The organism is Acinetobacter sp. LCT-H3 (assembly GCF_001866125.1).
Taxonomy (GTDB): Bacteria; Pseudomonadota; Gammaproteobacteria; order Pseudomonadales; family Moraxellaceae; genus Acinetobacter; species Acinetobacter schindleri.
The window spans coordinates 1-54,004 of record NZ_MODX01000021.1; the positions used below are offsets into that span (position 1 = coordinate 1).

49 protein-coding genes and 1 pseudogene are annotated in these 54,004 nt (G+C 41.8%); 29 read left to right on the forward strand and 21 right to left on the reverse strand.

The features are described 5' to 3' along the window. Positions 1 to 180: 180 nt before the first annotated feature. A complete protein-coding gene (locus BK820_RS11130; RefSeq protein WP_071320950.1) occupies positions 181 to 753 on the reverse strand; it encodes a peptidylprolyl isomerase in 573 nt (190 codons plus the stop codon). 104 nt (positions 754 to 857) lie between these two features. On the opposite strand from BK820_RS11130, the gene BK820_RS11135 reads away from it, so the two are divergent. Further along, complete coding sequence (locus tag BK820_RS11135) at positions 858 to 1,529, forward strand: acetoacetate decarboxylase family protein (RefSeq protein ID WP_071320951.1); 672 nt, start codon at positions 858 to 860, stop codon at positions 1,527 to 1,529. Positions 1,530 to 1,600: 71 nt separating this feature from the next. Here BK820_RS11135 and BK820_RS11140 read toward each other — a convergent pair whose 3' ends face one another. Beyond that, on the reverse strand, positions 1,601 to 2,671 hold the full coding sequence (locus tag BK820_RS11140; RefSeq protein ID WP_071320952.1) for an alpha/beta hydrolase: 1,071 nt from the start codon (positions 2,669 to 2,671) through the stop codon (positions 1,601 to 1,603). A 206-nt stretch (positions 2,672 to 2,877) separates the two neighbouring features. Between BK820_RS11140 and BK820_RS11145 the strand changes: the two genes are divergently transcribed. The 6 genes from BK820_RS11145 to BK820_RS11170 all read left to right on the forward strand — a co-directional run bounded on the left by BK820_RS11145 (position 2,878) and on the right by BK820_RS11170 (position 9,567). Then, positions 2,878 to 3,372: a hypothetical protein gene (locus BK820_RS11145; protein ID WP_071320953.1), complete on the forward strand. Its 495-nt coding sequence runs from the start codon at positions 2,878 to 2,880 to the stop codon at positions 3,370 to 3,372. A 1,109-nt stretch (positions 3,373 to 4,481) separates the two neighbouring features. After that, the gene (gene grpE, locus BK820_RS11150; RefSeq protein ID WP_004780371.1) at positions 4,482 to 5,024 is read left to right on the forward strand and encodes a nucleotide exchange factor GrpE; all 543 of its coding nucleotides are present in this window, start codon (positions 4,482 to 4,484) and stop codon (positions 5,022 to 5,024) included. A gap of 155 nt (positions 5,025 to 5,179) precedes the next feature. Continuing rightward, entirely contained in the window at positions 5,180 to 7,120 is a 1,941-nt protein-coding gene (gene dnaK / locus BK820_RS11155) for a molecular chaperone DnaK (protein WP_004814038.1), read from the forward strand. Between the two features lie 150 nt (positions 7,121 to 7,270). Further along, positions 7,271 to 8,101, forward strand: a complete 831-nt coding sequence (gene blaOXA / locus BK820_RS11160; protein WP_071320954.1) for an OXA-134 family carbapenem-hydrolyzing class D beta-lactamase — start codon at positions 7,271 to 7,273, stop codon at positions 8,099 to 8,101. A 69-nt stretch (positions 8,102 to 8,170) separates the two neighbouring features. After that, positions 8,171 to 9,085, forward strand: a complete 915-nt coding sequence (locus BK820_RS11165) for a matrixin family metalloprotease (protein WP_071320955.1) — start codon at positions 8,171 to 8,173, stop codon at positions 9,083 to 9,085. Positions 9,086 to 9,189: 104 nt separating this feature from the next. Continuing rightward, entirely contained in the window at positions 9,190 to 9,567 is a 378-nt protein-coding gene (locus tag BK820_RS11170) for a hypothetical protein (protein ID WP_171063867.1), read from the forward strand. Positions 9,568 to 9,642: 75 nt separating this feature from the next. Here the strand turns inward: BK820_RS11170 and erpA are convergent, their stop codons facing one another. The 4 genes and pseudogenes from erpA to BK820_RS11190 all read right to left on the reverse strand — a co-directional run bounded on the left by erpA (position 9,643) and on the right by BK820_RS11190 (position 13,564). After that, positions 9,643 to 9,978: an iron-sulfur cluster insertion protein ErpA gene (erpA, locus tag BK820_RS11175; RefSeq protein WP_004814030.1), complete on the reverse strand. Its 336-nt coding sequence runs from the start codon at positions 9,976 to 9,978 to the stop codon at positions 9,643 to 9,645. 116 nt (positions 9,979 to 10,094) lie between these two features. Then, complete coding sequence (locus BK820_RS11180) at positions 10,095 to 11,108, reverse strand: putative solute-binding protein (RefSeq protein WP_071320956.1); 1,014 nt, start codon at positions 11,106 to 11,108, stop codon at positions 10,095 to 10,097. A gap of 187 nt (positions 11,109 to 11,295) precedes the next feature. Continuing rightward, entirely contained in the window at positions 11,296 to 12,306 is a 1,011-nt protein-coding gene (locus BK820_RS11185) for a putative solute-binding protein (protein ID WP_004814025.1), read from the reverse strand. 254 nt (positions 12,307 to 12,560) lie between these two features. Further along, a pseudogene (locus tag BK820_RS11190) lies at positions 12,561 to 13,564 on the reverse strand (putative solute-binding protein). 230 nt (positions 13,565 to 13,794) lie between these two features. On the opposite strand from BK820_RS11190, the gene BK820_RS11195 reads away from it, so the two are divergent. Together BK820_RS11195 and BK820_RS11200 are read left to right on the forward strand one after the other, a co-directional pair. Next, positions 13,795 to 15,738 (forward strand): ATP-binding cassette domain-containing protein, encoded by a 1,944-nt coding sequence (locus tag BK820_RS11195; protein WP_004814022.1) that lies wholly within the window; start codon positions 13,795 to 13,797, stop codon positions 15,736 to 15,738. Positions 15,739 to 16,069: 331 nt separating this feature from the next. Continuing rightward, on the forward strand, positions 16,070 to 17,233 hold the full coding sequence (locus BK820_RS11200) for a zinc-dependent alcohol dehydrogenase (protein WP_002045824.1): 1,164 nt from the start codon (positions 16,070 to 16,072) through the stop codon (positions 17,231 to 17,233). Between the two features lie 736 nt (positions 17,234 to 17,969). On the opposite strand, the gene BK820_RS11205 is transcribed toward BK820_RS11200, so the two are convergent. From BK820_RS11205 to dnaA, 5 genes are all read right to left on the reverse strand, one after another. Beyond that, complete coding sequence (locus BK820_RS11205) at positions 17,970 to 18,317, reverse strand: hypothetical protein (protein WP_071320957.1); 348 nt, start codon at positions 18,315 to 18,317, stop codon at positions 17,970 to 17,972. A 189-nt stretch (positions 18,318 to 18,506) separates the two neighbouring features. Next, complete coding sequence (gene gyrB / locus BK820_RS11210) at positions 18,507 to 20,975, reverse strand: DNA topoisomerase (ATP-hydrolyzing) subunit B (RefSeq protein WP_071320958.1); 2,469 nt, start codon at positions 20,973 to 20,975, stop codon at positions 18,507 to 18,509. A 55-nt stretch (positions 20,976 to 21,030) separates the two neighbouring features. Beyond that, on the reverse strand, positions 21,031 to 22,113 hold the full coding sequence (recF, locus tag BK820_RS11215; protein ID WP_071320959.1) for a DNA replication/repair protein RecF: 1,083 nt from the start codon (positions 22,111 to 22,113) through the stop codon (positions 21,031 to 21,033). Positions 22,114 to 22,140: 27 nt separating this feature from the next. Next, positions 22,141 to 23,289, reverse strand: a complete 1,149-nt coding sequence (gene dnaN / locus BK820_RS11220; protein WP_071320960.1) for a DNA polymerase III subunit beta — start codon at positions 23,287 to 23,289, stop codon at positions 22,141 to 22,143. A gap of 109 nt (positions 23,290 to 23,398) precedes the next feature. After that, entirely contained in the window at positions 23,399 to 24,781 is a 1,383-nt protein-coding gene (gene dnaA / locus BK820_RS11225; RefSeq protein ID WP_071320961.1) for a chromosomal replication initiator protein DnaA, read from the reverse strand. Between the two features lie 660 nt (positions 24,782 to 25,441). On the opposite strand from dnaA, the gene rpmH reads away from it, so the two are divergent. The 17 genes from rpmH to BK820_RS11315 all read left to right on the forward strand — a co-directional run bounded on the left by rpmH (position 25,442) and on the right by BK820_RS11315 (position 39,098). Continuing rightward, complete coding sequence (gene rpmH / locus BK820_RS11230) at positions 25,442 to 25,576, forward strand: 50S ribosomal protein L34 (protein ID WP_000831329.1); 135 nt, start codon at positions 25,442 to 25,444, stop codon at positions 25,574 to 25,576. A gap of 29 nt (positions 25,577 to 25,605) precedes the next feature. Further along, positions 25,606 to 25,998 carry a ribonuclease P protein component gene (gene rnpA / locus BK820_RS11235; protein ID WP_004814013.1) on the forward strand — a complete coding sequence of 131 codons (393 nt, stop codon included), beginning with the start codon at positions 25,606 to 25,608 and terminating at the stop codon, positions 25,996 to 25,998. Positions 25,999 to 26,007: 9 nt separating this feature from the next. Further along, a complete protein-coding gene (gene yidD, locus BK820_RS11240) occupies positions 26,008 to 26,328 on the forward strand; it encodes a membrane protein insertion efficiency factor YidD (RefSeq protein ID WP_004814012.1) in 321 nt (106 codons plus the stop codon). Between the two features lie 5 nt (positions 26,329 to 26,333). Beyond that, positions 26,334 to 28,097: a membrane protein insertase YidC gene (gene yidC / locus BK820_RS11245; RefSeq protein WP_071320962.1), complete on the forward strand. Its 1,764-nt coding sequence runs from the start codon at positions 26,334 to 26,336 to the stop codon at positions 28,095 to 28,097. A 93-nt stretch (positions 28,098 to 28,190) separates the two neighbouring features. Further along, positions 28,191 to 29,549 carry a tRNA uridine-5-carboxymethylaminomethyl(34) synthesis GTPase MnmE gene (gene mnmE / locus BK820_RS11250; RefSeq protein WP_071320983.1) on the forward strand — a complete coding sequence of 453 codons (1,359 nt, stop codon included), beginning with the start codon at positions 28,191 to 28,193 and terminating at the stop codon, positions 29,547 to 29,549. Between the two features lie 205 nt (positions 29,550 to 29,754). Next, positions 29,755 to 30,996, forward strand: a complete 1,242-nt coding sequence (locus tag BK820_RS11255) for a tyrosine-type recombinase/integrase (protein ID WP_143045197.1) — start codon at positions 29,755 to 29,757, stop codon at positions 30,994 to 30,996. 673 nt (positions 30,997 to 31,669) lie between these two features. Next, complete coding sequence (locus BK820_RS11260) at positions 31,670 to 31,906, forward strand: helix-turn-helix transcriptional regulator (protein ID WP_071320963.1); 237 nt, start codon at positions 31,670 to 31,672, stop codon at positions 31,904 to 31,906. A 2-nt stretch (positions 31,907 to 31,908) separates the two neighbouring features. After that, positions 31,909 to 32,505 carry a hypothetical protein gene (locus BK820_RS11265; protein ID WP_071320964.1) on the forward strand — a complete coding sequence of 199 codons (597 nt, stop codon included), beginning with the start codon at positions 31,909 to 31,911 and terminating at the stop codon, positions 32,503 to 32,505. A gap of 4 nt (positions 32,506 to 32,509) precedes the next feature. Further along, positions 32,510 to 32,725, forward strand: coding sequence for a helix-turn-helix domain-containing protein (locus BK820_RS11270; protein WP_004815246.1), 216 nt, complete (start codon positions 32,510 to 32,512; stop codon positions 32,723 to 32,725). After that, positions 32,722 to 33,090, forward strand: coding sequence for a hypothetical protein (locus BK820_RS11275; RefSeq protein ID WP_071320965.1), 369 nt, complete (start codon positions 32,722 to 32,724; stop codon positions 33,088 to 33,090). Before BK820_RS11270 ends, BK820_RS11275 begins: the two co-directional genes overlap by 4 nt. A 10-nt stretch (positions 33,091 to 33,100) precedes the next feature. Continuing rightward, entirely contained in the window at positions 33,101 to 33,808 is a 708-nt protein-coding gene (locus BK820_RS11280; RefSeq protein WP_071320966.1) for a KilA-N domain-containing protein, read from the forward strand. An 18-nt stretch (positions 33,809 to 33,826) separates the two neighbouring features. After that, positions 33,827 to 34,054, forward strand: a complete 228-nt coding sequence (locus BK820_RS11285; RefSeq protein WP_171260615.1) for a hypothetical protein — start codon at positions 33,827 to 33,829, stop codon at positions 34,052 to 34,054. Positions 34,055 to 34,391: 337 nt separating this feature from the next. Then, positions 34,392 to 34,673, forward strand: a complete 282-nt coding sequence (locus BK820_RS11295) for a hypothetical protein (RefSeq protein WP_071320968.1) — start codon at positions 34,392 to 34,394, stop codon at positions 34,671 to 34,673. A 2-nt stretch (positions 34,674 to 34,675) separates the two neighbouring features. Beyond that, complete coding sequence (locus BK820_RS11300) at positions 34,676 to 34,978, forward strand: hypothetical protein (protein ID WP_071320969.1); 303 nt, start codon at positions 34,676 to 34,678, stop codon at positions 34,976 to 34,978. Then, positions 34,971 to 37,436 (forward strand): DUF927 domain-containing protein, encoded by a 2,466-nt coding sequence (locus BK820_RS11305; RefSeq protein ID WP_071320970.1) that lies wholly within the window; start codon positions 34,971 to 34,973, stop codon positions 37,434 to 37,436. Before BK820_RS11300 ends, BK820_RS11305 begins: the two co-directional genes overlap by 8 nt. 332 nt (positions 37,437 to 37,768) lie before the next feature. Continuing rightward, positions 37,769 to 38,095, forward strand: a complete 327-nt coding sequence (gene ssb, locus BK820_RS11310; RefSeq protein ID WP_071320971.1) for a single-stranded DNA-binding protein — start codon at positions 37,769 to 37,771, stop codon at positions 38,093 to 38,095. Positions 38,096 to 38,240: 145 nt separating this feature from the next. Next, positions 38,241 to 39,098 carry a KilA-N domain-containing protein gene (locus tag BK820_RS11315; RefSeq protein ID WP_081409060.1) on the forward strand — a complete coding sequence of 286 codons (858 nt, stop codon included), beginning with the start codon at positions 38,241 to 38,243 and terminating at the stop codon, positions 39,096 to 39,098. A 675-nt stretch (positions 39,099 to 39,773) separates the two neighbouring features. Here BK820_RS11315 and BK820_RS11320 read toward each other — a convergent pair. The 8 genes from BK820_RS11320 to BK820_RS11355 form a co-directional block, all read right to left on the reverse strand. After that, positions 39,774 to 40,781: a hypothetical protein gene (locus BK820_RS11320; RefSeq protein ID WP_071320987.1), complete on the reverse strand. Its 1,008-nt coding sequence runs from the start codon at positions 40,779 to 40,781 to the stop codon at positions 39,774 to 39,776. Between the two features lie 111 nt (positions 40,782 to 40,892). Beyond that, the gene (locus BK820_RS11325) at positions 40,893 to 41,414 is read right to left on the reverse strand and encodes a hypothetical protein (protein ID WP_071320972.1); all 522 of its coding nucleotides are present in this window, start codon (positions 41,412 to 41,414) and stop codon (positions 40,893 to 40,895) included. A 332-nt stretch (positions 41,415 to 41,746) separates the two neighbouring features. Next, positions 41,747 to 42,253, reverse strand: a complete 507-nt coding sequence (locus BK820_RS11330; RefSeq protein ID WP_071320973.1) for a phage-derived protein YdaY family protein — start codon at positions 42,251 to 42,253, stop codon at positions 41,747 to 41,749. Between the two features lie 150 nt (positions 42,254 to 42,403). After that, a complete protein-coding gene (locus BK820_RS11335; protein WP_071320974.1) occupies positions 42,404 to 46,594 on the reverse strand; it encodes a tape measure protein in 4,191 nt (1,396 codons plus the stop codon). Then, a complete protein-coding gene (locus tag BK820_RS11340) occupies positions 46,595 to 46,960 on the reverse strand; it encodes a phage-derived protein YdaY family protein (RefSeq protein WP_071320975.1) in 366 nt (121 codons plus the stop codon). After that, positions 46,957 to 47,205 (reverse strand): helix-turn-helix transcriptional regulator, encoded by a 249-nt coding sequence (locus tag BK820_RS11345; RefSeq protein WP_071320976.1) that lies wholly within the window; start codon positions 47,203 to 47,205, stop codon positions 46,957 to 46,959. The genes BK820_RS11340 and BK820_RS11345 overlap by 4 nt, the downstream gene beginning before the upstream one ends. 61 nt (positions 47,206 to 47,266) lie before the next feature. Beyond that, positions 47,267 to 48,016: a hypothetical protein gene (locus BK820_RS11350; RefSeq protein ID WP_071320977.1), complete on the reverse strand. Its 750-nt coding sequence runs from the start codon at positions 48,014 to 48,016 to the stop codon at positions 47,267 to 47,269. A gap of 501 nt (positions 48,017 to 48,517) precedes the next feature. Next, positions 48,518 to 48,769, reverse strand: coding sequence for a hypothetical protein (locus BK820_RS11355; RefSeq protein WP_228715839.1), 252 nt, complete (start codon positions 48,767 to 48,769; stop codon positions 48,518 to 48,520). Between the two features lie 551 nt (positions 48,770 to 49,320). Here BK820_RS11355 and BK820_RS11360 point away from each other — a divergent pair. Then, on the forward strand, positions 49,321 to 49,617 hold the full coding sequence (locus BK820_RS11360; RefSeq protein ID WP_071320978.1) for a hypothetical protein: 297 nt from the start codon (positions 49,321 to 49,323) through the stop codon (positions 49,615 to 49,617). Positions 49,618 to 50,473: 856 nt separating this feature from the next. On the opposite strand, the gene BK820_RS11365 is transcribed toward BK820_RS11360, so the two are convergent. After that, entirely contained in the window at positions 50,474 to 51,676 is a 1,203-nt protein-coding gene (locus BK820_RS11365) for an MFS transporter (protein ID WP_458645923.1), read from the reverse strand. A 117-nt stretch (positions 51,677 to 51,793) separates the two neighbouring features. Beyond that, complete coding sequence (locus tag BK820_RS11370) at positions 51,794 to 52,060, reverse strand: metal/formaldehyde-sensitive transcriptional repressor (protein ID WP_071320980.1); 267 nt, start codon at positions 52,058 to 52,060, stop codon at positions 51,794 to 51,796. A 56-nt stretch (positions 52,061 to 52,116) separates the two neighbouring features. On the opposite strand from BK820_RS11370, the gene dmeF reads away from it, so the two are divergent. Together dmeF and BK820_RS11380 are read left to right on the forward strand one after the other, a co-directional pair. Beyond that, entirely contained in the window at positions 52,117 to 53,064 is a 948-nt protein-coding gene (gene dmeF / locus BK820_RS11375; protein ID WP_071320981.1) for a CDF family Co(II)/Ni(II) efflux transporter DmeF, read from the forward strand. 123 nt (positions 53,065 to 53,187) lie between these two features. Continuing rightward, complete coding sequence (locus tag BK820_RS11380; protein ID WP_071320982.1) at positions 53,188 to 53,874, forward strand: DsbC family protein; 687 nt, start codon at positions 53,188 to 53,190, stop codon at positions 53,872 to 53,874. Positions 53,875 to 54,004 lie beyond the last annotated feature (130 nt).

Consider the following 54,004-nt stretch of genomic DNA (forward strand, 5'->3'; position numbering starts at 1 on the left):
TCTCGTCGGTATGGGTGCATTATAGGGCAATTTCCTACACGTGCAAGTGCTTTTCACTGACACAAATTACGAGTGTACTATTTTTATGCACCAATATGGATCATTTTTATTCTATTATTCACATAACCACATGATTATAAAATAAAAATAACCTTAAAATATTTCTACATCATTTTTTACTTATTTTTGCGGGCTTGCTGTTTTAATGCTCACACTATTAATAATAACTGGTTTTAGTGGCACATTTTGATGCATTCCATAGTTGGCAGTCGGAACACCAGCAATTTTATCAACCACATCCATGCCTTTAGTTACTTTACCAAATACTGCATAACCCGCATTCATAGGAGAACGGTTCAAAAAGTTATTATCGACCAGGTTCACAAAGAACTGGGAACGGGCTGAATCTGGCTGATTCATACGGGCCATAGCTAAAGTGCCACGTGTATTGCTTAAACCATTATAAGATTCATTCTTAATAGTTGACTTATTATTTGGCTTTTCCACCATATTCGCATCAAAGCCGCCACCCTGTACCATAAAACTTGGAATAACCCGGTGAAAAATGGTGCCTTTATAGAAGTTGTCTTTTACATAGTCTTCAAAGTTTTTGGCAGAGATCGGTGCTTTATCATTATAAAGCTCAATTTCGATATTCCCCATAGAAGTTTTCATTTCAACTATGGAATTGGCTGCCAATGCTGGTAAAGATAAAGCTGTTAAAGCTATTGCATATAATGATTTTTTTAACATTTTTTAACTCATCTACTCAGAAGTAAGGGTTGAGAATCAAGCTATATTAATCTTTGATACCCATTAATGCATTACCCTAACTGACCAATTACAAGAGAATAAGAATGAACATGCATCGTTTGCAGGAGAAAAATATTCATCAGTTTCCTCCCTGGCATTTACAGGGAGAGGGTTTTATTTTGAATTATTGGATTACACCGTACTTTATCCGTGAATCTCGGAATTTTGGAATTGCCCCTTCTCCGCTGGGTCGTGTTGTACAAGTTATGCTGGTACGTTATCACCATTCTCCTGTAGGTCCTTATGATGAGCTACTGATTATGGACCATCCTTTAATAAGTCGAAGACGTCTGTCTACCATTCCAAAGATTTATGTTTCTACGCATGAATCTATTGTTCACGGTCAACACTTATGGGGGATACCGAAGGAATACGCAGAATTTGAATGGCAGGAACAAGGACAGGAAGTCATTTGCCGAATCACTCATCAAGAGCAAAACATGACTGTTCGTCTGAAGAAATCTAAATCATCACGTTCCTTCTATTTAAATAGTCATCATCTTCCAACATCCATGTTAAAAATTCGACAAACCTGGAAATCCTCACATTATCAGTTTAGCCCGCAATTCCGAGGCTATCTATCCAAACTCGCTCAGGTAGAGTGGCAAAATACTCAATCGATTTTCCCGGATTTTTCCCGAGCCAAATATATACAAAGCTTTTATGTACCTAAATTCAATCTGGTCTTTCCCGAAGCCAAGGTACATAAAAAGTAAAAACTGGTGTTTCACGTGAAACACTTTAATTGAGATTTGATTTATTACTCTATATAGATAGAGAGCTATTTTTAACTATGCTTATCCCAGAACTTACGGAAGTGTTTGCTCATTTCAATTACATTCTTTTTGGCGCGTCTTGAAATACTGGTCAGATTAATAAAGCCATGCGTCTGATCGGTATAATCATGATAATGTACTTTCACTCCATGCTGACGCAGCTTATGTGCATAAATAGCCCCTTCATCATGCAGCACATCATGACCAGCAGTAATCAGATAAGCCGGCGGTAAATTTTTCAGGTTGCCATAGGTCGGTGAAATGAGGGGATCATCCAATGCAATTTCATGTCGTTCCACATAATGATAAGTCACCAGTTCGATATCACCATCAGTGAGTACCAGACCATCTTTGTAAGCAAAATAGGAAGGATGACGGCTTTTAAAGTCCATGGCTGGATAAAGTAATAACTGAGCCTGAGGTACATAAACCTTGTCTGCACTGCGCTGAGCTACGACTGCTGCCAGATTGCCACCCGCACTGTCTCCTGCGACTGCAATGCGTTTTTTTAGAATTCTGAGCTGCTGGCTGTGTTGATGCGCCCATGCCAATGCATCTTCGCAAACTTGAACAATTTGTGAAGGATGATGTTCTGGCGCCAAAGGATAAGCGACACTTAATACTTGGGCATGCGCGTGTTTGGCCAGCAAACGACAATATTCATCATGCGTGTCCAGACTACCAATCAGGAAGCCTCCTCCATGATAAAATATAATTAAAGGCAATTTTTTAGCTGGAGCTGGGTGATAGTGACGTGCTTGTACGATACCACTATGCAAGGGTAACTGAATATCTTCAACCTGGCGAATAGCAGTCGGTTTGGATTTTAGCAATCGCATGCTTTGTTCAAAGAAAATACGTGACTGCTCAATATCTTCTCTAACTATTCCAGTTTTGCCCTGTTTTAACTGTACGGCCATCAGACATTTTACAAAGGGATCCAGTTCAGGATAGTGGTAAGGATAATCCAGACTTCTGACTATTCTTTCCTGAGCAATTTTAGGTAATCGGTCCAGCAGACGCGCTGCCACCCCTTGACCCTTCTCCATCATGGCCTGTAATTGCTGACTCGATATCACCATAGCTTCCCATCCTTATTCGCTTAATTCTTCATATTTTCTACATGATCAGGGTGTATTTTGACCATATTCTTATATAAGTGCCCACATCGACATACAAATTTAGGCAGATCAATAAGCTAATCTCATTTTATCCCACTGTCATTGACAATTTAAGCTGCTGTTGAGGCATAAATTGTAGGATTGACCTTAACAAGGAGTGCTCACCTATGGCTGGAAAACTGATATTCGTATCAATTGCGACGAGCTTATTGGCTGTAGGTTGTGTCGCATTCCCTGAAGATGACTATTATGACGGACGTTATAATAGAGCTTATGACTATCGCTATGACCGCGATTACCGTTATGACAACCGTTATGATCGGCAGCGTTGGGAATATGAACAGCAACGACGTTTACAGCAGGAACGTCGCCGAACTGAACTGGAACGTCAGCGACTAGAGCAACAGCGACGCCAGTTAAATGATCAACGTAGAAAACAGATTGAGTTGGATCACAGACGTCAGCAGGAACGCCAGCGTATTGAACAGCAACGCAAAAAAATCAGTAGCAGCCAAGCGGCTAGAAACCGAGCCGAGGCAGAGCGTAAAAAGCGTGGACAGCACGCAGATACACGTCGCCGAGCAGCTAAACAGCAGCAACGACGTAAAGCTGAACAGAACCGAAATGAACGGGTCAAACGCTGGCAGGAATCACGTCGCTAGAATAGTAAGATTAATCTAAAAAGTTGAAAGCGACTTAAACGGCCACTGATCCAGACAAGTTTCATCTATAAAAAAGCCCGATCTCGGGCTTTTTTTCATGTCTTTATGAACAGAAATAGATGTTAGATAGCTATTATAGAATAAAACCCCTGAAGCGTATTTCTTCAGGGGTTTTATAGGGTTGTGTTTAAACGAACATCCTCTCGTTTATATGCTTCTCAGCAAATTTTTAAGAACTTCCTGTTCTCGATAAATCAATATTAGGCTGATTCGAGCATCTAACAAAGTAGATATTGTCCTGAATCCTTGTAGGCTTTAACTTACAGCTTTTCTATAAGTGACTGATCACTAGAATGTGAGAAGAAAATTAATAAATTTTACGCAAAAAAAAAGCTTATCTAGAGAGGATAAGCTTGAAAAACACATTTCAAAATAAGAAGAAACTACAGCGATAGAATCTGAAACGAATAATACGAAATTGATCATTTTTTGTGAAATACTTTATTGCTTAGTTATTAATCGCTTTTATGTCTAAAAACAGTCAATATAAACATTCAGGCAAAAAAATAGCTGAGTCTTGGGGTATTCAGCTATAAAAGGGTAAAACGAATCAGGAACAGTAACCTAGTTCGGCTCTCTCCTTCTGAACCAGGTCACTGTTGATAAAGCTATGATGGTGCTTTTGATTTAATTTTTAAAACAGATAAATATTATTATTTATATCTAAAAATACGATTCAAAATTTTTCTGATTAAAAACATTATTTTAATGAATGATTTATTTTCTAAAAACTAATTTAAGTACTTATACATTCATCTCTCATCTAATTACTAAGATCAAAACTAACTAAAAATTCTGAGGTTTTTATCTTCAAAACAGAGAAATTGTCTGCTTTTTCTCATTTCAATCCAGTTTGGAACAACAGAAACACGGCCTTTTGCAATAAATCTTAAAATTAATCACTCATTTCGCTTGAATTTTGAAGCCCAGCCCCGACTTCTTTATGTAATTAAGAACTTCCCAAATCATGGCAGTTCAGCATTCACGCAGTTAGCACTGATACCGAAGGACTGTACATGTTTAAGAACCCATTTAAACGGAGTAAATCAATGGCGACTGAGCAAAACGATCAAGCTCAAGAACTTGAGCAAGAGCAAACGGAACAACAAACAGCTCAAGCTGAACCTGAACAAGCTGAAGTTACCGTTGAGTCTTTACAGGAACAAATCGCACAGCTTGAAGGCGATTTAAAACTGGAAAAAGCACGTACTGCAAATGCCGTATATGAGGCACAAAAAAGTGTAGAACGCATTCAGCGCGAATCAGAAAAGCATAAAGATACTGTTTTGGAAAAGTTCTCTAAAGAGCTGTTAGAAACTGTAGATAACCTGGAACGTGCAATTCTCGCTGCGGGTGAAGAACAAGGCCCGTTACGGGAAGGCGTAGAACTAACTTTAAAAGGTTTACTGACAACATTAGAAAAATTTGGTGTGGTCGTAGTTGATACCGAGAATGGTTTTAATGCCGAGTTACATCAGGCAGTTGGTATTGCACCAGATGCCAAAGCCAATGAGATCGGTACAGTCTTGCAAAAAGGCTATGCCCTGAACGGCCGTTTATTACGTCCTGCAATGGTTATGGTTGGCGCTTAAGCTAAATAAATTCGGGAGTTTGTGAAATTTTTTCTAAAAACTTACTTGAAAAAAATTGAACGGCTCTCATATCCGATAACAAGTAAATCCCTTTTAATTTCCCTTTGATAAGGGAAACAATTTGGGAATAAAAGAATTTTTGAGGAAACATCCAAATGGCTAAAATCATTGGTATTGACTTAGGTACTACAAACTCATGTGTTGCAGTACTTGAAGGCGACAAAGTTAAAGTTATCGAAAACGCTGAAGGCGCACGTACAACTCCATCTATTATTGCATACAAAGATGGTGAAATTCTGGTTGGTCAATCAGCTAAACGCCAAGCGGTAACGAACCCTAAAAACACATTATTCGCGATTAAACGTCTGATCGGTCGTCGTTATGAAGACCAGGCAGTACAAAAAGATATCGGTCTGGTGCCTTATAAAATCCTGAAAGCTGACAATGGCGATGCTTGGGTTGAAGTAAACGACAAGAAACTTGCACCACAACAGATCTCTGCAGAAGTTCTGAAAAAAATGAAGAAAACTGCAGAAGACTATCTGGGTGAAACAGTGACTGAAGCGGTGATTACTGTTCCTGCTTACTTCAATGATGCGCAACGTCAAGCTACCAAAGATGCAGGCCGAATTGCAGGCTTAGAAGTTAAACGTATCATCAACGAACCAACTGCTGCTGCACTTGCGTTCGGTATGGACAAGAAAGAAGGCGACCGTAAAGTTGCTGTATACGACTTGGGTGGTGGTACTTTCGACGTATCAATCATTGAAATCGCTGACCTTGATGGCGACCAGCAAATTGAAGTGTTATCTACCAACGGTGATACATTCCTGGGTGGTGAAGACTTTGATAACGCTTTGATCGACTATCTGGTTGAAGAGTTCAAGAAAGAACAAAACGTGAATCTGAAAAATGATCCACTTGCGTTACAACGTCTGAAAGAAGCTGCTGAAAAAGCAAAAATCGAGCTTTCTTCTTCTAACGCAACTGAAATCAACCTTCCATACATCACTGCAGATGCGACTGGTCCTAAACACTTAGTGATCAACGTTACTCGTGCAAAACTTGAAGGTTTGGTTGCTGACCTGGTTGCGCGCACGATTGAGCCTTGCCGTATTGCACTTAAAGATGCTGGTCTTTCGACTTCTGACATCTCTGACGTGATCCTGGTGGGTGGTCAGTCTCGTATGCCAATGGTTCAACAGAAAGTTCAAGAATTCTTTGGTCGTGAGCCACGTAAAGACGTGAACCCTGACGAAGCGGTAGCAATGGGTGCTGCGATTCAAGGTGCGGTATTGTCTGGTGACAAAACTGACGTACTTCTGCTGGATGTAACGCCTTTAACACTTGGTATTGAAACCATGGGCGGTGTGTTGACTCCAATCATCGAGAAAAACACCACGATTCCTGCGAAAAAATCGCAAGTGTTCTCAACTGCTGCTGATAACCAGCCTGCTGTAGACATTTCGGTTTACCAAGGTGAACGTAAAATGGCGCAGCAAAACAAACTGCTGGGTAACTTCCAGTTAGGCGACATTCCACCAGCTCCACGTGGTGTGCCACAAATTGAAGTATCGTTCGACATCAACGCTGATGGTATCTTGAAAGTATCTGCGAAAGACAAGAGCACTGGTAAAGAACAATCGATCCAGATCAAAGCAAACTCAGGTTTGTCTGATGCTGAAATCGAAGCAATGATCAAAGATGCTGAAGCGAATGCTGAAGAAGACCGTAAGTTTGAAGAGCTGGCTAAAGCACGTAACGAAGCGGATGCCTTGGTCTCTTCTGCTCAAAAAGCAGTGAAAGATCTTGGTGAACAAGTGACTGCTGACGAAAAAACTGCAATCGAAACTGCAGTGTCTGAGTTAGAAGCGTCAACTAAAGAAAATGATGTAGAAGCAATCAAAGCGAAAACTGAAGCGCTGCAAAACATTATCATGCCGATTACTCAACGTGCTTATGAAGCAGCTCAAGGCCAAGGCGGTGCGCAAGGTTTTGATCCAAACGCTTTCCAGGGCGGTGAAGGTCAACAACAAAAAGCGGATGACGGCGTTGTAGATGCTGAGTTCACTGAAGTGAAAGATGATAAAAAATAATTTGTCAGCTTAAGCTTAAAAAAGACCGCGCGAAAGCGCGGTTTTTTTTATGCCTAGACTTGAAGGAATAAATGGAAAATTACCAAAATTGGATCGTATTTTCAGGCAAAGCTGTTTAAGTTAAATCAAATATTAAAATATCCTGAACCCATGAAAACTCTTATTTTGTTGCCTTTACTGAGTTGCTTGAGCCTGACAGCCTGTAGCTTGCCTGTTTCAAATTCGTCCTCTCAAATCACTTCAACTCAATCTATTCCAGCTATTGCCAAATTATTTGATCAGGCGCAAAGCTCTGGTGTTTTAGTGATTCAGCGTGGTCAACAGATACAGGTCTATGGCAATGATTTAAATCGTGCAAATACCGAATATGTTCCTGCTTCAACCTTTAAAATGCTCAAAGCCCTAATTGGCCTGCAACATGGTAAAGCCACGACCAATGAAATCTTTAAATGGAATGGCAAGAAGCGCAGTTTTGCAGCCTGGGAAAAAGACATGACTCTCGGCCAAGCCATGCAAGCTTCTGCTGTACCGGTCTATCAGGAACTGGCACGTCGCATTGGTCTGGAACTAATGCAACAGGAAGTGCAACGCATCCAATTTGGTAATCAGCAGATTGGTCAGCATATCGACAACTTTTGGTTAGTCGGACCTTTGAAAATCACCCCGGAACAAGAAGTCGAATTTATCTCTGCGCTTGCTCGAGAGCAGCTTGCCTTTGATCCTCGGGTTCAGCAACAAGTCAAAGCCATGTTACTGTTACAGGAACGACAAGCTTATCGCCTGTATGCCAAATCTGGTTGGGGTATGGATGTGGAGCCGCAAGTCGGCTGGCTCACCGGCTGGGTCGAAACACCTCAGGACGAAATCGTGGCATTTTCACTGAATATGCAGATGCAAAGTAATATGGATCCGGCGATCCGTCTTAAAATTTTGCAGCAGGCCTTAGCCGAATTAGGGCTTTATCCGAAAGCTGAAGGGTAACGTAAATAGGCATGGGAAAAATACCAAATTTAAGCTATATTTTTAAAAATAAACATTTAAATAAAAAATATGCGTCTTTTGCTCTGTCTAGTCGTAGTGGTATTACTAGTTGCAGGTTTTCTGCATCTACAGACCCAGTCTCATCCGCAGCTAAAATTCAATTCTCTGACTGACCGACTCACCTATCCTTTTGATACGCGCTTACGCTTTAAAGTGGACCAGGTCGATCCGGGCTTTGGACTGACTCGTGAAGAAGTGATTCAACTGGCACAAGAGGCTATTGAAATCTGGCATCGTGGCACTGGCCGTGATGACCTAATGGTCTATGATGAAAATGCACAGCTCAGCATCAAGCTGATTTATGATCACCGTCAGCAGGAATATGATGCACTGAAAAAAACCACACAGAAATTACTTCGCGATGAAGCCCAATATCAACGTCAGGCAGAAAACCTGACCGCTTCCCGAAATCATCTGGATCAGCAACAGCGTCAGCTGTTAGAGCAGCGCAATCTGCTGCAACTCCAGTTCGAGCAACTCATGCTACGGCGCAATCAGCCGGGACTTTCTGCTTATCAACGTCAGCAGTTGCAACAGGAATTTAACGAGCTTCAATTCAGGTCAGAACGTTTCCAGCGTGAAGCGGAATATCTGCAGCAACAACAATTATCTTTTAATACTCAGGTTTCCGCCTATCAAAGCAGTGTTCAGTCTCACCACAACAACATCAATCAGGCACAGCAGCGCTTTCCGCCACGCCAGTTCCATAAAGGGATTTTTAAAGGCGATGAAATCCATGTCTATCAGTTTGATGCACAAGATGACTTACGTCTAACTTTGGCACATGAACTGGGTCATGCCTTAGGTTTATTGCATCATGGCGATCCTGAAGCACTGATGTATCCGGTACTGGGTGAACAAAAGCTGGAAAATTTTGAACTGCGACCGGCAGACAAAACTTTGCTATATACACGCAAATCTTAAGCAATTTAATTCCTTATAAGTTTTATGTCTTTATTATCTTTTTGAACGACTATAGTCGATGATTTCATGTTATTGTGAGCATCTATCATTCACTAAAGCCCTCTGTGGAGATCGGCATGAGTTATTACCATATCCTGATTGAAGCCAATGATCATATCAGTACAATTGATGAAACTCGTGATATCGAAATCTTTGATATTGTAGAACTTCAGCCTTATTTGCATGCGATTCTGCTCCCTTATTTCAATGAGCAGCTGATTGAACTTGAGGATGAAAATATTGCTTACCAGGACATTCTGCATTTAGAGGTGAGGCAAACTCTGCTGCCGATCAACGACCTGATTGAGGAAGAACAAAAACTGTTACCAAGTGATACCGACATTACTATCACAGCTTATGAGATTTTTAATAATCGTGAGCTGAGTCAGGATGTGACAACCGTGATCTTTGACCTGCTTGAGGCGGTGAAACTTGAGGCTTAACTATAAAAATAGCGTATAAAAAAGTCCTCATGATGAGGACTTTTTGATTTCTATGGCCTAAATCTCAAATCATGTTTAGATCGAGAAAGATGAACCACAGCCACATGTAGTCGTAGCATTCGGGTTTTGTACCACAAAGCGTGAACCTTCCAGCCCTTCAATATAGTCAACGACTGAACCTACCAGGTACTGATAGCTGAGTGAATCGACTAGCATCTTCACATCGCCGTTAATAAATTCTGCGTCATCTTCATTCTGGCTTTCAGCAAAGTTGAAGCCATAAGAGAAACCTGAACAGCCGCCACCAGTCACATAGACACGTAGCATAAGATCTTGGTTACCTTCACTGTCACGCAATTGGCGTACTTTATTGGCAGCATTGTCAGTCAGCACAAGTGCTTGAGCATTCATGATGGATTCCTCTGTTCGGTTCGGGCATCTTTAAAAAGAAAAGACCATATTTCAAGTATAGCATACTCAATATATGGTCAGTCTTTGTAAATTAAAGCTTAATCAGAGTAAATTTATCAGGATTGTTTATAATTTTCATCCTGTAGTGCACACTCAAAGTTTTTCGGGTCCTGCTTACAGCGGAACTGCCATAATAGCTTCATCATACGTTTGTCATAAATACCGCGCTTCGTCAGATCAATCCGCGCTTCACGCATCATTTTCTGATAACCGGGTTTGTCTGCTGCTGGAATATCCATCCAGTATTTAGAGGGAATATCAGCTTTCATTTTACCTAAAATTCCGAAAGCGCGTGGCAATTCCCCTTTCACCCATTCACGTGACTTTTGCCCAAAACCTGCCGGGAATTTATCTGGGCGGATGATGATATTACCTGTCACCTGTAAAATCGGATAATTCACAATCGCACCTTTGCTGCCTAGACCTTTATGCAGTTCTAAGGGTTTGAATACTGCAGCAGGTGCGCCAATGATATCAACCTGACCATTGTTAAACTTGGCACCGAAGTTGGTGACATCAGCGCTGACCGCCTGTGCACCTACCTGTTGCACCATGATTTTTTGCGCTTCGTCATAATCCAGTACAGCAATTTTTTTGCCTGCCGCTTTAGCTACAGTATTAATACTGCGGTCATTGACCAGCAGGAAAGCATCACCCACTGGAATGACTCCGGCGACTTCATATTTGCCTTGTAACATGTGTTTGGCAAAAGTCTTGCTTGCCAGTCCTTGCATTACTTTAACCGCCAGATTCAGATCTGGGATCGCACCAATGGCATCCAGTGAACCGGTAAAATTATTGAACTGGCGTCCGCGCATCCCCGTGACGCTAATACCATCACATTTCCCGGCTTTAAAGTCTTCTGCAACCACAGCTTCATTGGTATTTACCCGCAGCTCGATATTTGCACCCCAGTTTTTTGCAGCCAGCTGATAATCTTTCATCACAGCGTACACATCGCCATTCTTACCGACCAGATCAAATACACAGACGATTTGCTTCGCCTGTACTGTACCGGACGCTGCGACCATGCCTGTACCAAGTGCGAGCGCCTTCAACCAAGTTTTCATATTTTATTCCTTAAAAAATTGTTTTTGTTTTCTCAGGACTGCTGCATATCATTGTTTTTATGAGAAAGATGACAGCATGACTGATATTCATTCTAATCATTTTCAAGTCGCAGACAATGACAAAGTTGCCTGCCTTAACATAAAGAAAGCCTGGAATTTTCCAGGCTTTTTTCCTTTTAAAATCAGTTTATTCACCCGGCAGAGAACATTCGAAGTTTGCCTTATCGACAGAACAGCGGGCACGTTTCAGTACACTCATCATAGAAGCATCATAAATTCCCCGCTTGGTCATATCCATACGGCCGTCACGAAGCATTTTTTGATATTTGGTCTTGTCTTCTGCACTTAGGTTCATTTTATATTTGGCTGGAATACCGGCTTCTAAACGGTTGATCATCGCCATGCTCTTTGGCAAGTTCTTAACAAACCAATCACGTGATTTCTGTCCAAAACCTGCCGGGAAGCTTTCAGGACGGATCACAAAGTCTGAAGTGACATGCAGCACTGGGAAGTTAAACATCGCGCCACTATTGCCCAAGCCTTTATAGATTTCTAGCGGCTTATAAGCATAAGCAGGTGCACCTACCATATCTACCTGACCATTATTAAACTTGGCCACAAAGTTGGATACATCAGACACGACTGCCTGGGCACCTACACGCTGCACCATGATTTTTTGTGCATCGTCATAGCCCAGTACAGCAAACTTTTTACCGGCGGCTTTTTCAATCGAGTTGATGTTTTTGTCACGCACAAAGATAAAAGCCGAGCCCAGTGGTGCAATACCGGCAATTTCATATTTTTTGCCGCCTAAATTACTGACCATCTTGGCAGCATTACGTTTATCCAAAGCAAAGGTAATGGCACGCTGTGCAATCGCATTGCTTGGCACGCCGCCTAGCGCATCAATAGAGCCAGCAAATTTATTGTATTGACGTGCACGCATCGCCGTCATAAATACGCCGTCACATTTACCCGCTTTAAAGTCATTATCTGCAACTGCTTCATCCTGACGGGCAATCAGATTAATTTCTGCCCCCCATGATTTTGCTGCCAGTGCCCATTCCTGAGCCATCTGAAAAGACTCACCAGATTTGCCCAGTAAGTCGAAAACACAGATATCGACTTTTTTCGCTTGTGCTGTACCTGCGAAACTAACGGCAGAAAACGCCGCCAATGCTAGAAGTGTTTTTTTCATTCTAATAATCCTTGCAAAATCTTGTTCTTCGATGGAGTTTCCATACTTGTGACAAATATTAGCAAGTTTCTTTAAAAAAAATAGAGTATTTACTCCATTATATTTAGGGAGTTTGTCCCCTATTATCAAAATGTGTCCCGTATTCACATTTTAGATATAAAGAAATCCATAGATATCAATTTTTTAGCGACTTATTTAAAATCCTAAAAACTTACATTTTTTTAATTCAATTTACAAACAAATACATTAGATCACTATTCTCCGCCTAATGAGCATTCAAAATTGGTACGTTCTACCGTACAACGCGCACCTTTCAATACTCGCATCATATTCGCGTCATAGATGCCCTGATTAGTCAAATCAATCCGGCCATCTCGGAGAATTTTCTGGTAACTGGTATAGTCCTCACGACTTAAATTTAGCGTATATTTACCTGGAATTTCTGCTTCCATACGTTTAACAGTAGCAATGGTTTTCGGTAACTGTTTAATGAACCAGGCACGTGATTGTGCTGCAAACTTGTCCGGAAATTTATTTGGCCGAATAATTAAATCTGCCGTCACATTTACTACAGGAAACTTGATCATTGCACCTTTACTCCCCAAGCCCTTAGACAGTTCTAGCGGCTTAAAAGCATAAGCAGGTGCAGCCACAATATCGACTTCGCCCTGATTAAAACGGCGAATAAAATTAGAAATTTCCGACATAACTGGCACAGCTTCAATCCTGTTTACCATGACTTTTTGTGCATAGTCATAATGCAAAACTGCAAATTTCTTATCTTTCACCTGTTCAATGTTGTTTATGGCACGATCCCGTACAAAATATATGCCGTACCAATTTGCACAATTCCGGCAACTTCATACTTGTCTTTGCCAATGGTAGACACCAGACGTTTGGCATTACGCTGATCCAGTACATAGCTAATGGCTTTCATGGCGATATCATTGCTAGGCACACCACCAATAGCATCAATTGAACCGGCAAATTTGTTATAGGCCCGGGCACGCATGGAGGTCATAAACAGTCCATCACATTTGCCTGCTTTAAAGTCCTGATCGACTTTGGCTTCATCCTGATAAGCAAGCAGTTGTACTTCAGTCCCCCATTGCTTGCTCACTAACTGCCATTCTTCTAGTAACTTATAAGATTCACCAGATTTGCCCAATAAATCAAAGACGCAGATATCTACCTCGGCAAAACTCATATTTGAGGCAAGTACAGTCAAGGCTGCTAAAATCAAAGATCCTTTTTTCATTTTGCTCTACTCTATTTATTCTTGGTTATTTTTTACTGAAATTTATATTTCAATATCATCTTGTTTTGTCATTAAAAACACCTGTTCTATTTAAACACAGATTCAAAAATATGAATCTATGTTATGGATGAAGTGCAGGAGCCTGTGAATTCTCCAGCAAGATTTTTTTATTTTGATGGGCTTTCCTTTAGAATAGCGCCATTCTTATTGTCGAATGTCAGTACAGTTCCATGATTCAGTTAGATCAGTTAACCATACGCCGCGGTGGACGCATCCTTTTCCAGAAAGCCTCCATGCAATTGCATCCTGGATGGAAAATTGGCCTGACCGGTGTCAATGGAGCCGGCAAGTCGACCCTATTTTCAGCACTCTTGGGTGGGATTGAGTCTGACAGTGGTTCCCTGACCCGTCCTGCAGTCTGGACTGTGGCGCATATGGCCCAGGAAATCAAAGCCTTGAATATGAAGGCGATTGATTTTGTCCTGTCCGGCGATGAGGAATACTGGGATATCCAACAAAAGCTGAATCATCCTGAACAACTGGATGATGCTGAACTGGCACGCCTCTATGGCCGCTTTGACGAAATTTCCGGTTATGTGGCACCCTCTAAGGCTTCACAGCTGATGGCAGGTTTAGGCTTTATGGATTATCAATCCGAGCTGGATGTTGCCAGTTTTTCGGGGGGATGGCGTATGCGTCTGAATCTGGCGCGTACCCTGATGAGCCGTTCTGATCTGTTATTACTGGATGAACCGACCAATCATTTAGATTTAGATGCGATTCTTTGGCTAGAAGATTGGCTCAAAGCCTATGAAGGCACCTTGGTGCTGATTTCACATGACCGGGATTTCCTGGATGCCATTACCGATCATATTTTACATATCGAAAATCAGGAACTGACACTTTATACCGGTAATTACTCGACTTTTGAGCGTACCCGTAGCGAACGTCTGGCACAGCAGCAACAAGCCTATGAAAAGCAACTTGAAGTGCGTGCCCATCTGCAAAAATTTATTGACCGTTTTAAGGCTAAAGCCACCAAGGCAAAACAGGCCCAGAGCCGAATCAAGCAGCTGGAGCGTATGCAGGAACTCTCCGTTGCGCATGTAGATACGCCGTTTACTTTCAGCTTCCGTGAACCCACCAAAATGAGTTCACCATTACTACAGCTGGAAAATGCCGATATCGGTTATGGCGACAAGCTGATTGTACGTAATGTCAGCCTGCAAATTACTCCGAATAGCCGTATTGGTCTGCTGGGGATGAATGGTGCTGGTAAATCGACTCTGATTAAATCTCTCGTCGGTGATTTAGCTTTAATTAAAGGTCTTCGTAAAGACTCGGAATTGTTGAATATTGGCTACTTTGCCCAGCACCAGATGGATGCACTGGATGGCAGTGCCAGCCCGATGCTGCAGCTGGCACGTATTGCTGATCCTAAAATCAGTGAGGCCAGCTTGCGTTCTTTCCTCGGCAGCTTCGGCTTTAGCGGCGAACGCATGGATACACCAAGTGAAAGTTTCTCGGGCGGTGAACGCGCACGTTTAGCACTTGCATTAATCGTATGGCAACGTCCAAACGTGCTGATTCTGGATGAACCAACCAACCATCTGGACCTGGATATGCGTCATGCTTTAACGATGGCACTACAAGATTTCGAGGGTGCTGTCGTGCTGGTTTCGCATGAACGTCAGCTGATCGCCAGTGTCTGTGATGAGCTGCTGTTAGTTCATAACGGCAAATGTACTGAATTTGATGGCGATCTGGTGGCTTATGCCGAGTGGTTACGTCAGGCACGTGCAGAATTATTAAAAAATGCGCCTAAAACTGCTGAAGTGGTGAAAACACAGCAAGCTGAAGCGAAACCTATACCAAGTAAAATGGATAAAGAAGCCCAACGCAAGGAAGCTGCTCGCCAACGTGAGCAGACTCGGCCGATTCGCAAAAATATTGAAAAATGTGAAAGCCAGATCGGAAAGTTGCAGCCAAAACTCGCTGCAATTGAAGAAAAGCTGGCAGATACTGGTCTGTATGATGCAGCGCGTAAGGATGAATTGCTTAAGCTCATGAATGAGCAGACTGAACTGAAAGCACAACTGGAAACTGCTGAAGAACAGATGCTGGAACTGATGATGGAATTAGAAGAACTGGAACAGTCTTTCCAGGAAAGTTAATTTTAATATTGATTTAAAGCTTCAAGGATCAGTAACTACAGTTACTGATCCTTTTTTTATGGGTTTATATTTTCTCTGCTATTAGTAAATCTTTTCTCTTACCTATTTTCCTACACTTCTCAGCTTTGTTAATCATTTACTCGATTTTTGACATATTTTGTAGTGAATTACGCAAGTACTATATAAGTTTATTTTTTTCAACACTCGGCTTCCTTATTTCATACATTAATTTACAGCTTTAGCTCAGGTTATAAGGCTCTAATAAAAAGGCTTTTTAATAATCAGCAGCCTTATTTGAGACTATTTATGTTGAACTAGAGAGGAAATCCGCATGCGTGCTCTTACCTATCATGGTGCTCGGGATGTACGAGTTGAATCTGTTCCAGATCCAGTGATTCAGGAACCAGATGACGTTATTTTAAGGGTGACAGCCACCGCTATCTGTGGCTCAGACCTACATCTATACCGGGGTAAAATCCCGGCCACTGAAGACGGTGATATTTTCGGCCATGAATTTATGGGAGTTGTAGAAGAAGTCGGCCCTGCAGTGACAGAAGTCAAAAAAGGTGACCGGGTGATTATTCCCTTTGTCATTGCATGCGGTCACTGTTTTTTCTGTGAACATGAACTCATGGCTGCCTGTGAAAATACCAATACGGGTCGTGGTGCGATCCTGAATAAAAAACAGATTCCACCAGGAGCGGCCTTGTTTGGCTTTAGCCATCTGTATGGTGGTGTTCCGGGTGGTCAGGCTGAATATGTGCGAATTCCCAAAGGCAATGTCGGACCGTTTAAGGTTCCCGGCTCCTTGCCTGATGAAAAAGTATTATTCCTGACCGATATTCTGCCAACAGCCTGGCAGGCAGTAACCAATGCTCAAGTCACCCGTGGTTCTACAGTGGCAATTTATGGTGCTGGTCCAGTCGGTCTGTTATCTGCAGCTTGTGCACGGATGCTCGGTGCCGAACAGATCTTCATGGTAGACCATCACCCTTATCGCTTGCGATTTGCTCATCAAACCTATGGGGTCATTCCGGTCAACTTTGATGAAGTCGATGCAGCTGAATTTATTATTCAAAATACAGCAGGTTATCGTGGTGTTGACGCGGTTATTGATGCCGTTGGTTTCGAAGCCAAAGGCAGTGTTCTGGAAACAGTAATGACCAACCTGAAATTGGAAGGTTCGAGTGGTTCAGCGCTCAGACAATGTATTGCAGCAGTCCGCCGCGGTGGTGTGGTGAGTGTACCGGGGGTTTATGCCGGTCCAATTCATGGCTTCCTGTTTGGTGATGCCTTTGATAAAGGTTTGACTTTTAAAATGGGGCAAACCCATGTGCATAAATACTTGCCGCAGTTGCTTGAACATATTGAAAATGGAGATCTGTCTCCGGATGTGATTATTACCCATCGCATGAAACTGGAAGATGCTGCGGAAGGTTACCGTATTTTTGACAAGAAGGAAGAAGACTGTCGTAAAGTCATTCTGACACCGTAAATGTACTAAAAGAATAAAAAGCGCCTTCTAGGCGCTTTTTATTCTTTAATCAAGACAGATCAAATCACCTGTTTTTATTTTTCAATTTTCTTCATCAAAAACTCTGTTTAACAGAAGTTATTTAATTTTTACTTCTCTTTTTAACTTGTAGAAAATAGCTCAGACAAGTCCGAACATAAATGCTGATCTAGAAAAGTAACCCAAAGAATAAACCAGTAATAACCATATTTAACTCAATGATTTTAAAAATAAAATTAAATTTCACTTGATTATTAAAATAATTATGTAGTTTAACTACATTTAAATCTTCAAGAAAGAATATGTTCCACGCCAACTATTAAATAAAACTACATTAACCATATAAGCGGTTATTTTATATAATATTTATTTTAATTTTCTATAAAAACAGCAGGCAAACTAATCTATTTTGGACAGTTTTGGCTTAAACGCAGAAATCCTGCATAAGCTGCTAATTTAAATTTAAAACATTATTTTAAATTTAAAAATATTTACCCACAAGTCACCAGAGAATAAATTTGAATTTAAAATAAGAGCTGATTTAAAAGTGAATCTATTGTGGATAAATACTATCTTACTCACATAAATAAATATGGATAACTTTGGAGTTATCCACACTATTGATCAAGCTTTGAGCTTATTTAGGAACGGTACTATTCATACATATTTTGATTTATTAATTACTTTATTTTTATAACTTTGTTAAACAGTTAAAAATCTAGGATTTTAGAAATCGAAGTTCAATGATTTTCCATTCATTTGCATAGCGCCACAATTCCTGAATACGATGTTTATCTTTAGCTAAACCAGTCACCACACAACATTCCGTCTGATTCGCATTATATTCGTAATCTTCATATTCTACTTCAGGCTTATGCGGTTTCCAGACCCCATTCTTGACCGCATGCGCAATTCTGTCATAACGGACATAACTGGTTTCTACACGGTTTTTCTGCTCAAACACCACCTTAAAGTCTTCATGCTCATACTGACGCAGAACCTCATAATGACCGGTATAGAATGCATTGGCCCAAATTTTACGAACTTCTTCAAGCTGGCTATCCATGGATAAACCTCTTTATTGCTATAGGCTGGCCCAGATCAGACAAATACTGCGAATAAAAAAATCACCAGATAGGGTGCCAGAATCACTGATCAGCTGCTGAATATACTAACCAGTTAAAATGACATTAGCATAAATTGATCACAAAAAAAGCACCCCGAAAGGTGCTTTTTTAAGTGTATTGTGTATCAGTTATGCATCGATATCTGCGTTTAGAGCATTCTCTTCAATGAAGGCACGGCGTGGTTCTACGTCGTCACCCATCAAGCAAGAGAACATACGATCTGCTTCAATCGCATCCTGTACCGTTACCTGTAGCATGTTACGGTTTTCTGGATCCATGGTGGTTTCCCACAGCTGATCCGCATTCATCTCACCCAGACCTTTATAACGCTGGATCATCATGCCGCGACGTGAGTCTTGCAGGATGTGCTGCCATACTTCATGGAAGCTATTCACCAGAATCTTGCGCTCACCTTTTTGTAGGTAAGCACCCTCTTCGAGTAACGTGAACCAGCTCTTCGAATTCTTCAATAAACGTGCATATTCACTTGAACCCAACAGACCTGAATCCAGCAGATAAACATGTGGCAGGTTATGGATATAAATCGTGATACGTGGCAGATAAGTCACAGACTTGTTGCCTTCTGCATCTTCCTTCTCGAAGGTTTCAATACCCAGCTCAGGACGCAGGCTTGGTTGCTTGTCTTCGATGTGTTGACGCAACTGCATTGCCCAGTTTTCCACATAATCCAGATCATTTGCCTGATCCAGTTTAAATGCTTCAAGCGCCAACAGACCATCCAGCAATGTTGCAGGATAACGTAGCGTCAAACGATTCAAGCTTTTTTGCGAGATCTGGTAATCCGCAATTACATTTGCCAGTGCATCACCACGAATGGCAGGTGCATCCGCACTGATATGCAGTTCAAGTTCATCAATCGCATTCGAAATCAGGTAAGTTTCCAGTGCATCATTATCCTTGATGTACTGTTCCTGCTTGCCTTTTTTCAGCTTGTACAGCGGTGGCTGTGCAATATAAATATGACCACGTTCTACCAGTTCCGGCATTTGACGGAAGAAGAAGGTCAACAGTAAAGTACGGATGTGCGAACCATCCACGTCAGCATCGGTCATGATGATGATTTTGTGATAACGTAACTTGTCCGGGTTGTATTCTTCACGACCAATACCACAGCCCAGTGCAGTAATCAGCGTCCCCACTTCAGCCGATGAAATCATACGGTCGAAACGTGCACGTTCTACATTCAGGATTTTACCTTTCAGTGGCAAGATTGCCTGCATCTTACGGTTACGCCCCTGTTTCGCAGAACCACCCGCCGAGTCACCCTCGACCAGGTACAGCTCAGACAATGCTGGATCTTTTTCCTGACAGTCTGCCAGTTTGCCTGGAAGACCGGCAATGTCTAACGCACTCTTACGACGTGTCATTTCACGTGCTTTACGCGCTGCATCCCGGGCACGTGCGGCATCTATGATTTTACCCGCGATTGATTTCGCTGCTTGCGGGTTCTCTAATAGGTACTCAGAGAATGACTTATTCATTGCCTGTTCGACCGCAGTTTTTACTTCGCTCGACACCAGCTTTTCTTTGGTCTGTGATGAGAATTTCGGATCAGGTACTTTCACCGATACAATCGCAGTCAACCCTTCACGTGCATCATCACCAGATACTGCAACTTTTTCTTTTTTCAGAATATTTTCACTGTCCATATAGTTATTTAAACCACGGGTCAGTGCAGCACGGAAACCGGCTAAATGCGTACCACCATCCTTTTGCGGGATGTTGTTGGTAAAGCAGCGTACATTTTCCTGATAAGAATCATTCCATTGCAATGCCACTTCTACCCCGATCCCGTTCTCCGCCATCGTAGTAAAATGGAAGATATCATTCAGGTGAGTTTTGCCCTCATTGATATATTTTACAAATTCGGACAGACCACCTTCATAATCAAAGATGTGCTCGGCATTAATGCGTTCATCACGCAGTACGATACGCACACCGGCATTCAGGAATGACAATTCACGTAAACGGCGCGCCAGAATATCGACATTGAAAATGGTCTGACTAAAGGTTTCAGCACTTGGCCAGAAACGTACACGGGTACCGGTTCGGTCTGTATCACCAATGACTTTTAACGGGTACTGTGAATCTCCATGGCGGTATTCCTGCTGATGAATATGACCAGCACGATGAATGGTCAGTTCCAGTTTTTCTGACAGGGCATTTACAACCGAAACACCTACCCCGTGCAGACCACCAGAGACCTTATAGCTGTTGTCATCAAACTTACCGCCGGCATGCAGAATAGTCAGAATTACTTCTGCTGCAGACACACCTTCTTCAGGATGAATATCAGTTGGAATACCACGGCCGTTATCTGATACTGACACCGATTCATCTTCATGAATAGTCACTAAAATTTCATCACAGTGACCTGCCAGCGCCTCATCAATCGAGTTGTCGACCACCTCGAAAACCATGTGGTGTAAGCCTGTACCGTCGTCTGTATCACCAATGTACATGCCCGGACGCTTACGCACAGCGTCTAAACCACGTAATACCTTGATGCTAGAGGAATCATAAGCCTTTTCAATGGTTTGTTCTGGTTGAGAAGCAGCTTGATCTTCTGAACTCATGGTTTCTCCCTAGTGAAAAATAGGTCTATCCAAAGATGGGTAAAACTTTAAAATACTATTGCACAACAACCTGAACGATACCGTTTTCAACATTGAATAACTGATATGAGATAGACAAATCATGTAAATGCTTTTGTACTGATTCGTGGTCTAAAGTGGTAATAAAAACTTGACTACCAAGTTGGCTCAATCGCTCAATTAAACGTTGTTGGGCGGTTAAATCTAATTCTGCTGTCAGATCATCTAATAATACCACAGTTTCCTTATTACAAGAATGTAGCATTGCAATTTGAGACAGTTTTAACGCCATCAGCAGCAGCTTTTTCTGTCCACGAGACAGGATCACATCTGCATCTCCCAGAGGGGTCTTCAGACGCAAATCTGCGCGATGTGGACCATATTCTGTATAGCGTCTTTCAACGTCCCGCTCATGATGATTGGTCAGGTCATTGAGCAGGCCAGTTTCAGCATGAAAACCGGGACTATAATCCAGGCTAATCGTGAGATCTGGCAGCAAATGTTTCAGGTCTTCCTCAAAGAAAACTTTCCATTGCTCGACAATACCGATCCGTTGTGAATGCAGAATCTCACCATATTGACTGAGCATCTGGTTCCACGGCTCCAGCTCTGAAAGACTGAGGTAGCGCCTGGACTTTAGCAAGCTGTTGCGCTGCTTCAAGGCACGCGAATAATATTGCCAGGCATGATAGAATTCTGGTTCCACGTGGAACATTAACCAGTCCAATAACTGTCGGCGTGGCTTGGCACCATGATCGATAATATCGGTGCTTTGTGGATCAATCAGCTGTAAGGGTAGCAGCTTGGCCAGCTGCCCCTGGGTCGCTACCAGATCACCATTTACCTTGATCAGCTGCTCACCACTGGCCATTTTCTGCATACCGACTTTTTCAGCATCAGACTGGGCAAACACGATCGCATCCGCAGCACTGTGCTGAATGTAATTTTTAGGAATATGGGTACGAAAAGAACGCCCTGTGGCCAACAGGTGAATGGCTTCCAGAATAGAGGTCTTGCCTGAACCATTCTGGCCATAAAAAACGTTAAACGGCTGCAATCCCTGGAGAGCAACCGTTTTTAAATTTCGTACACGCTCTATATGCAGACGCGTAATATGCATGATTAGCTTGTGCCTGGATGCTGCCGCTTAAACGCGCATCGGCATGACCACATAAGTTTGATCAGTATGTGCAGGATCTTGAACCAACACCGACTGGTTTGCTTCGGTCATGCTCATGGAGACATCATCACCGTCCAGCACACCCAAAACTTCTAGCAAATATTGCGCATTGAAAGACATTTCCATTGGTGCATCCGCATACTGAATGGCGAGATCTTCAATCGCTTCATCCTGCTCCGGGTTATTGGCACGCAGTTGCAGTGAATCCGCATTAAAGTTCAGGAATACACCACGAAGTTTTTCATTACTCAAAATCGCAACACGTTGCAGAGATTGCTTGAATACATCATGTGCGATGATCACGTGCTTGTCACCACCACGTGGAATCACACGGCGATAGTCAGGGAATTTACCATCAATCAATTTGGTGGTGAAACGTACTGTAGTATCCCCCTGCTCCTTATCACGGTTTGGAACTGTGATAGTTACATTTAGCAATTCACGACCAATCAGCAATGATAACTGATCATCTTCAACACTAAGTAAACGCTGTAATTCACCTACTGCCTTACGTGGCACAATCGCCTGGATTGGCTGAGCTGCGGTTGATTGCGCAGCTGTTTCACACAGCGCCAGACGGTGACCATCCGTAGTCACTGCACGCAGCTGGTTGGCATCAATTTCCAGTAATGTACCGGTCAGGTAGAAACGTACATCCTGTACCGCCATTGCAAAAGCAGTTTTTTCAAACAAGCGTTTTAATTCACGCTGGGTCACAGTTACCTGTGTGCCCTGACTGTTTTCATTCGACAGCAATGGATAGTCTTCAGCAGGCAAGGTACCGAGCACAAAACGGCTGTTTCCAGACTTCAAAATACAGCGCTGATCTTCAGTAATTTGCAGATCTACCAACGCAGCTGATGGCAAAGATTTACAGATATCAACCAGCTTACGTGCAGGAACCGTGGTTTCACCGGCTTGCAAACATGCACCTTCATTCAGAGGCATACTTGCTACCAGTTCTACCTCAAGATCTGAACCAGTCACCGTTAATGCTTGAGCTGTCACTTGAATTTTCAGGTTAGACAGAATGTTTAAGGTATGGCGACGTTCAACCGCTCCTACGACATGTGATAGAACATTCAGTAAGCTCTCTTTCGCGATTTTTAAACGCACGGTACATTCCTCTGAAAACTGAAGATTAATATGGAAAAGTTAATTATTTAGCACTGTACTATGCGGCAAAAAAAGCCGCATAGCAAGCGCAGAATTTGAGCGTTTTGGCTTAGCTTTGCAGCAGGCGCTGCAGGTTTTTATAGTCCTCGTTGAAGATCGGATCTTCCTCACGCAGACTCAATACTTTTTCACAGGCGTGCATCACGGTACTGTGGTCACGACCCCCAAATGCCATGCCAATTTCCGGGAAACTGTCTCCGGTCAATTCACGTGCCAGACCCATTGCAAGCTGACGCGGACGTGCATAAATACGGGTACGTTTCGGACCGACCAGTTCTTTCAGCGGAATACGGAAATATTCACTGACCACACGCTGAATATTTTCAGTACTGATGGTGCGGGCGCGAATCGCCAAAACATCTTTTAAGGATTCACGTACCACATCCAGATCAATCGGTGTGCCTTTAAAGCGGGAAATCGCCACCACTTTGTTTAGTGCACCTTCAAGCTCACGCACATTCGCAACCACTTGTTGTGCAATAAACAGTGCGCAGTTACGTGGCAGATCCACTTCATTGCTTTCAGCTTTTTTAAGTAAAATTTCAATACGGGTTTCAATATCGGGCGGCTCAACCCCTACCGACAAGCCCCAGGAGAAACGTGAAACCAGACGAGGATCCAGCTCCGTCAGTTCTTTCGGATAACGATCCGAGGTCAGAATGATCTGTTTCGATTCGTCCAACAGTGCGTTAAAAGTATAGAAGAACTCAACCAGACTGGCCTCTTTACCCGCCAATAAATGAATATCATCGACCAGTAATAAATCCAGAGAACGACAGTTTTTCTTAAATTCTTCAACCTTGCCCTGCTGCAGCGAGCTGACAAAGTCCTGCACAAAGCTTTCTGCGGTCATATACATCACGCGGGCATTCGGCTTGGCTTGCAATAATGCATTCCCTACTGCCTGCATTAAGTGGGTTTTACCCAGACCGGTCGGGCCATACAAAAATAACGGGTTATGTTGAGATGCACCGAGCTGGGTCAAAACCTTACGGCAGGTTTCTGCGGCCATCTGATTCGAGCGGCCTTCCACAAATAGAGAAAAAGTGAATAAGGGATTCAGCTGACGCTTGCGGCTATTTTTAACCGATTCTTCTTTTTCTTTACGTAGGCGAGGCGCAGGCGTACTCACTGGCTGTGTTTCTAAAGCAGCCGTGGTGGTCGCTGGCTGTTCACTGGCAGATAAAATCGCACCAGGACGGGAATCCACCAGAATTTCGACTTTACGGATCCGGCCTTCAGATAACTGTTCCGCCAGAATCGAGATCAGCTCCAGATGATGTTCTTGAATGTAGCGCGTCCAGTAAGGGTTCGGTGCATAAAGACGAAGAGTATCGTCCAGTTCCTCTGCAACCAGTGGGCGTATCCACATTGTAAAGACATTTCCAGAGAGCTCTTGTCGCAAGCGATTTAAGCAGTCTGTCCAAAGCATGTGAATCCCCTATTCATTCCATTGTTTATTTAAAAGCCATTGCCGCACCTAAAAGCGGGTCGCCATTCTAACCAAGTTATCCACATCTGTCATGAAATATTCAGCATAAATCGTTCAAAAAGCGCTTTTCATGCATAAATTTAAATTTAAAACCTGGTGTGGATAAGTTTATCCGCAAGCTGTGGATAAAATATAGCACAAAGTTATCCACAAAGTATGAAAATTATAGAAACAGTTTTATCCACAATATAAGATTATGTTTATTAAAATTAAAAATGCATTTTCCACAGAAAAACAGCTTCCTAATAGTAATAAATTTAAATTTATAAATTTGAATTTATTTATAAGATCCAGACTTTCTGTGGATAACCAACACATGGTTTAAATTTAAATTCAAAACGAGAATCTAAATTTGAATTGTGTATAGTATTGTGGATAAATCTGTTGATATAGATGTTAATAACTAAAATATAATATTAAAACAATTATTTATATTGTGGTTAACTATTTTATTCACTCTTTGACTACACAATTTGAAAAGTATCAGGCAAGCCAATTCCTAGACTAATTTGAAAAGAAATATGCTTTTGCATTGACAGCTCAAGCAATGAGCACTAAAATCGCGGACCTTCATAGAAAGATCATTTTTGGAGTTTCGACATGAAACGTACATTCCAACCATCTGAATTAAAGCGTAAACGCGTTCATGGTTTCCGTGCTCGTATGGCTACTAAAGCTGGTCGTCAAGTTCTAGCTCGCCGTCGTGCAAAAGGTCGTCACAGCTTAACTGTTTAATCAGTTAGGCTTCGCCGACTTTGGGTGATATGACAACACTTTATGGTTTTGGCACAGAGTTACGATTACGCTGTGCTGCCGATTATAAAGGTGTCTTTGATGGTGCGCTTTTAAAAGTGCATCAACCCCATTTCTTATTTCTTGCAAAACCGTCCGAACTGCCAAATAGCCGTTTGGGTTTAGTTGTTGCCAAGAAAAAAGTGCGCCGTGCGCATGAACGAAATCGAGTAAAACGTCTTGCTCGCGAAAGTTTTCGCCTGCATCAACAGCAGCTCAGCGATCTGGATATTGTGGTGATGCCAAAAGCTGGTATTGATACAGTCCCGAATGCAGAATTGCACCAGCAACTACAATTTGCTTGGCAGAAACTCAACCGTCTTGCCAAAAAGCATATAAAAATAGCTCCCTCCCCACAAAAGTAGAGATGGCCAATGGTACGTTTACTGCATTGGTTGATCCGTTTCTATCAGATTGCGATTAGTCCTTTACTTGGACCACGCTGTCGTTATCTTCCAACATGTTCTCAATATTCCTTGGAAGCAGTCCATACACATGGAGCTGTGCGTGGTGTGTGGCTGGCTACTAAACGTATTTGCCGTTGTCATCCGTGGGGTGGCTCAGGATACGATCCTGTTCCTCCGAAAGCGATTCGTTTTATTTCATTTCAGCAAATAGATTCTCAAACGCTTCACGTTGCTGTACCCTTTCGTGATCGTTTATTGAACCAAAATCACTCTCACCACTTGGGGTAATACATATGCAACAATGGGCCAGGATTGCAATTCTCGGGGCTATGTTTGTTGTCGCATATTTGCTCATTTTGGCGTGGCAAAAAGATTATGGAAATGCGGAAGCTCAACCTCAGCAGGAAACTGCAGTTGTGTCGCAAGAAGTGTCAGCAGATTTGCCAAATGCTCAGACGGCTACCGCCGCTTCTGATGTGCCACAAGCAAATGTTCCAGCGCAGCAAGCCACGGATGCTACAGCACCTGTAAGTCAGCAGCTTATTTCAGTACAAACTGACCTTTATCATCTTTGGATTAATCCTAAAGGTGGTGATATTGTTCGTGTTGAATTACTCAATCATGACAAAAACAAAGACAGCGATGAACCTTTCGTCATGCTGGAAAGCGATGCGAAACGTACTTATGTCGCGCAGTCAGGTTTAATTGGTCTAAATGGGCCGGACAGCAGCCGTAATGGCCGTCCAAGCTATGAGCTGGAAAAAACTGCTTATACCCTGGCAGATGCCAAGGCAGTCAAAAATAAAGATGGCGAGAATGTAAAAGTTCTGTCTGTGCCAATGGTATTCAAGACGGCAGATGGTGTAGAAATCATCAAAACCTTCAATTTTACTGAAGGTGAATATCCAGTTGTCGTGAACCACAAGGTTATCAACCGCAGTGGACAGGCTTGGCAAGGTCAAATGTTTGGCCAGATCAAGCGTGACAATTCTGAGGATCCAGGCAAATCTGATCAAGGTATCTTTACTTTAGGTACTTTCTTGGGTGGCGCTTGGGGTACCCCAGATGAGCATTACAACAAGTTGAAATTTGACAACTTTGTTGAAGAAAAACTCAGCACTGAAGCCAAAGGCGGCTGGGTTGCGATGGTGCAGCACTACTTTGTCAGTGCATGGGTACCAGGTAACCTGAAACTGACACAGGGCAATGGCGAGGCCTATACGGCGAAGCTGGAATCACGTAAGTCAACTGATAACATGAATATCATTGGCTTTACCTCTCCGACCTTCAATGTACCTGCCGGTACTGTGGCTGAAATTGATGCGACCTTCTATTCTGGTCCAAAAATCCAGTCAGAGCTCAAAGATCTGGCAACAGGTCTGAACCAGACTGTAGATTATGGCTGGTTATGGCCGATTGCCAAACTGCTATTTGTTGGTCTGGAATTTTTCCATGGCCTGGTAGGTAACTGGGGCTGGGCGATCATTCTGTTGACTGTTCTGGTAAAACTGATCCTGTGGCCATTGTCGTCGAAGAGTTACCGCTCTATGGCGAAAATGCGTGTGATTGCGCCAGAAATGCAGCGTATGAAAGAAGAGTTCGGTGAAGACCGTATGCGCTTCTCTCAAGAGATGATGGCACTGTACAAACGCGAGCAGGTAAATCCACTTGCCGGCTGTTTACCGCTCTTGCTGCAAATGCCAATCTTCCTGGCATTGTACTGGGTACTGATGGAATCTGTGGAACTGCGTCATGCACCATGGATGCTGTGGATTCAGGATTTATCTTCAATGGATCCTTGGTTCATCCTGCCATTGCTGATGGGTGCAACCATGTATATCCAGCAGTCGTTGAACCCACAACCGACTGATCCAATGCAGGCGAAAGTGTTCAAGATCATGCCAGTGATCTTTACAGTATTCTTACTGTTCTTCCCGGCTGGTCTGGTGCTGTACTGGATTGTCAACAACCTGATCACCATCCTGCAGCAAAGCTTGATCAACAAGTCTGTTGCCAAAGATCGTGCACAACGTGATGAGGCAAAGCCAGTCAACTAAGTTGTACTGACGGGCTGAATAAATCCGCTTAAGATGGTAATCTTAGGCGGATTTTTTTTGGCTGTACTTTTTGTTCTTCTGCAGGTGAATTTTATGCTCAACCCAACCACTACGATTGCTGCGATTGCGACACCACCGGGACGTGGCGGCGTTGGGGTGATTCGTCTGTCTGGTCCAAAATCTTATGAGATTGCTCAGGCCCTGACCCGCAAAGACCTGCCAAAAGCCCGATTTGCCGGTTTTCGCCAGTTTTATGATGCGGCAGGTGAAGTCATGGATGAAGGTTTAGCGATCTGCTTCCCGAATCCAAACTCTTTCACGGGCGAAGATGTGGTTGAACTACAAGGCCATGGCGGTCCGGTGATTCAGAATGCCCTGCTGGCACGTTTGCTGGAACTTGGGGCAACAGCAGCCAAAGCCGGTGAATTCTCCATGCGTGCCTTTGAAAATGGCAAGCTGGATCTGGTCCAGGCTGAAGCTATTGCTGACCTGATTGATGCGACATCGCAAGCGGCTGCACGTTCGGCAGTACGTTCTCTGCAAGGCGTATTTTCGACCAAGGTGAATGCTGTACTTGAGCAGTTGATTCATTTGCGTCTGCATGTAGAAGCGGCAATTGATTTCCCGGAAGAAGAAATCGACTTTCTGGCAGATGGCAAGATTTTAAATCTGCTGGATGGCGTATCCAATGCAGTCACTCAAGTCCAGCAATCCGCACGTCAAGGTCAGTTGTTACGTGAAGGTTTGCAGGTGGTCATTGCCGGTAAACCCAATGCCGGTAAATCGTCCTTATTGAATGCTTTGGCCGGGATTGAACGCGCCATTGTGACCGATATTGCGGGTACGACACGTGACGTTTTGCATGAGAAAATTACCTTAAATGGTTTGCCAATTACCCTGACTGATACTGCCGGTCTGCGTGAAACGGGTGATATCGTGGAAAAAGAAGGGATTCGTCGTGCAATCAAGGAAATTGAACAGGCAGATCTGCTGTTGCTGGTCTATGACCTGAGTCAGGGTGATGATCCATTACAACTGGCACAGGAATATTTTGCTGAACATATTGAACCGAAACGCCTGATGCTGATTGGTAATAAAGCAGATTTGACCGGTGCCGAAGCTATCATCGGTGATTTTCAGGGTTTCCGTCATATCACTGTCTCAGCCAAGCAGGAAACCGGTGTGCAAGCGCTCATAGAGGCGATTACAGCGCATGCAGGCTTCCAGCCTGAAGAAGATACCTTTATTGCCCGTACTCGTCATTTAGACGCAATGAAGCGTACCCAGGTGTATCTGGCTGAAGCTCGTGAACAACTGGTAGTATATAACGCAGGTGAGTTAGTGGCAGAATCCTTGCGTCTGGCACAGAATGCTCTAGGTGAGATCACCGGTGACTTTAGTGCGGATGACCTGTTGGGCAAGATCTTTGGGTCGTTCTGTATTGGAAAGTAATTTCAATTTAAGCCTATATTCCAGTAAATTCTAATAAATTCCAATGATAATTAAATAGCATTAAGTTTTAATAGCTTAGTGCTTTTTTTATGCATTTTTATTGTTCCAATATGTTCTATGCGTTCATCTAGTGCTATGATTTTTTTAGTCACCTACTAGCTACGTGACAATAAAATCTTATTTTTATGCCTGAGTGACTAGAATAATGCCAAAAATGAACGGCCTGTTTTTCTCTACTGATAGAGAGATTCAAAACCTGAAACCACAGGACAAACGATATTCAGTTAAAGACAAGCTGAATAATGGGCTGTTTATTGAGGTGAAGGAATCAGGCGTTAAGTCATGGCACTACCGTTATTCACTGGCAGGCAAGCAAGAAAGGCTTGTTCTAGGTCGTTATCCTGACTTGTCATTAAAGGATGCTAGACAAATCAGGGATGAATCCGCCTCATTGGTAGCTAAAGGTATTTCACCGAAACAGGATAAGGCCAAACCTAAAGGCATTTTGTTCAAGGACTACGGCGAACGCTATTTAAAAGAAGTCATTAAAAAAGACCGTAAAAACCCTTACAACATGGTTTTATGCCTGAGCAATGATATTTATCCAATGATGGGCCACATCCCCTTAGATCAGGTCAGCATTGAAGATGTACGCCGTACAATATGGCGCAAAAAAGAACAGGGATATGATGCAGCAGCTAACCAAGTCAGAGGCTTGTTAAAGCGCATGTTTGATTATGCAATGACTTTGGGCCTCGTACCTTATAACCCTGTTTTGGCTATCCCATCACGGCACGTACACAAGGCAAAGCCTAGAGATAGATATTTAAGTACAAATGAAATCCGCACCTATTACACCACCTTACTAAATTCGAGAATCTATAGACCTAGAAAGCTGGGTCTTTTGTTGTCATTGCTGACATTGGTCAGAAAATCAGAGCTATTGAGGGCTAAATGGGAGCATATCGACTTTGATAGCCGTATATGGCTTATCCCTGAAACAAAGGCTGACAGTGCGACAGGTCATAGCCGTGAAATGGTCGTTTATATGTCGGATCAGGTGATGGAGATATTTAAGGAACTAAAAGCGATTGCAGGCAATGAGCCTTTTGTATTTGTAGGCAGAAAGCCAGGTACTCATATCAGCCATAACGCATTTAATACGGCGCAAAAGGCAGCACTGGCATTAACAGACTTGCCACCCTTCACCGTGCATGACTTGAGAAGAACAGCCAGCACTCATCTAAACGAGCAAGGTTTTAATAGTGATGCAATCGAGGCTTGTTTAAACCATACAGCCAAAGGCGTAAGAGGTATTTATAACAAGGCTAAATATGAAAAAGAACGTACAGAGATGATGCAAAAGTGGAGTGATTTTGTATTTAGCCTGATTTATGAACCTAATTTGATTTTCTTTAATACAGTTAAGGTAAAACGTACTGGATAATATTGTAACTAATTGTGTTCTTTCGGAAAGGGAATGCAGCTCAAAGCAACTAAAAGCAATTCAAACCAACTAAAGTGAAGTATTAAATGTATATTTATTCATCATTAGGATATGATTTTAAAATAACATTTCTTTTATTCTCAAATACTTAAATTTGCTGCGCGACAACAATTAACGCACTTGTTGGGTAAAGAGGTAGCCATTTAAGCATAACTCTTATAAAGTAAAACATAGAAATCTAATACATTCATTAAGAAGCATTTATGTCTAATGAGTGTAGGAGAAAAAGAAAAAGGTCAAACACGCCAATGCTTGACCCTTTTCATGGAACAGGTGGCTTTAGTAACGCCAATTACTAAATGCCATTAATTTTTAACCGCCGTTGAAAGGGCACAAAACTAAAGGAAATTTAGAAATGTAAAACGATTAAAAACTAATTTTTATCGGATTGCCGATAGTGGTAAGCGGACTTACCTCTTAGGTAAATAGTAGTTCAAACATGGCATAAGTCAACATATTGTTTACGAATGGAAGCATTCTTTGTTAGTCTTTGAACATATTGAATAGCTATTAACTAATTATATCTAATTAATAAAACTTAGTTTTTTCTCTTGTAATTAATTTCTATTTCTTATTTTGTGTCTAGGCATTTCCAATGTTGGAGAATGTTTAGATGACTTTATCTAAAGAACAAAAAATCGAAAATGTACGCCTGATCCGCCGTAAAGAAGTGCAGGCCAAAACAGGCTTAGGTGCATCTTCTATTTACGCAATGATGCAGCAAGGCACATTTCCCAAAGCTATCAATATTTCCGAGCGCCGTGTTGCTTGGATTGAATCTGATATTGATTTATGGATTTCTGAGCGCATCAAAAGCCATAAGGCCACCATTGCAACGATGGAGGCTTAATCATGGAAATTACCCTACAGGATGCAATCAGCATCACCCAGCAGGCACAAAGTAGACTTGAGCAGATCTGCCGTGAAGTAAACCGCGAACAGATAAAGAACCTTTTTATTGATGTGTCCGATTTCACGTGTCTAGCCCTTGAGTGCTTCACTGATGAGGTTAAAACAGAAGCCAATACAAAACAGATTGAGCAGGCAATTGACCTACTCGACCATGTTTCTATCCGAGCTTCTGAACTGGGCCGAGAAGTATTTTTAAAGCCTTATTCAATTGATGACTACCTAAAGGCCGAGGCTAACAAGCTAAAGACCTTCACACAATTGGTACTTGATGTATTGAGTATTACAAGCCCAGCCGATCTATACGCCTATGCACTTGCATCCTACTGTCCGACTGGTGAAGCAGATCAGGAAGCAGACCTCATCGTAAGTGATGACCCTATGAAGTTTTTAGAGATTCGGGGCTTTAGTGTAACAGTCAAAGGGCTACGTGAAGAACGCGCTGACATGATGAAACATGCAGATGCTAAGGATGTTTTGATAGTTCATATCGGAACCATTCACAAGCTAACTGATGCACTGGCAAAAACAGGAGCATAAGAACATGAATAACACCCAATTAGAACAGATTTTAGAACACCTCAAGCAAGGTAAGAGCATCACACCAATTGAAGCACTGGAGCAGTACGGCTGCTTTCGTTTAAGTGCGGTTATCTTAAAACTACGTAAACAGGGCTATGACATTGTGACCCATCATGATCGCAATAGTTCAGGCATTGGCACCCATGCACGTTATGAGCTTAAGCAGGTGGCAGCATGAACGAATATGTAAACCCTGAGTTTTTCAAAGCCTTCGACCACTACAAAGCAATGCTGGACCAGTATGGGGAACACCACCCCATCACTGAGCAAGCCCTCATTTTGACAATGCACTATACGCCTGAGCATATCAAAGCGGAAATGCACCAAAAGGCCAAAGAGTTAAACCTACTGCCACCGCCAAGCGGTTACACGGATGACGGCGAACCTATGTACCAGTTAGAGGACATTGCAAAGCATTTCGGCATTACTTTTGAAGAAGCGGAACAGCAGTTATTGCAAATGATGAGTAATCGTCAAAAGGTTGGGTTACCCAATGACGGCGTTTTGATTGATTCAAATATCCATATCAACCGTGTGCAGTGAGGGCGTTACTATGAAAGGTTTAATCATCTCTCAATACAATGGCCAACCACTCAGCTTTAATGAAAATGGCTGGTTTAATGCTACAGAAGCAGCAAAGCGATTCAACAAGCGTCCTAACGACTGGATTAATTTGCCTGACACTCAGCGATATATTGAGGCATTAGTTAAAAGAGAAAAGCAAAAAAGTGATACGGGATTATCTGGTATCACAAATTTTATAAAAACTAAGAAGGGTAATTCTAGTTCTTTTACCCAAGGTACATGGCTTCATCCCAAGTTAGCAGTACGCTTTGCCCAATGGCTCGATATTGATTTCGCTCTTTGGTGTGATGAGCAGATCGATCATTTACTTCGCGGCAGCCATCCAATATTTGATAAACGCCGTTTACGTCACCAGGCTGCTGCAACCTATAAGGCAGTATCAGCAGTACTGCAATTGTCTAGACAACAGCAAGGTAAGGAAACTAAACCTCATCACTATATGAATGAGGCGAGGCTTATCAACTGGGCTATGACTGGTCAATTTACTGGGCTAGATCGTGACACGCTTTCATATGATGAACTGGATTTGCTGGCAGAGTTAGAAGCCCAAGATCTAATTTTAATTGGCTCCCAATGTACCTATGAGCAACGCAAAACAGCATTAAATCTATTTGCTCAAAACTTTAGATCTAGTCGCCCTGTATTGTCTCACCAAACAAATGTCCTGGAGGCCTAAAACATGAAAGATATCGTAATGGTCTCTTACCGGATCAATGATGAAATGGATACTGAAGCGGACTTAATCGTAACTGGGGAGGCCTGTAGCTTTGTCGAATTAATCTCTATTGGGGATGGGGTGCAGGCAATCAACGAGGGTATGGACCAGCTTATGAAGAATCCCAAAGCGAAAGATGTATTGGTTCTTCATGCCGGTAGCTTACAACGTATTTGTGACACGCTTATAGAGGGGTTTGAAGCATGAAAAAACTCTCAACCAAATCATTAAAACTATCTTTTATTCCGATAAAGACAGTTTTTCTTATTGCACTACGAAAATTTCGTAGTTATGATTGGCTTGTTCACCCACATGGTGAATTAGCTTTGACAGGCTATAAATCTCAACAGGCGTACTGTCCGAAAGGGCTTTTTTTGTGCGTAAAATCTCTATGCGTTCGCATCTCAATGGTGAAGCTGGAGAGGGACACATTTATGTGTGCAGGTCACCTGTTGAGCCTGTCTGTCAACCCTTTTCAGCTTTGCCACCAATTATTTGACAGTAATCGGCAAGGCTCCTTTAAATCAACAGGAGCGCATTAATCATGCCTACTCAAATCAAAAAAACCTACAACCCATCTCTAGGCTATACCAGTGCTTTTTTTGCACCCCGTGCCGAAGCAAATTATTTAAATGCCCAGGATGTTGCCTATGAATTGGTGGCAAGTGCAAAAGATATTTCGATTGCTACTTTTCAATGTTTTGAGGGTGGCAATAAATTAATGATTAAAGCGGAAATCGTTGCCAATCTTATCGCTGAAATTCAAACAAAATTGGAAATGATCGAGCGGATCCTGCCTTTAGCTTTCGAAAGTGAGGAGGCGTAATCATGTCAAATCAGATCAATTCTACAAATACACCTAAAAAATACGATGCTGGTGATTTGGCTGACGTGTATAGCGAAATGCTGGAACGCAGTGAATCCATCGGCTATATGCTGCAAGTTCTGCAAAATGAAATAACCCTACTGCCAAAACTCACAGGATTGGAAGAAGTCTATTTTCAATCAATAACGCGGTGTTTTGGTGTACTTGAGCAATTAAGCTACGACAACATGCAGAAATTGGCACAGGGCGAGAAACGACTGAGTGCAGAATGGGAGAAAATGAAAGGGGGTAGCCACAATGCTTGATTATGACCACCCCGAAGAACTAATAACACCCGAAGCTATTTTAGCTGAATGTGAGCAGCTTGTATCGTTTAATGATGCCTATTCATCACATCCATTAATACAGCGTTTTGGCAGTCCTGAGCATCCGATCCATATTGATACTGGCAGTGTAGATATAGACGGCGTTACTTATGAGCAGCCTTTGGTTATGCCTGTCTATGACGGGCAAATGGAGCTTGTTCAATGCGCTGTCATGCAAGATGGGCAGCGCGTGGCTGTCGTGCCTGATGGACTGGCTAAAGGTTTTGCAAGGTATGGTGATTTTGACCATACCCAGCCTGTCGTTATTACTTATAGCCTGGAATCATTCTTCAAGGTCGCACAGACTGGGTACGCCGTTGTATTGGTGCTACTGCCTACTTTATGTAATAAACACCAGGTAGAACTCAAGCCATTTGACTTTGAGCAAATCCAGTTTGTCATTAACCAGCTGTCACAGGCAGGTTATAAACAGCTTTACCTACCTGTCAGAATTGAACAAATGCACCTTGAGCCATTTAAAAAGCTGGAGCACAGTACGGCAGTTAGGCTGCTATGCCAGTATTTAAAAATGGGTATAAATGAGTTCGAGATTGGATTAAGCCAAGATGAAAGCGTCAGTGAAGTACTGGCGTTTATTGATGAAGCGATAGAGGCTTTACCTGAAAAGACCAATCTACCCAAAGGACATTTAGCCAAGCCGTTCAAGATGGATGACAATTCATTTTTGCATATCATGGACAGTGGCCTATATCTGATAAAGGAAAAAAGGGATGATGATGGCGAAGTTAAGCAGACACGTACCTTTATTTCTCATTCTGCAATCATTTTGGGTGAAGCGCGAAGCCAGAATAATGACAACTGGAAGCGCGTCATTCAGTTCTATGATAAGGACAATACCTTGCACCGCCTACTTATCCCTTATGAGCATTTCATGGGGGAAGCGCAGGAAGCCTTAAAGATTATTGCCAATCATGGGCTAATGCCCCCGCGTCAAGCCTACAAGAAAAATGTATTCATCAATTACATTCAGGACTACCCAATAGAGCAGCGTTTTAGGTGTGTAGATCGGGCTGGATGGCATGGCTACTGCTTTGCTACCCCCAATAAAACCTATGGCAATAGTGAAGATGAGGAGCTGTTATTCCACACTGACAGCAAAAGCCCCTATACCGTTTCGGGGAGTTTTGAAGAATGGCAGGAACTTAGCCGACTCATTGAGCCTCATTCATTGGCTGTATTGGCATTCTCATGTGCCTTTTCTGGCCAGCTTGTAACGCCACTGGCTATAGAAAGCGGTGGATTTCACATATATGGCACATCCACAGACGGGAAAAGCACCATCACCAAAGCATCATGCAGCGTGTGGGGCAATCCTAAGCATATATCCAAGTCATGGAGGACTACGGATAACGCACTAGAGAATGAAGCCGAATTGAGAAATGACAGCTTTTTAAACCTGGACGAATTGAGACAGGCCACCCCTAAAGCCGTGTCGGATATTGTCTATATGCTTACAGGTGGACAAGGCAAGGCCCGAAGCACCAAAGCAGGCAATAACAAAGATTCCAAGCAATTTGGCCTGATGTACACATCCACAGGGGAAATTACACTGGAGGACCATTTACGCCGTGGCAACATTGAGCTTGATGCAGGCTTATTACTTCGTTTTGCTCACTTATCCAGTGATGCCGGCAAGGGCTACGGCGTATTTGAATGCATTAACTATGGCAGCAATTCAAGTGATGTGGGGAACCGGATCAATGAGCTGGCATCAAAACATTATGGATATGCAGGCATCAAATGGCTTGAGTACCTGACTACTGATAAAGATGCAGTAATGCAGCAGGCCCAGAAATTACTAGACAGCTTTGTTGAGCAGCATACCCAAGCAAAGAACGGACAGGCCAACCGTGTTTTACGCCGTTTTGCATTAGTGGCCGTTGCTGGAGAGCTGGCAACATTAGCAGGTATTACAGGATGGCAGCAAGGACGCGCATTTGAAGCTGTAGCACAATGTTTTAATACTTGGCTGGGTAGTCTAGGTAATGGCGAGAACATGGAAGAAACAAAGATTCTGGAGCATATCAAGGCATTCTTTGAATCGAACGGAACTAGCCGTTTTGAGGACTTAACTGTAATCAGACAGGCAGACGGTGAAGTTATCCGCCCACGGATTCATAACCGTGTTGGCTATTACGATCCAGAAGGCAAGCACTACCTTGTATCGCCGACCATGTTTAAAAAGGAAATGTGTATAGGTATGAATGAGGCGAACGTCAAAAAGGTATTGATTAAACATGGCTGGATTAAAGAGTTTATTGAGGGAGACAAGAAGCTATATGTGAAGAAGTCCAGCAATACCCTACCTGATGGCACACGGCCCAGAATGATGCACTTTAGCATTGAGGCTATGCAGCACTTGGATAGCGAAATCTGAAAATAGATTTTATTGGGTGGACAAAGTGGACATGGTGGACATAGAGATAATATTTAAAGTTAAGACATTGTTATATATAGATATTATTATGTCCACTTTGTATAAATATATATATTTTAATAGGTGGACATAAGGTGGACATGACTTAAGGCACATATATCTTGTCCACCTACTATGATTTTAATGTCCACTTTTTTTATATATTTTTTTTCCTATGAGTGGACAGATTTAATTATTTAAAATCATGCATATATAAGCGAATGTCCACTTTGTCCACCATGTCCACCTAAAATTACACATATACAAGTACAAGCATATTAAGAGATTGAACAATGCCAAACGTAAACAAAGTAACTGTGATGGGTGTATTAGGCCGTGACCCTGAAACAAAGCAATTCCCCAACGGTGGCAGCATTACGACATTCAGCGTTGCAACTACTGAGTTTTGGAAGGATAAGACCACAGGCGAACGCAAAGAGGCCACAGAATGGCACAGAATCACCACCAGCAACCGCTTAGCCGAGATTGCTAGTAAGTACCTCAAGAAAGGCGGAAAGGTTTATATCGAAGGCTCATTGCGTACTAGGAAGTGGAAGGACAAAAGCGGATCAGAAAAGGAAATAACCGAGATTCGAGCCGATGAGCTGCAATTGCTTTAATTACTACCCCGTACCCTGATTTTAGCCAAAATATGCCCATGATAATGAATAACTAGCTGAACAAATGCAAAGTGTTTATATTCTATTGAATAGATCAATTTATTTAGCATAATTTATTGAGTAATACATAAATTTGGAGAATTTTGTGGCCCAAAGTAAAAGAACTATTTTAGTAAACAATATTGAAATTTCTGTTTCATCCGTTAATGAACAAGACTATATCAGCTTGACAGATATGGTTGCAGGTTTTGAAGGTAGTTCAGCGCTTATAGAGTCATGGCTTAGAAATAAAGATACCATTGAGTTTTTAGGTGTTTGGGAACAAATAAATAATCATGATTTTAATTCCCTCGAATTCGAGGGAATTAAAAATCAGGCAGGCTCAAATAGGTTTCATCTATCTGCAAAGCGTTGGATTGACTCAGTAAATGCTATCGGACTTGTCTCTAAAGCTGGGCGTTATGGGGGAACTTATGCTCATAAAGACATTGCATTTGAATTTGGTTCTTGGCTAAGCCCTGAATTTAAACTCTATTTGATTAAAGAGTTTCAGCGTTTAAAAGAACAGGAAGCTCAAGTCAATTCTATAGAATGGCAGTTCAATAGAGAGTTAGCAAAAGTTAACTATCGGATTCAAACTGATGCAATTAAAGAACATATAGTTGACTCATTACCAAAACCAAAACAAGGATTTGTATATGCTAGTGAAGCAGACCTATTAAATATGATTGTATTTGGTCAAACAAATAAGCAGTGGAAAACAAAAAATCCGAATTTACAAGGTAATCAACGAGACCATCATTCAACTATTGAAAATACCTTACTAGCAAACCTAGAAGGTCAAAATGCTTTTTTGATATCTCAAGGTTTGAGTCAGGCTGAGCGTTATAAACAACTAAGCTTAATGGCAGCATCCCAACGGAAAAGCTTACAAAATTCTCCAGCAATGAAAAAATTAGAATCTCAATCTAATTTGCCGTTATTAAAAGATATAGATAAATAGTAAATATTTAAAAGCAGCCTCCTTCACTGGGGGCTTTTTATTGGCTGAATGGTCATTATCACCATGTAGGCACCCCCCTTTTTTATGGACTCCGAAAATTCGAAATTAAGCCAATATGAACTGCTCAAAATGCTCTTTCATAGGATTGTTTCGCAAATGCTGCTTTATGCCAAAAATGAGCTTTGGATTGATTTAGATCGGCACAGTCTAATTAGATAAAAATGCTTCTTTCATAGGGTTTGTTTCGCAAAAGACATAAATGGAATAATTACCCCCTGTTTTGTCGTTCTACGTCGTACAAAATCCGTATCAGTACGTATCAGTAAATGGCCTTAAATTATTCTTTACGGCGCTTATTTCGTTTCCTTGATGTGCAACCAGTAGAAAGACCATCAAAACAGCTTCAAAGCTATATGCAGCAAGGTTTACCGTTTCTTGACGGTTGCTTGATTTCATCAAGGTACATCAAGGTAAATCCCTGGGTTTTGTATAGCTACGTAAAGAATTTTGACCTAATTTCTTGTTTTACAGCACTACATTAAAAAGACCATCAAAACTATGCTCAAAACTAAGCACAGCAAGGTTTACGCCGTTTTTAAGGAGTACCTATCTTGTATGACTACGTATAACAAAAATGCCCCTATTTAGGGGCAACTTTAAAGACAGCTAGACTGATTAGGCGTATAGGATTCTTGTTTGAGCAGATCTGCTTAGATTAACAAACATATTGTTCTTATCAACTGGTTCTACGATCAATCCCAAGTCTGCAGCGACCTGTTGAGCATATTCACCGATTTTGTAGAAATCAGTGTTCTCTACTATGCCTGTATCTACCTTGCTTTTTAATGAAGATAGCATTTCATTCAAAGTGCTTATCACGTCATAAAGCTTATGTGAGCTTACTTCATCGCTAATAATGGCATCATCCTTGGTGGACAAATCGCCCAAATAGTAGGATGAGTATTTAAATAAGTCTAAGACTAATATTGCCGTATTATTGAATAAGGTAAGGAATCTTGAATTCTCTGTACTCCCTAAATACTCCCTGAATACTTGCTTTATGGAAGCATCAAATTGATTCATTACATTTAAAAGAATAGACTCATATCTATCCTGCTGATCAGATCCGATCATATTTGCCCAACCGCATACTTGGTATTCGTCCCAGCATGTAAAGGATACTAAGTGCATAAACCCTTCCCAGTCATTTTCAAACCTATCTCTGGTCAACAATCCGGGAGAATTTTCAAGCATTTCTTGGTACCCAAACACATGACAAAACTCATGAAATAAAGTATGGAGGAAATCACTCACTACCCTATTCATATCTTCTTGAGAAACCGGTCCAGTATATTCTTTTAAAAAGTATTCGAGTCCAAGATGCCTGCAGTTCACAATAATGTAATTTCGACTGTAATCTCTATCAATATGAGTAAGTGTCATTGCAATTCCCACCGCAGCGCCACTAGACGGAGTGAGATAGTCATTAAAGGATTTCAGTTCTTGTAGGTACTCTTCATCCCCTATTGCAAAGGAAAGGCCTTCTAGAGTTGAGATATCGATAAGTTTCGAAAGCTCAAAAATAGATTTATTAAAAAATGGACTGAGTTGATCTACTAATGATTGATTAAATCCAATTAGCTTGAAACTAAATCCTTCCTTTAAAGAACTCTTATTTTCCATTTTTCTATTTACTCTTTGGTAGTGAGGGAAGTATCTAATTAATAAGGACCAGTCTAAGATTTGAGCCTTGAAAATCATCTCGAGATTCTTTTTTTATTAATATCAAGTAGATTATTGAACCCTATCAAGCAAAGCTTTCAATGTAGTAATAGGCTCAGAAGCTACCCCCTTTACAGAGTAAAAAGACCCTTCCCTATATCCATCCGATATAGTTGATACACGATATTTAGCATTTTTCGCCTGCACTAACTGTTGCAGGTAATCGACTGGGATTATCGCTAACGCCGTAGTATTGGATAGACGCCCTTGTCTGCTCACTTTATTAGAAAGAATATCAACATTAAATTCAGTTATATTTCCATCAATATTGAAGGCTACAGACTTAATATTCGTTGCTGCATCGCCATAAAAAATAGATAACCCTACATTTTCTGGCGCAGTGCTTGTCCATGTGCCCCCGAATGAAACAAAACTTAAAGCTGTTTTCTTATTATCTACCCATGTACCATACGGCTTCACAAAACATATAGTTTCATTATTAAAGCCACTCACCTTGCATTCAGGCTCATATTTATTTTTAGCTTCAACCTGTACGGCGAGCATTAATAAGCAAATTACTAATATTTTTTTCATGTGAATACCCTCTTATAAATAAACACAAGATACTAATTCCCTGTAGAAAAAGAAACCAACCTACGCTGATTTCTTACTCATCTTCTTATAAGCCTCATCAATAAACCGGTTATCCAGATCAAAGATGACAGCATTAAAAATATAACGCTCTACTGGTAATTCATACTGCTCACAATAGGCATTCAGATCAGCAATGCTTAAGGCTAGTGGTGTGCCTTGCTCATATCTACGTGAGCGTGAAATGACATTGTAGGCTTCAATTAATGCGTTGGCTGTATAGCTATACTCAGGTCTTTTGACTTCTTCTGGCGGCTTTCTGCCTGTCGCTTCAGCTATTGCTCGTTGCTTTTGGTTGTGCTCGCCCGCTTCTTCTTCACTGGCGAACTGGAGGTATTTGTAGAGTCCTTGGACTTTCCCAATACTTCATCTCGATAGCTATTTGCTTCGGATTGTATTTGGTCAGACTGTGCTTTCACAAATGCCCAGATTGCCACACCGATGTCACCCATGTTGAAAAGCTTGGTTGCATTCTCAGGTGAACATTCCGGTTCAATTTCCTTGCCATCCTCAACAAAGACAACACCTTTCCAGTCGGCTACCAGGTGACATGCAGCAGCTTCAAGCAGCAGCTCATGATAAAGCTTGTCATCACTACCAGCAGTCGCCACATCATAACCCTTAGATGACAACTGATTTCGTGCACGTTCAACCGCTACCCGGTAAGCTTTGTAATCAGAGCCACGAATCTTAAATTCAGCTAATACATTTCCCTCGCCATCTTTATATTCTTTCCAAAGCGCGACTTCTTTGCTTTGTTGAATTGCTACTTTTAAGGTCATATTTATTCTCCAAGAAGGACTGCCCGAAGGCAGTTTATTTTTTACGATTAATCGGGGTTTTTTAAATCATTAATATGAAAATCAAAAAATTTTTCCACCATCTCAAGACTTAACTTTCCTTCCGGTTCGCGATTCTCGATCAAGTGCTTTTCATTTCCAGCCTTGCCGTCCAGCCATTCTAAAACGCTTTTCGATTTTGGCATCCATCATTGCTTCATTCTGTTTACGCATTTCCTGAAGGTAAACTTTAAGCTCATCACCATCCCACTCTGAAGTTGCATTAACCTCCTTTGTGGTTTGATTGATAATAGTGACTTTAGGTTGAATGACAGCTTTTCCACCAGAGCCACCCGAATTAATCGCATTCACAGCGCCCATACCGACACGGTGGGTATCTCTAGCAGCATTAATACCAGCTACACCACCATTCGCATAACTACCATTCTTGATGGATTTTCTCAGCCCTTCAAAGCCTTGCGGACCACCAATGGCCATCATCTCTTCTTTAGTAAGAACACCTTCCCACTTATGAACGATACCTGCCGGTTCATATTTACCGCCATAACCAGTGAACCCTCCTTCAGCAAAGCCTTTAGGGGTAGCAGCCTGAATCAATGAAACAAATGTTCCAGATTCTAAAGTTGCTATTGCAGCTGCAGCAGCCTTTTGATACCAAGTTCCTGGCTCATTCGCATAAGCATCAGATGCGGACTTCCAGACGTTCATACCTGCCTGAGCAAGAGCGAATGACCGCTGTGCTTCATATAAAGCACGATATGCAGATGATGACTCACCAAGCATCGCACCAAACATTCCTGAAAGTGCGCCTGTTACCTGTTGACCATAACCAAGTTGAAGACTATAAGACGAAGCCTGATAATCGGATTCAATAGCTGTCATCCGGTCGTGATGCGCCTGCCAAATCGCTTCACGCTGCGCTGCAAGTTCCTCCATATTGGCATTAGGATCTTGAGCGGCCTGATCCACTTGACTCATTTGCGCATCAAACACATCCTGAGAAGCGTCATATCGGCTAAATCTCTGTTGCTCCAAGCTATACCGATCGCCAGTGCCATTCATTTCAGCCTGGATGCCACCCCATTGCTGAACTGCATTATTTAAACGTCTGCGATTTTCTTCCTCCTGCAAAGCTTTGCTTAAGGCAATTTCACGCTTTTTCTGGTCTTGGCTTAATTTGGAGTTTAGGAGAATCTGCTCGCGCTCCAAGCGGTAGCGTTCTTGTATGGCTGCGGTTTCGGACATAAGAGCTTCACGCATTTGAAACAAGCGAGTCTCCCACGCAAGAACCACAAAAGCCTTTTCCTGCTCATACTGTTCTTTAAGTGCTTTCTCGAAAATCTTCTTCTGATCTTCTGAAAACTTACCTTCAGCTGTTAGGCGTAGAACATTGGTGTCATAAGTGTATTGAAGCTTCCTTTCCTCAGTCCACTTATGACCCTCTACATCAAACTCTTGTTGGAGTTTGGCCAGTTTGTCTTCTGCGTCATATCTTTCTTTAATTTTAGGAATCAAATCATTTTGACTAAGAATAGTTGCCTGTAGAATCTCTTCATCACGTGCCTTGCTGCGGGCAACTGCTTCGGTATCGTATTGAGATTGAAGCTGTTCAATTCGATCCAGGAGGTCTTTACGTGCCTTGTATGCCTCATCGTCATACTTGGCCAGATCCTTGATTGAACTAAGGGCGTTTTCTGGGTCACCTCCTAGAATCTTATTTAGGGAGTTGTAGTAATTGTCTTGGCGAGCCAGGTTTTTTGCAGCCTTGTCTGAACCAATGTTTTTACCGTTGTAATCCCAGGCAATTGCATTTTTACCAAATACTTTTTCAAGCTCTCTATAACTTGAACTGTCTCCAAGTAATGCATTTTTGGAAGGGCTATATCTCTTTTCAGTCATTATCTCCTGAATAAAGAATTTGGCTTGAGCATTAAGCGCCTCTTGAGTCTGCTCAATATTGCCCTTTTTATCCAATACACCCTGTCCTTGAAGGTATTGAGTTAAAGACTTCGAACGTGAGCCCTGCCAAGAAATCATGCCTGAGTTGGTTTTTCTATTTGCAGCATCCGTATGACTGCCGAATAGGTTTTTATTCAAGAAGTCACCTTCTCGACCTACCTGGGCAGTTAAGACTCGTGCCTTAACATCATCAACACCAGCATTTCTAAACGCCTGATAGACCTTAAGCATGTTTTTAGTCTGCTCATTGGTCCCTGCCATGATTACAGCCTGTTTCTCAGCTAATTTGGCAGATTTCTCTGCCTCCTTGTTTTGCTCTCTCTTGGCTTGGGTTATTTCATCCTCTTTATCTTTGACAGCATCAAGGGCATTTTGTGCCTGGACAATCTGGCTAATTTCTTCAGTGGTAACGATTGCAGTTACGCCGTCACCCAATGCTTTTTGCTTGGCTTCCTGAAGTTTATTAATCTGATCAATGGTTTCTTTGGAGAAGCCTAGATTCATATAAGCAAGACGCTCATTTGCACTTAGAACATCCTGGTGCAAGCTATCAAAATAATCCTTTTGAGCTTTAGCGGCTTTTTGTGCTGCAGATTCATTCTCTTTTAACTCTTTAGTATTACCAGCAATTTTTGGCGAAGCATTCTGTGCCGCGTTACCAGCTAGTTTGACCTCAACTCCCAATACTTTTTGAGCTTCAGCATTTTTCTGAGCTTTCTCTCTGGCTTCATCGTAACTGTTGATTAGATCCAGGCCTTGAGACTTCTGTTCTGGAGTAAGTAGCTTGAGCTTATTTAAACGCTCAATGGCATCTGCCTGTGACATAAGTCCTTTATGTACCTGGTCAGAAATTTCTTTAACTTCCTGATTGCCTTCATTGGCATTTTTAACAGTTCGGATAAAGCCATTGAAAGCCAGATTCAGCTTATTCAGCTCTTCATTCTGGGCCTTAAACGATGTGGCAAGGTCATCTTTAGTAACATCGAGCTGGACACCCTTTAAAGCAAGAAGTTCTTCTTTGGTCTTTTCAGCAACTTTGCCTTGCTCTTCAAGTTTTGCATTCGCTTCAGCTGTGCGCTTCTGCAGGTACATATAGCCTGCTGCTAAACCGGACACTCCTAAAGTAATGGCACCAATCGGCCCTCCTACCATTCCAAGCAGCATAGTGGCACGAGACCGAGCCTTATTATTGATTTCCTGAGCCAAGGTATCTGCATTGGTTGCTGCTGTGTGTGCTGCCGTAGCTTGTGTGGCCTTTGCTTCAAGTGGAATAACGGTTGCCTGGACATAAGCAAGACGCTGTATACCGGTCATACGTGCAGCTGTGGCTTTAGCATCTGCCAATTGCATCTGTGTGTATTGAGCAATAGAGGCCGTTCTTCTTGCTTCAGCGGCAGTTAATGTAGCTTGTGCCTCCAATTCAGAAAGTAAGCTATTTCTCTTTGCTACAGAGGCAGCGATAGACCCATGTGTAGCTATCGTTTGGGTAACAATTGTTTTAGTTAACATTGCTACACCGCCCACTACGGCGACATCTGCAACCAGATCGAGATTTTTAGCAAGTACACCGATTGATTCAGCAAGAATAGTCGCAGCACCGGATCCAGATGCAGCTTCACCTACAAATTTAGTGACGCTGTCACTTAGCACGTTGAGTGATTGTCCAACCGTTGTATCTGTCTTATTGAACAACTGATCAACACTATCACCAGCTTTTAATAATGCCTTAGTGATAACTTCGCCTGTCAGCTTGCCATCAAGCATCATCTGACGCAGTTCGCCCCGAGTCACATTCAAACCTTTTGCCATAGCACTAAGTAAACCGCCAGCACCATCAACCAAGCTGTTATATTCTTCAGCACGAAGGATATTACCATCGAGTGCCTGACCATACTGAAATAAAGCTCCTGCTGCTGATTCAGTTGAAGAGCCACTGATTGCAACCGCTTTGGATGTAATCTCAGTTAGACGCGCCGTTTGAGCCTGAGTCAGGTTTAGAGTTTTAGCGTTAGACATGTATTTGGAATACACATCATTGACTGCACTCCAGGAGGAAGCTGACCGTTGAGCAATAGCAAAAGTGTCCTGCATTGCTTGATTCAGTTCAGCTTGTGAATTGGTGACGAGCTTCAATTTGTTATTAATGCCTGTATAGACATCCATCTTATTGATAGCTGCACCCACCGTCACAATGCCGGCCATCTGTCCTACAAGCTGACGAATCCCGACTGACACTGCATCCATTGACTTAGTGGCATATTCACCATGTGTGGTGATGCCTTGCAGCTCCTGTCTGACCCTTTGTGCTGTTTTTTCAGCGCCTCTAGAGTCGATGACAATTCTTAATTTAGATTCTTGAATCATTTAGACCCCCTCACCCATTTCTGAGTTCAGGCTAAATGCTGAAGTAACGACCCAACCAAGAATTTCTAAACCCAAATTCCCCATAAGAAATAGCTTCAAAGCATTCTCAGGCGAATAATTTACATTTACCACTTCACCATTCTCTTTAAAGGAGATGTTTTCCCAGTCTGTAACCAGGTGATGACTGACTATCTCTGCAAATTGGTTAAAGAAGTCGACGGCTGAGAGGTCCCGGCTTACAAGGGTTAAATTAACCATAGCCAATGAATATTCTGGATTGTTTAGGGGCTTAATTTTGAATCGTGCACTATCTTTTGAATTCTGGTCTTTAAAAACTAGCCATTTGCTACAAGAGGTATTTTTCATGCTGATACCCCTGTATTACGTTGTTCTTTTTTAGTTTTTAACCATTGTTCCAGCTCCTCAACACAAAAAAACACTGGCGATTGTTTAGAGTCGCCTAATTTAATTTGCTTTGGAAAGGTAGGGTCTTTTAATTGGAGTTTTCGTAAGCCATCAACACTTAAGCTTAGTCGGGAGCATGTTTCTGATTTTTTGATTAACACTGGAGTGTACCTTTGTGTGGCTTCTTTTAAAGCGGTACATCCCATTATTCACATAATTATTTTTTAAAAAATGGAAAGTTATTTTTGCCATTATCAGATATTTGTTTTATATGGATTTTTTTGTTGAAATAAAGGTGTACTTAGAAAAAATATGTTTATTTTCTTCCGTCCATTTTGTACTCATACCTGTTACGACAAAGCCAACTTCAAAGTGCGGTAAACGAATAAAATCAATACCCAGATTTAATTTCTCATAGTCATTTTCCATAGCTTTGATATGTGCCACAAAGAGGCGACTATCCTGATCAAAAATCTGATTAGCTGTTAAATTATTATTTTTAACTGCTGGATTTTCTTCATTAACATTAAGAATAGTTATTTCATCTTCGAGCCCAAGGATATCTGAGGCCCAAAGATGAGCGACTGTTTTATATTCTCCCCAAGCATTCTGCAGAGACTTTAAAGACCCTTTGCTCTTGTACTGTTTTAAGCTATCTCTGTCCTTCTTCATATTCCACTCTTGGAACATGTACTTTGCTTTTTCTATTACTGGCTTTTCCCCTTGTGCACTCATGGCTAAAAGATGAATCAACATTGATCCAGCCGCATATCCACCACTATGAATAGCTTTCCAATTACTTGGGATATTTGTCTCTAAGACATATTTCATTAATTCTTGTTGATTAATATTTGTAGAAAGATTTTGCTCATTTAAAAATTTAAGAAGATTTTTAGAAAAATATGCTTCTCTTACTTTTGGATCTGATGGAAACAGCTTGTAGGCATTAAGCTTTAGACAGGCAACAGCAATAACAATATTCGGATCTAACATCGAACTATCAAAATCAATAATCATCTGTTCATACCTGCCATAAGCTGCTTATTATTTCCTAGATCTATTATACCTGGTATCTGGTTTTATGAGGTTCTAAAGAAGGGTTTTGTTGGGTTTGAACCTTATCATTTCCTAACAGGTACGCCGTATTAATGTCAGGTTTTGACAGGTTCGGTAGTTGGGTTTTATTGGGTTCAAATGTCAGGTTTATATTTCAATTTTTATGGATAGGTCCCAAAATTATGACCGTATATCCCATGTCCGTACTTTTGATCATTTTATATACCTGGACCATGTTACTACATCAAAAAAATGCTGTTACCACATCAAAACCTGTATATCTGATTTCCTGTTACCACATCAAAATCGACAGCCTTATGCCATGTTTCGACCAAATAAAAAATATAATTTTATGTCGATATTCTTAGTGAATTATCTTGATCATATTTGAATGGGTTTAAATAATCATTAAAAGCATGAAGCATGGCACAAGGTTGTGTATATTTGAGGCATTAGAAAAGTTCACAATAGCGGGCTTTCATTATCCACCACAACCTCATTCACATAGTCATTCAGCCAGTAGTTTTTTCGCCCATCTTTCATAGGTAATTTGATGCGGCCATCTTTAATACGGGCATACAACTCTTTTTGAGATATATTCATTCTAGTAGCAAACTCTTTTGTTCCGATCCGGTAATATTCTTTTTTGGCCAAAGCTTTTTCTAAACTTTCAATCTTTGAAAGGATAGCTTGCAGTAATTCAGTATTGCTCATATTAATCTCCTTATGCCATTAGCTTAATACTTGTATTGGCTTTTGTTTTTCTCATTTAGCAAATAACGCTGCTTAAATAACAAGTTTTGAAAAGTCCGAGCAGCAAATGAAAAGTAGTATTTTGTAGTAATGGGGCTGTTCTAATTTCATGTTTTATCAGGTTCTCAATGTCAGATTGTGACCTTAGCATTTCTTAGCATGTGCGCCGTCTGTAGCTATAGGTTTGATAGGTTCAGACTAACATTTACTAACAGGTACGGCGTTTGGAATGTTGAATTTTGCTAAGTTCAGACCATAACAATTGATAACAGGCACAACCGACAATCTAGCCGTAATCCTGCCGTTCTAAATGTGAGGTTTTGTGAGGTTTAAGCTTTGACTTGATCAAAAGGTGCATCATTTATAAAACATAGCTATATGGAGCAGTCAGGGCGGTTTTATGCATATCCTGAGTAACCAGTTCAAAGTGTTTGAATGTCAACAAATGTCTATACCCTGGGCAGTTTTAAATATTAGGTTTTATAAGGTTTTTAATCGATTGGAGAGCTAGAATGTTTAAACAAAAGTATGTCATCACTGTAGAGTCTGAGAGTCCGCCAAAAATATGTCTTGGGGACTCTATCTACGGCGCTACAGTTATTGCAGTAGAAGTAGAACAGTATCCTGATTTGGTTGATCTAGCATGGCTTATGAAAAGATTTCCAATATCTAGACAAGCACTTTCTAAAAGGTTGGAAATATTTAATATGGGAGTTGGGAGGAAAAAGCTTTATGACCCAAATATTGTGATTCCATTTCTTAAGACAAAATTAAAAAATCGTAGAGGACGACCAAGGACAAATTTTTAGCTTTTTGAACGTTAAGTTTAGATAAGTTTTGCGCTTCTTCAATCGCTTTTAAAACTGAAGTTTTCTGTAGTAGTGATGAACTACGAAAGTTTCGTAGTAGCTCAGCGTAAAATTGCGTTCAGCCGTAGAAACAATAAGGTATGGTCAAGATGACCACCCCCCGAATTTTTGGGACTGATAATTACACGACTGGCACTGAGTGAAAATTTCCGTTAAGTGGGATATATCAAAATGCGAGTACCTTAAAGTTACTTACAAAAATTTTTTGCACATGACTATCAGGTACTCACAAAGATAAGCTCAAAGTTGAGCGCATCTATTAACTACATTAAAAGTGTAGTAGCGGATCAGGAGCATTCACTTAATTTGAGGATATAGGCAATCTTGCTCACATTTGAAAAGTGACCAAGTGACTTGCTCAACCACTTGGACGGCTAAGTTAATTCGATATTTGAAATGCGGATTTAAAATCTGAAATTTTACTGACCACTATCAAAGACGGTTGGTGAGTAGCTTAAAGATACTCAGTGAATAACTGACTAGCTCAAAGATAGTTAGTGCAGATTTACGCTCCACCAAAAAGTGGAAGCCAAAAAAGAACATCAAAAGTAATATGCAGTATAAGCACCACAAAAAAGAGGAGCTTTATAATTCGATCATTAAGAACCTGAGCCACCAATAAGGGGAGCAGCTAAAAAGTGCCTAGTGGTTACATAATCAGTCACCTATTAGGCACTAGGTTTTAATTTAAATCATAAGATATTAATTTATATTAAAAATATAATTGTAATTACATTCTGTATTGGAAAATAATCTTCAAGATATATAAAAAGCCCTCCATAGAGGGTTTTTTATATCAGCCTTTTACACACAGTTTCTGATGTGATACCCAGAGAACTACACATAAAATACTAATCACCGCACAGAAGCTGATAACAGCAAAACCCAAGCCAAAATGATCGGCCAGATAACCCACTGCAATAATTGGCACAATTGTGCCTAAATAACCCACAAACAGATAGGTCGACATGACTGCGGCCCGATTCTGTAAGGTTGTGATCGCATGAATCACACCAAATGCGCCCATCAAGGCAAAACCATGTCCAATTCCAAACAGAATATCACTGACAAAAAATAAGATGCTCGTTTTGAGGAGCATACACAGTGCAAGACTTATCAGACTCGCAAACATAATGATCAAACCAATATTCAGACATTTCTTTGCAGCAACCGCTTTAGCAAAGAACTGCACCATGGCAGAAATCAGCAAAATGCAGGTGATGGCGGTACCACTGACTAGAGGCCCATGCCAAGGCAGAATATCCTGCAGAAAAGAGGGTGACAGTGAGGCAAATAAACTAAAGGCAGCAAAGGCACAAAATGCGGTCAAACCCACGATCATAAACAAAGCATGATATTGAGGCTCAGGACGCAGTAATTTCGGTGCAATACTAAAGGGCTGACGTTCAAATGCTGGCACTTTTAACCAGAACAAGCCAATAAAACATAGTACTGCCCCCCAAATAATAGGCAGATATGGAGTGATCAGTGGCATCTGAGAAAACTGCGCAATGATTCCGCCGACCAAAGGACCCAAACCAAAGCCAACCGCAGTCAGGATTGATACCAGTTGCGGCGCAAACTGCTTATGACTCTCTGGAATGGTTTGTATCATGCCAATCATGGCAGAAGTGGTCATGAGACCTGAGGCAATCCCGATAATGAAACGCCCCACTGATAAAATCACTGCATTGTCTGCAAAGACGGAAATGATTAAGCCTAGACTGATAAATACCAAGCCGATTTGTAAGGTTCTTAAAAAACCAATACTGTTACTGGTTCGTCCCAGAAACAACAGAGTGCCTAGACAGCCAAACATATAGGCGACAAAAATATAAGTAATCTGGCTTGGAGATAGATGCCAAACCTGTTGATAAATAGGGTAAAGCGGACTGGCCAGTGCCGTGCCGATAGTCCCCATAATCAATGTAAGGCTAACCATGGCGAATGGTTGCCATGTGGTATTTATTGTCATGCTGCTGCCATAGAAGTTCAACATCACGCTTTCAGAAAAATGATGTCGAATAAAAATTTGAATGGAAAGCAGTGTATCGGTTAGATGAAAAAGCGGTCAATTATCTTGCTGTAAACAAAACGAAAATATTCGGCAGAAAAATCAGCTATAACGCTTGAGCAATTTTAAAAATTCCTGAAGATCCTGTTCATTGACAGCTTCTGGATCTTTGATTACATGCTCTCTAAGGTGCTCCTCAATCAGTTCATTCATCAGACCATTCACGGCCCCCTTAATGGCAGCGACCTGTTGTAGCACATCAATACAGCTGGGTTCTTGTTGTGTCAGTGAGGCTTCCACCGCATGAATCTGACCTTTTAAACGCCGTACACGATTTAATATTTTTTTATCTTCATGCAAATGACTCACCACAAGTCTCCAAAAATAAATATACTAAGGGGGAGTATATAAATAAGACCACTCGAATGCAAAACAATACCGCTCCACAGCACAACCATCAGTTTGATCAAGGCAATCCACTGGCACAAAAGAAAATACTGCTCGCCACAATCCTGACTGCCGTGATGATGGTATTTGAGATTATGGGTGGCTGGGTCTTTCAATCCATGGCCTTGCTGGCAGATGGCTGGCATATGAGTTCCCATGTCCTGGCCTTGGGACTTGCCTTTGCCGCCTACAAAGCAGCACGTCATTATGCCGATGATCCTCGCTTTAATATGGGGACCTGGCGCATTGAAATTCTGGCAGGTTATAGTAGTGCCATCATGCTATTGGTGATAGCGGGCTTTATGGCTTTCCATTCGATTGAACGCCTGTTTGCTCCGGTAGAGATTCACTATAACGAAGCCATTCCTATTGCGATTTTAGGTTTATTTATTAATCTGGTCTGTGCCTGGTTGCTGCATGATGGTGGACATGAACATGCTCATGGGCATCACCACGATCATGAGTATCATCCTAGCCATTCTGACCATCAGCATGACCTGAATCATCAGGCAGCATTTATGCATGTAGTAGCAGATGCCCTGACTTCAGTCTTTGCCATCATAGCCCTGCTTGCCGGTAAGTATTTCGGCTGGGATATTCTGGATGCTGTGCTCGGGATAGTTGGCTCAGTTCTGGTCGCACGCTGGTCTATTGGTTTATTGAAACAGACTGCCAAAACCCTGCTGGATGCCGATATGGATGCACCGGTGGTAGATGAAATCCGGGAAGTTATTGCGGAATTTGGTCCTTTCGTAAAACTGTCTGACCTGCATGTTTCCCGCGTTGGGAAAGGAAAGTTCGCCTGTTTTGTGGCGCTGGAGACTACGCTAGATTTAAGCCCTGATCAGGTACGCGACGCTATTTCTATTCATGAAGAAATCGTGCATATTTCTGTAGAGATTAATCCGGTTACTTCTATTTCATGAGCAGTTTATGTTCCACGTGAAACATTAAAAATACTAAAACATGACAGTACATAAATCATCTGATTTTTCTGCATAAAACGCATAGAATCAGCACTACTTTACTCTGACATGAGCAGGAGATTCATGCTGAAACCTATCCTACTGCTGGCCATGACGGTATTGGCTACGAGCCTTAGCTTTGCCGATATCAATACAGTCAAAGCTAACCTGGCCAAACATAGCCCAGACCTGAAGATTGAAAATCTTCAGACTACTGAAATGAAAGGGATCTATAGTGGTTCTATGGATGGACAAGTGGTTTACCTGAACGAGGATGCCAAGCATCTCATCGGTGGGTCTATGATTCGCCTTGCCGATAAGCAAAATCTTACCCGGGATCTGGTGCTGAAACAGAACAGTATCGACTGGAAAAAGCTGCCTTTACAGGATGCATTGAAAACAGTAAGAGGCACTGGCAAGCGTCAGCTGGCGATTTTTTCTGACCCCAATTGCCCCTATTGCAAACAGCTTGAACTAGAACTTAAAAAGCTCAATGACGTAACTATTTACACTTTTGTTCTGCCACTGAAAGCGCAATCTATAGCTCCTTCACGACAGATTTATTGTGAAAAAAATCCGGCTCAAGCCTGGGATGATCTGATTAGTAAAGGTATTCAGCCTAAATCTGGCAAACGCTGCGCCAATCCGGTAGAACGCAACTTGGCCTTGGCTAAATCCCTAAATATTCAGGGTACCCCAGCAATTATTTTCTCGAATGGTTTTAAAGTCATGGGTGCCTATCCAGCTGAACAGATTGAAAAGAGATTCTGACAGAACTTGGTCTTTAATCTTAACTTTCGCTTGGTCATCTGAAGGATATTGAGAGCAGAAGCTTTGAATTGAATCTTTAAAAACCCAGCAATAAAAAAGCACCCGACAGGGCACTGCTGTCCCATAGTTT

What these genes read in the sequence shown, in the direction of transcription:
- BK820_RS11130 (WP_071320950.1), bottom strand. Translation starts at nt 753, where the DNA reads ATGTTAAAAAAATCATTATATGCAATAGCTTTAACAGCTTTATCTTTA.
- BK820_RS11165 (WP_071320955.1), top strand. Translation starts at nt 8,171, where the DNA reads ATGCGTCTTTTGCTCTGTCTAGTCGTAGTGGTATTACTAGTTGCAGGT.
- erpA (WP_004814030.1), bottom strand. Translation starts at nt 9,978, where the DNA reads ATGAATGCTCAAGCACTTGTGCTGACTGACAATGCTGCCAATAAAGTA.
- BK820_RS11320 (WP_071320987.1), bottom strand. Translation starts at nt 40,781, where the DNA reads ATGGAAAATAAGAGTTCTTTAAAGGAAGGATTTAGTTTCAAGCTAATT.
- BK820_RS11330 (WP_071320973.1), bottom strand. Translation starts at nt 42,253, where the DNA reads ATGACCTTAAAAGTAGCAATTCAACAAAGCAAAGAAGTCGCGCTTTGG.
- BK820_RS11205 (WP_071320957.1), bottom strand. Translation starts at nt 18,317, where the DNA reads ATGGATAGCCAGCTTGAAGAAGTTCGTAAAATTTGGGCCAATGCATTC.
- mnmE (WP_071320983.1), top strand. Translation starts at nt 28,191, where the DNA reads ATGCTCAACCCAACCACTACGATTGCTGCGATTGCGACACCACCGGGA.
- BK820_RS11300 (WP_071320969.1), top strand. Translation starts at nt 34,676, where the DNA reads ATGTCAAATCAGATCAATTCTACAAATACACCTAAAAAATACGATGCT.
- blaOXA (WP_071320954.1), top strand. Translation starts at nt 7,271, where the DNA reads ATGAAAACTCTTATTTTGTTGCCTTTACTGAGTTGCTTGAGCCTGACA.
- BK820_RS11285 (WP_171260615.1), top strand. Translation starts at nt 33,827, where the DNA reads ATGGTCTCTTACCGGATCAATGATGAAATGGATACTGAAGCGGACTTA.
- BK820_RS11135 (WP_071320951.1), top strand. Translation starts at nt 858, where the DNA reads ATGAACATGCATCGTTTGCAGGAGAAAAATATTCATCAGTTTCCTCCC.
- recF (WP_071320959.1), bottom strand. Translation starts at nt 22,113, where the DNA reads ATGCATATTACGCGTCTGCATATAGAGCGTGTACGAAATTTAAAAACG.
- BK820_RS11275 (WP_071320965.1), top strand. Translation starts at nt 32,722, where the DNA reads ATGAACGAATATGTAAACCCTGAGTTTTTCAAAGCCTTCGACCACTAC.
- grpE (WP_004780371.1), top strand. Translation starts at nt 4,482, where the DNA reads ATGGCGACTGAGCAAAACGATCAAGCTCAAGAACTTGAGCAAGAGCAA.
- BK820_RS11200 (WP_002045824.1), top strand. Translation starts at nt 16,070, where the DNA reads ATGCGTGCTCTTACCTATCATGGTGCTCGGGATGTACGAGTTGAATCT.
- BK820_RS11295 (WP_071320968.1), top strand. Translation starts at nt 34,392, where the DNA reads ATGCCTACTCAAATCAAAAAAACCTACAACCCATCTCTAGGCTATACC.
- ssb (WP_071320971.1), top strand. Translation starts at nt 37,769, where the DNA reads ATGCCAAACGTAAACAAAGTAACTGTGATGGGTGTATTAGGCCGTGAC.
- yidD (WP_004814012.1), top strand. Translation starts at nt 26,008, where the DNA reads ATGGTACGTTTACTGCATTGGTTGATCCGTTTCTATCAGATTGCGATT.
- dnaK (WP_004814038.1), top strand. Translation starts at nt 5,180, where the DNA reads ATGGCTAAAATCATTGGTATTGACTTAGGTACTACAAACTCATGTGTT.
- BK820_RS11360 (WP_071320978.1), top strand. Translation starts at nt 49,321, where the DNA reads ATGTTTAAACAAAAGTATGTCATCACTGTAGAGTCTGAGAGTCCGCCA.
- BK820_RS11365 (WP_458645923.1), bottom strand. Translation starts at nt 51,676, where the DNA reads ATGTTGAACTTCTATGGCAGCAGCATGACAATAAATACCACATGGCAA.
- BK820_RS11335 (WP_071320974.1), bottom strand. Translation starts at nt 46,594, where the DNA reads ATGATTCAAGAATCTAAATTAAGAATTGTCATCGACTCTAGAGGCGCT.
- BK820_RS11340 (WP_071320975.1), bottom strand. Translation starts at nt 46,960, where the DNA reads ATGAAAAATACCTCTTGTAGCAAATGGCTAGTTTTTAAAGACCAGAAT.
- BK820_RS11325 (WP_071320972.1), bottom strand. Translation starts at nt 41,414, where the DNA reads ATGAAAAAAATATTAGTAATTTGCTTATTAATGCTCGCCGTACAGGTT.
- BK820_RS11255 (WP_143045197.1), top strand. Translation starts at nt 29,755, where the DNA reads ATGCCAAAAATGAACGGCCTGTTTTTCTCTACTGATAGAGAGATTCAA.
- rnpA (WP_004814013.1), top strand. Translation starts at nt 25,606, where the DNA reads ATGACAACACTTTATGGTTTTGGCACAGAGTTACGATTACGCTGTGCT.
- BK820_RS11180 (WP_071320956.1), bottom strand. Translation starts at nt 11,108, where the DNA reads ATGAAAACTTGGTTGAAGGCGCTCGCACTTGGTACAGGCATGGTCGCA.
- BK820_RS11270 (WP_004815246.1), top strand. Translation starts at nt 32,510, where the DNA reads ATGAATAACACCCAATTAGAACAGATTTTAGAACACCTCAAGCAAGGT.
- BK820_RS11350 (WP_071320977.1), bottom strand. Translation starts at nt 48,016, where the DNA reads ATGATTATTGATTTTGATAGTTCGATGTTAGATCCGAATATTGTTATT.
- BK820_RS11380 (WP_071320982.1), top strand. Translation starts at nt 53,188, where the DNA reads ATGCTGAAACCTATCCTACTGCTGGCCATGACGGTATTGGCTACGAGC.
- dmeF (WP_071320981.1), top strand. Translation starts at nt 52,117, where the DNA reads ATGCAAAACAATACCGCTCCACAGCACAACCATCAGTTTGATCAAGGC.
- yidC (WP_071320962.1), top strand. Translation starts at nt 26,334, where the DNA reads ATGCAACAATGGGCCAGGATTGCAATTCTCGGGGCTATGTTTGTTGTC.
- BK820_RS11195 (WP_004814022.1), top strand. Translation starts at nt 13,795, where the DNA reads ATGATTCAGTTAGATCAGTTAACCATACGCCGCGGTGGACGCATCCTT.
- BK820_RS11185 (WP_004814025.1), bottom strand. Translation starts at nt 12,306, where the DNA reads ATGAAAAAAACACTTCTAGCATTGGCGGCGTTTTCTGCCGTTAGTTTC.
- dnaA (WP_071320961.1), bottom strand. Translation starts at nt 24,781, where the DNA reads ATGCTTTGGACAGACTGCTTAAATCGCTTGCGACAAGAGCTCTCTGGA.
- BK820_RS11140 (WP_071320952.1), bottom strand. Translation starts at nt 2,671, where the DNA reads ATGGTGATATCGAGTCAGCAATTACAGGCCATGATGGAGAAGGGTCAA.
- BK820_RS11260 (WP_071320963.1), top strand. Translation starts at nt 31,670, where the DNA reads ATGACTTTATCTAAAGAACAAAAAATCGAAAATGTACGCCTGATCCGC.
- BK820_RS11280 (WP_071320966.1), top strand. Translation starts at nt 33,101, where the DNA reads ATGAAAGGTTTAATCATCTCTCAATACAATGGCCAACCACTCAGCTTT.
- BK820_RS11265 (WP_071320964.1), top strand. Translation starts at nt 31,909, where the DNA reads ATGGAAATTACCCTACAGGATGCAATCAGCATCACCCAGCAGGCACAA.
- BK820_RS11355 (WP_228715839.1), bottom strand. Translation starts at nt 48,769, where the DNA reads ATGAGCAATACTGAATTACTGCAAGCTATCCTTTCAAAGATTGAAAGT.
- BK820_RS11305 (WP_071320970.1), top strand. Translation starts at nt 34,971, where the DNA reads ATGCTTGATTATGACCACCCCGAAGAACTAATAACACCCGAAGCTATT.
- BK820_RS11345 (WP_071320976.1), bottom strand. Translation starts at nt 47,205, where the DNA reads ATGGGATGTACCGCTTTAAAAGAAGCCACACAAAGGTACACTCCAGTG.
- BK820_RS11145 (WP_071320953.1), top strand. Translation starts at nt 2,878, where the DNA reads ATGGCTGGAAAACTGATATTCGTATCAATTGCGACGAGCTTATTGGCT.
- gyrB (WP_071320958.1), bottom strand. Translation starts at nt 20,975, where the DNA reads ATGAGTTCAGAAGATCAAGCTGCTTCTCAACCAGAACAAACCATTGAA.
- rpmH (WP_000831329.1), top strand. Translation starts at nt 25,442, where the DNA reads ATGAAACGTACATTCCAACCATCTGAATTAAAGCGTAAACGCGTTCAT.